A 55,489-nucleotide genomic window follows, 5' to 3' on the forward strand; every position below is an offset into this window, starting at 1 on the left:
ATTCGATATCGCCGGCGCCGTAGACGCGTCCGCTGGTACCGGCCACGCAGACGCCGAACAGTTCACTCGGCACCCTGGCCAGGGCCGGATAAACCTGCGAATTGGTCCCTTCGCTGTTCGACTTGAAGCGCAGATGCGCTTGAGACACGAGCTCCTGCACCATCTCGGGCTTGGGCAAGTGCCCAGTCGAGATGTAGGGCCGCTCCGCTTGTTCCGCGATCGAAGGCGGCCACATTGGCTCTCCTTCCGGATTTCGACCTTATTGCTTCAGGTCTTCTAGTCGGCAACCAGAAGTAGGCGCCCAAAAAACCACGGAGTCAACGATCCGCTCCCACAGCCTTTGCAATGCTTGCGTTGGTCCAGACCACTTTACGACAAATGCGCTCAACGCATTGCATGTCGCGGAATTGCAGCTCCGCTGCGCGATGCGACACTCGATTGATCCATGCGACGTTTCGGCGCGGCTAGGTAAGCAAGATTGTCCAATCGCCCGCGACACAATTGAATCAAAAGAGAAGTCATCAGCAACGAGCGATTTCCATCGTGGGCCCGCGAGAGTACGATCATCGTGTGCGGATGTGAGCCCGCTGTTTGATCCAAGCAACACTGGCCCGCGGCGATGGTTGAATGACCGCATCACTTGCAGAGTGAGGTTGATCATGGTGGCGCGCGCAAGCGACGGACAGCTTCTGCTGGTAAAGAAGCTGGGTGGGCTCATCGCTATCGTTGTTGGCTGCTTGCTGACAGCAGTCGGTGTGACATTCGAATCGACAAGCACAATTGTCGTCGGTGTCCTGTTTCTTGTGCTCGGGGCGGCCCTGCTCACGCTCAAGATCATGAGACGCAACCAAAGCGGTCCGTTTGGATAGCCAAACGGATTCGCACGTTGGACGGCCTTGAACCGGATCGCCGCGCCTCCGCCGGCCGATGCCGCTTGTCCGTTCGAGATCGCACCGGCGGCGACCACAGTTCCGTCCGTGCGTCAACAAGGCCTGTCTAGCAGACCACGCCCTGCCCTAATCCCGGTGGTTGGCGCAGGATCGCGAATAAGCGGCGCGCTCGGCCTGGTTCAGGCCGGCGGCGGCGGCCTCGTCGAGGCACCGGCTGACGCGGTCACCGAACGAGCTGCGCGGCCGCGAACGCAGGCTCGGCTGCGTCGGTGCATCCATCCTCGGGATCGCCGGCACCTCGATCCGCGGCGGCGGCGGAGGCTGGGGCACCGGCGGGTCCCACATCGAGCGGCCTGGCGGAGGGATTTGCGCAACGGCGCTCGCCGCGCCGATGGCCCAGAGCAAGGTGCAGGCAACAATCAAGGATCGCGTCATCAGCCATATCTCGTGACACGCCGGCACAGGTTCAAGTGATTGCGGCGCACGTCAACGCTTCGCTTGATATGCGAGTTCCCCCGCCCTCGTTACGGCTTCTGGTAGATCACGTGACCGGCACGGATGGTGGTGCTCACTTTCGCGAGATTGCCGACGTCGCCGAGCGGATCGCCGTCGAGCACCACGAGATCGGCGTCGAAGCCCTGCTCCACCCGTCCCTTCTTCGCGGCCTTGAAGAACCGCGCCGGATTGGTCGTCAGCGAGGCCAGCACCTGCCGCTCCGACAACACGCGGTGCATCAGCTGAAATTCCTGCGTGGTGTCGTACAGCGTGGTGAAGCCGACATCGGTGCCGAACAGCACCGTGCCGCCATTCTCCGAAAACTGCTTGAGCTGGTTGACGGTCGAAGCCACCAGACGGTTGGTGACGTTCGGATCGAGCACCACCGTGGTGAACAGCGACAGTGTGGGAACGAGCGCAGTCCCCTGCGCCTTGAACCGCGCCAGCTGATCCCCGGTGTAGCTGGGTTCGCCGGGTGTGGTGTGCGCCAGCACGTCGACGCCGGACTCGATCACCGTCTCGACGCCGACCTTGTTCTGCGGGTGTGCGAACACCGGCCTGCCCTGCGTATGCGCGACGTCGACAGCCGCTTTGGCGATTGCAGGGTCCATGTTGACGACGGGCTTGTCGCCCATGAAGGCGCCGGTGAACAGCTTGATGCCGTCCTCACCCATCGCCAGCCAGTCGCGCGCCCATTTTGTGGCCTCCTCGGGCGTTGCGACTTCCGGAAGCTGCACCTCACGCGGGATGTAGACGGGGTGACCGCCCTTCGGGAAGATGTTGCCGGCAAACAGGATGTTGGGGCCGGCGACTTCGCGCGCGACGATGCGCTTGCGCAGCGGCAACGTGTCCCTCGGATCGGAGCCAAGATCCCAGACCGTCGTAAAACCCCAGCGCGTCAGCATCTCCTGCATGTGCTGCGTCAGCGCCGCGGCCGGCGCTGCGCCGGCGTTGCGCCAGACATTCTGCGTGAAATGGACATGACTGTTCCAGAAGCCGGCGACGATGGTCTTGCCGCTGCAATCGATCACGCGGGCATCCGGCGGCGCCTGGATGTCGCCGGACTTGCCGACCGCGCTGATGACGCCGTCGGTCATCACGATCACCGCATCCGGCAGCGCTTCGGCATCGGCCGATGCGTAGAGCGTGCCGCCGCGGAGCACGATGGTCTCGGCCTGTGCCGTCACCGAGGCGACAGCCGAGCCAATCAGAAAAAGCGTGACGCGCAGCCAGGTGCCGATCATGGAGAGTCTCCGTTGCAGGCCGGCAAAGGCCGGCGCGCGAAGATAGCCGCAAAGCGCGGAGCCGTTTGATCGTTCTTGCTGTCCGCGCCGGATAGCGGCGCCCGACCGTCACTCCTCCGGCGCGTTCTCGATCGGGTCGAACCGGTCGGCCTCGAGCCCGAGCAGATTCCAGGATTGCAGCATGTGCGGCGGCAGCGGCGCGGTGGCATCGATCACGCCGCCGCGCGGGTGCGGAATCACGATGCGGCGGGCGAGCAGATGCAGCCGGTTCTGCAGGCCGCCGGGCAGCTGCCAGTTCTCCTTGTTGAAGTATTTCGGGTCACCGACGATCGCGTGATCGATATGCGCCATGTGGGCGCGCAATTGATGGGTGCGACCGGTCACCGGCTTGAGCGACACCCAGGCGAGCTTGGTCGCCGAGGTTTCGACCACGGCATAATAGGTCACCGCATGGCTCGCGCCCTCGTCACCATGCTCGGCGATCCGCATGATGCTGTCTTCCTCGCTCTCCTCCTTGGCGAGGTAGGTCGAGATGCGGCCCTGCTTCGGCTTCGGCACGCCGGCGACCAGCGCCCAGTAGATCTTGCGCGCGGAGCGATGGCGGAATGCGCCGGTGAGATGGGTGGCGGCGAAACGCGTCTTGGCGACCAGAAGGCAGCCCGAGGTCTCGCGGTCGAGCCGATGCACCAGCCGCGGCTTCTGCCCTTTGGCGTCGCGCATCACCTCGAGCATCTGGTCGACATGACGCGTCATGCCGGAGCCGCCCTGCACGGCGAGACCGGCCGGCTTGTTCAGCACCAGCACGTCGTCGTCTTCGTAGAGCGTCATGTCCTTGAGCGCCTGCAGCGTCTTTGCCTCGGCCTCGGAGAGCGCGCCGGCCGTCTTCGGCGTGTCGAGCCGCAGCGGCGGAATCCGTACGCTCTGGCCCTCCTCGAGCCGGTCCTTGGAATCGGCGCGCTTGCCGTTGACCCTGAGCTCGCCCTTCCGGACGATGCGCTGGATATGGGAGAACGAGAGGCCCGGAAACCGCGCTTCGAGGAAACGGTCGACGCGCATGCCGTTCTCGTCGGCGGTGACGACAACGGTCTGAACCTTGGTCGGTAATAGCTGCTCGGCCGCGGCAGTCTTCGGCATGGCGACCTCGGCCCGCTCCTGCCGGTCGCGGCGCGGCTCGGCAAAGCGCTGTGGCTTTCCGGCTGCACGGTGCGCGAACGGACGCTCGCCGGTCTTGCGCTCACCGGATTTGCGCTCACCGGACTTGCGGTCACCGAATTTGCGATCGTCCGGCTTTCGGCTGCGCTGCGCCGATCCGCTCTTGCCACGATCCTTAGCACGATCCTTGCCACGATCGCCGGCGCGGTCCCGGTCGCGGCCCTTGTCGCGCCCTTTGGCGCGGTCGCCCGGCGATGTGGTTCTTTTGATGCGACGGCTCATGGTGATTTTTCGGCTCCAGACCTGCATTGTGCCTAGCGCAAATGCCGCGAATCGTCACGGCGAAATCGGTGTGAATCCGGTGCAGCATCGGCCATGTTCGGCCGCATACGGCAATCGACGGGGGGCCCCTGGAATGAGACTGGCGATATCGGCTTTGGCGGCGGCCCTGATGCTCACGGACCCTGCGCTCGCCCAGCAAAGCCCGATGCCCGAAGCCGCGATGCCGGAAGATCTGGCCTGGAAGCTCCTGGAACTCGGCCGCGTCATCGACCCGCCCAAGACCGCCGCACTCTACGCGCCGCTGCAACAGAAGGAGCCCTATCAGGGCGTCAAGGTCGAGCGCGACCTCAAATACGGCCCCGCCGACCGGCATCTGCTCGACGTGTTCACGCCGGAGACGGCGGCGCCGGCACGGCCGGTGCTGATCTACATCCATGGCGGCGGCCTCGTCACGGGCAACAAGCGCGCGCCCGGCAGCCCGTTCTACGACAACATCATGCTGTGGGCGGTGAAGAACGGCTTCGTCGGCGTCAATGCCACCTATCGCCTGGCGCCGGCCTTTCCGTGGCCGGCAGGCGCGGAGGATATGGGCGCGATCGTGCAGTGGGTTTCGGAAAACATCGCCTCCCGCGGCGGCGAGCCCAGGCGCATCTTCCTGATGGGCCAATCGGCCGGCGCGATCCATGTCGCGAGCTATGTCTCCCATGGCGAATTCCACAAGGTGAAGGGCGGCGGGCTTGCCGGCGCGATCATGGTGTCGGGCATCTATGATTTGACGGCCTCGCCGGCCGGCGACGCCGAGCTCGCCTATTACGGCTCCGACCCCTCGCGCTATGCCGAACGCTCCTCGCTGCAAGGCCTGGTCGCGAGCCCGATCCCGTTCCTGATCACCGCGGCCGAGCTCGATCCGCCGCGCTTCGTCGAGCAGTTCGAGCTCATGAAGCAGGCCAGCTGCAAGCGGCCGAGCGGTTGCGCCCGCAGCTTCATGCTGCCGCAGCACTGCCACATGTCGGAAGTCTATGCGATCAACACGCCGGACACGCGGCTGACCGATGAGATTTTGGAATTTGTGAAGAGCGTCAAGTGACGCGCCAGAGCAATATGAAGTTATGGGCCGTTGCAGCGCGCGCTGCCAAAATATCGAGAACAACCCCATGCAAAGTAGCCGGCGGCGATCAGCGTGGCACCAAGCAACTTGACACGTCGGGCAAATCAGGAATATATTTCTAATATTCCGAAGTTGCGCGAGTATTTCTCGCCCGAAGGTGCTTCATATGGCATTGGCGAGCTTCTGCAACTGACGCTTCCACGCCGCAGACAGGACCGGAACGCGCGTCATTCGCGGCCGCAGCCCGATCTCGTCTTGCTCTAGCTCCCGCCCCGTTCCTTGCGCAGCCGCTGCCAGTAATCCAGCCGCTTGCGGATCTCGCGCTCGAAGCCGCGGTCGGGCGGATCGTAGAAGGTCTGGCGGCCCAGCGCTTCCGGGAAATAGTCCTGGCCGGAGAATGCGTCCGGCATGTCGTGATCATATTGATAGCCGGAGCCGTAGCCCTCCGACTTCATCAGCTTGGTCGGCGAATTCAGAATGTGCTTCGGCGGCAGCAGCGAGCCGCCCTGCTTCGCGGTCTGCATCGCGGCGCCGAACGCGGTATAGACCGCGTTCGATTTCGGCGCGGTGGCGAGATAGACCACGGCCTGCGCGATCGCGAGCTCACCCTCCGGTGAGCCGAGGAAGTCGTAAGCATCCTTGGCGGCGTTACAGACCGCCAGCGCCTGCGGATCGGCAAGGCCGATGTCCTCGACCGCCATGCGCACCACGCGCCGCGCCAGGAACAGCGGATCCTCGCCGGCATCGAACATCCGCGCGAGATAATACAGTGCCGCATCCGGATCGGAGCCGCGCACCGACTTGTGCAGCGCCGAGATCAGATTGTAATGGCCGTCGGCCGACTTGTCGTAGATCGGCGCGCGGCGCTGCAGGATGGCCTGCAACTGCTCGGCGTTGAACACCTCGCCCTTGCGGGCGGCGCGCCAGACCTCTTCGGCTAATGTCAGCGAGGCGCGGCCGTCACCATCGGCCATCCGCACCAGCACGGCGCGGGCTTCCGCATCGAGCGGCAGCTGCTTGCCCTCGATCTTCTCGGCATTGGCGAACAGTCTCTCGATCGCCGCCGTATCGAGCGAGTGAAACACCAGCACGCGGGCGCGCGACAAAAGCGCCGCGTTGAGCTCGAAGGACGGATTCTCCGTGGTGGCGCCGACCAGCACCACCGTGCCGTCCTCCATCACGGGCAGGAAGGAGTCCTGCTGCGCGCGGTTGAAACGATGCACCTCGTCGACGAACAGCAGCGTGCCCTTGCCGGTCTCGCGGCGCGCACGCGCAGCATCGAACGCCTTCTTGAGATCGGCGACGCCGGAGAACACCGCGGAGATTTGCTCGAAATGCAGCTCGGTGGCGTCGGCCAAGAGCCGCGCCACGGTGGTCTTCCCGGTGCCCGGCGGTCCCCAGAACACCAGCGAGCCCAGCGTGCGCGTCTCCAGCATCCGCGTCAGCGCGCCGTCGGGGCCGAGGATGTGATCCTGGCCGACGACATCGGCCAGCGTGCGCGGACGCAGCCGGTCCGGCAGCGGGTGCGGCGCGTCCTGCTCCATCCCCGCCGCAGCGAAGAGATTGCTGGCTTCCTGCGGTCTCTTTGGGCTCATCCGCCGAGCGTCACGTTGATCTGCTGGCCGCCGCGCACCAGCGTGATGCGCCAGACCCGCGACCCCGTCTTCGAGGCCTTCTCGAGGTCGCTGGTCCGCGCGATCTTCTCGTTGTTGACCGCGAGGATGATGTCGCCCTTCTGGAAGCCGACATTGGCGGCGGTGCCGTCATCGGCGAGCTCGGTCACCACGACGCCCTCGGCGCCGGCGTCGAGATGCAACTCATCGGCCAGCGCCGGCGAGATGTTGGCGACCCTGGCGCCCTGGAACGGCGAGCGCGCGGTCAGCACGATCTCGTCGCGATTGGTGTCGGGCGCGGTCTCCAGCGGCACGGTGAGCTTCACCGGCTTGCCGGCGCGCTGCACCTCGATCTCCGCGTTGCCGCCGAGCGGACGGGTCGCGAAACGGTAGTCGAACGCGTTGGGATCGTCGATCGGCGTGCCGTCGATCCCGACGATCAGGTCGGAGAGCTTGAGCCCGGCCTTCGCCGCCGGGCTGTTCGGCGCGACATTGGCGACCAGCGCGCCGGACGGCAGCTTCAGTCCCAGCGTCTCCGCGATCTCCGGCGTGACCGCCTGCAGCCGCGCGCCGAGCCACGGCCGCTTCACCGCCTTGCCGCCGCTCTTGGCGGAGGCCACCACCACCCGCACCATGTTGGCGGGAATCGCAAAGCCGATGCCCTGCGAGCCGCCGGAGCGCGAGAAGATCGCGGTGTTGATGCCGGCGAGTCGGCCGGTCATGTCGACCAGCGCGCCGCCCGAATTGCCGGGATTGATCGCCGCGTCGGTCTGAATGAAGAATTGATAATCCGTGATCCCGACTTGAGTGCGTGCCAGGGCCGAGATGATGCCGTGCGTCACGGTCTGGCCGACGCCGAACGGATTGCCGATCGCCAGCACGACGTCACCGACCTGCAGCTGGTCGGAATTGGCGAAGTCGAGCGTTGCGAATTTTTCCTTGTTGGTGTTCTTCAGCCGCAGCACCGCAAGGTCGGTGCGGCTGTCCTTCAGCACAATCTCCGCCTCGTATTCGCGCTTGTCGGCGAGCGAGACCTTCACCTGGTCGGCGCCCTCGATCACGTGATTGTTTGTGACCACGAGCCCGGAGCCGTCGACCATCACGCCGGAGCCGAGCGAGCGCTGCATCTGCTCGGGCTGCTGTCCCGGCACGCCGAAGAACCGGCGAAAAATCGGATCGTCCAGGAACGGATTGCGGTTCTGCACGGTCTTGGCGGCGTAGACATTGACCACCGCCGGCTGCACCCGCTGCACGATCGGCGCATAGGACAATTGCAGCTCGGCCTGCGAGGACGGCACGCGGCGCTCCTGCGCCGCGGCAGCGGAAAGATTCCCCATGAAGGCCAACGTGCAGAGAGCGGATACGGCAGCAAAACGGACGGGTCGGAGCATTCTCACCTCTCGTGGAAACGCCGGAATATAGGCGTGTTCGCCGGGCAATTGAAGGGCGCCGGGCCGGATAACTGGCCCCCCGCCGGACCGGTGCACAACCCGCGGCCACCGCGTTGAAGCGCGCCGCCAAGCTTCTATGATGGCTGTCATCTCACTGCGCCGCTCCGCTTGTTGCCTGCGGACCACAAGCGGAACTGCGATGCCCGGAAGCAGTGTCGTGCGTCAGTCACGATACGCTCCTAGGACCGTTCAGTGAGTGGGGACTTCAAACACAACAGGGGTGCACAATGGGTGCGACAAAAGTTGGTGCAATCGCCATAGGCCTGGCAGGGGCGCTCGCCGCCTCGCCGGCCTATTCACAATCGGCCGGAGGCGGCAGCGATGCGGAGATCGCGCTGCTGAAGCAGCAGCTGAAGATGCTCGAGCAGAAGCTCGACAGACTGCAGAAGCAGACCAACGCCAATACCGCAACCGCGGCCAGCGCAAACGCCAATGCGAAGGCGGCGGACGCCAAGGCCGCGCGGGTGGCGAGCGCCAACGCCGCGATCCCGGTGAAGGGCCCGGTCGCGCCGTCCGGCGTCGTGGTGACGATGCCGAACAACCGGCCGACGATCTGCACCGCCGACGAACAGAGCTGCGTTGCGATCACGAGCCGCGTGCACTGGGATGTCGGCGGCTACGACTATCGTCCGAACACCGCAGGCACCTCGCCGCAGAAGCTCGACAGCGGCGAGAACGTCCGCCGCGCGCGCATCGGCATCGTCGGCAAATTCTTCGGCGATTGGAATTACTCGCTGATCTACGACTTCGGCGGCTCCTCCGACGGCTTCGGCGGTGCGGCGCCGGGATCGCTGCCCGGCGGCGGCACCTCGGGCATCGAGAATGCGTATCTGAGCTACACCGGATTCAAGCCGTTCGGCGGCAAGATGGCGATCGAAGGCGGCATCATGGACGTGCCGTGGACGCTCGACGAAGCGACCAGCTCCAACGACATCCTGTTCATGGAACGCGCTTCGGTCGGCATCATCGCCCAGAACATCGCCGCCGGTGACTTCCGTTCGGCCGCCGGCACCCGCTGGTGGAACGACCAGTTCTGGATCGGCGGCTATGTCACCGGACCGACGTCGGGCGCCATCCACTCCGCGTCCTCGGCCTCGCCGGCCGGCACGTCCGAGCAGTATGGCGGGGTCATCCGCGTCGCCGGCAATCCGATCAGCGGCAAGAACTATTCGGTGCATATCGGCGCCGATGCGGAATGGCTGGTGCAGCCGCCGCGCAACCAGCTGACGCAGGCGCAGACGCTCACGCTCAGCGACCGGCCCGAGCTGCGCATCGATCCGACGACGCTGATCTCGACCGGTGCGATCGCCAACGTCTCCGGCGCGCAGGTCTACGGCGTCGAGGCGGCGGCGACGTATGGTCCGTTCATCGCACAGGGCGAATATTACTGGTTCAATGTCGATCGCTCCGCGAACACCGGACTGCCGCCGTTCGGCGCGCCCAGCCTGAAATTCGACGGCGGTTACGCGCAGGTCGGTTACGTGCTGACTGGCGAGAACCACGCCTACAATCCGGCGACAGCCTCCTACGGCGGTATCAAGCCGCATGATCCGTTCTCACTCGCCGGCGGCGGCATTGGCGCCTGGGAAATCGCCGGCCGCGTCAGCACGATGGACCTCAACGATCAGATCGCGCAGGCGGTCGGCATCGCGGGCGGACGGCAGACCGTCTACACCGCCGCGTTGAACTGGTACGTCAACAACAACGTCCGCTTCATGCTGAACTACCTGCACGGCGATATCGCCAAGCAGGCCTCGGCGACTTCGACTGCGGACGTCGGCTCGAAGTTCGACGCGGTCGCGCTACGCACGCAGGTTGCGTTCTGAGGCGATCCGAGCTGAGACCAACTGATAGACGGCCGGGGCATCGCTCCGGCCGTTTTTGTTGCTCTGGAATGCGTGAAATGATCGAGCCGTAGCGGCATCGAAACTGCGTTCCCTCTCCCGCTTGCGGGCAGGGCTATCGCATATCGTGGCGGTGCCCTCGTGGCCATCCTTCGAGACGCCCGCCTTCGGCGGGCTCCTCAGGATGAGGTCTTGTTCTGCGGCACAATAGTAGACCCTCATGGTGAGGAGCGCCGCTTGCGGCGCGTCTCGAACCACGAGGCCCAGCACTTGCGCGGTCGCCAAGGGGCATATGCGATAGCCCTGCCCGCAAGCGGGAGAGGGTTAGGGTGGGCGCTCTCTCCGCGAGTCACATTGTGGAAAGAGCCCCCACCCGCATCGCATAAGATGCGATGCGACCTAAGAGCAAGCTCCGCTTGTCTTGACCCCGCAAGCGGGAGAGGTGCAGCGGAGTTTGCCGCACGACCAGTTCAACTGCACCTCAGCCCTAGGCCGCGCGCTTCTTCTTCACGACGACCTCCGGCGCCGGCGCGCAGGACAGCCGCTCCTGATGGCCCTCGCCCCAGGCTTTCAAAATATCGATCACCGGGCGCAGGCTCTCGCCGAGTTCGGAAAGTGTATATTCGACCCGCGGCGGCACCTCGGCATAGACCTTGCGGATCACGAGGCCATCGTCCTCGAGCGCGCGCAGCTGCTTGGTCAACATGCGCTGGGTGATGCCGGGCATCCGCTTCCGCAGCTCGCCGAACCGCTGGGTGCCGGCCTGCAAGTGGTACAGGATCACGCCCTTCCATTTGCCGTCGATCAGGTCCAGCGCCGCCTCGACCGCGCAGCCCGGCCGGCGCGCAAAATTCTGCCGTTTCATCGGATATTTCCTAATAGTATACAAACAGGGACTAGTTCCCTGTTTTTACAGTACTTGCCAAAAGGACGCCAGCGCGACAGGTAAGACGGCAGGCAATCGCCCACCACGGAGACCAGGCATGAAGGCCGTCGGATACCAAAAATCGCTGCCGATCGAGGCGGCGGATTCGCTCGTCGATTTCGAGATCGCCAAGTCCGAGCCGAAGGGGCGCGACGTCCGCGTCGCGGTGAAGGCCATCTCGGCCAATCCGGTCGACTACAAGGTGCGCAAGCGCGCGGCGCCGACCGACGGCGGCTACAAGATCCTCGGCTTCGACGCGGCCGGCGTGGTCGACGCGGTCGGGCCCGACGTCTCGCTCTTCAAGCCCGGCGACGAGGTGTTCTACGCGGGCTCGATCCTGCGCCAGGGCACCAATTCGGAATTTCACCTGGTCGACGAACGCATCGTCGGCAACAAGCCGGCGTCGCTTTCCTTCGCGCAGGCCGCCGCCCTGCCCCTGACCTCGATCACCGCGTGGGAGCTGCTGTTCGACCGGCTCGGCGCGGTGCCGGGCAAGAGCCTCGATCCGCGCACGCTGCTGATCACCGGCGGCGCCGGCGGTGTCGGCTCGATCCTGATCCAGCTTGCGCGCCGCCTCACCGGACTGACCGTGGTTGCGACCGCAACGCGGCCCGAGTCTCAAAAGTGGTGCCGCGATCTCGGCGCCCATGCCGTGATCGATCACTCGCAGCCGATGAAGGAGCAGATCGAGAGCTTGAGGCTGCCGCCGGTCGGCCTCGTCGCCAGCCTCACCTTCACCGACCAGCACTACAAGTCGATCGCCGACTTCATCGCGCCGCAGGGCAAGTTCGGCCTGATCGACGATCCGCCGGAGTTCAACGTCGCCGCGTTCAAGGGCAAGGCGGTTTCGGTGCACTGGGAATCGATGTTCACGCGTTCCTCGTTCCAGACGCCTGACATGATCGCGCAGCATCATCTGCTCAACGATGTCGCCGACCTGATCGACAAGGGCGTGCTGCGCACCACGCTCGACCAGACCTTTGGCACCATCAACGCTGCGAACCTCAAGCGCGCCCACGCTTTGCTGGAAAGCGGCAAGTCGCGCGGCAAGATCGTGCTGGAAGGCTGGTAAGTCTCCTAACGTCTGCTTCCTCATGCCCGGGGCAACATCCCGGGCATGATATCCCCACAGGCCCGCCGCGGCTTTTGCCAAAGCCATGGCATCGCCTGTATGATTTGCGCAACGATCACGCCGTCCTCAATCCAACCGCGCAGGACGTGGCGGGAGCGGTGGTGACGCCCACGGGGATGGGAGGAAACCGATGAATTTGCTCACGGCCGATCCGTCGCGGATCGATCCGGAGTGGATGACGCGGGCGCTGCGCGAAGCCGGTGTGATCGACCAGGTCAGGGTCGTCGATCTCGCGTGCAAGCCGGTCGGCAATGGCCTCGTCGGCGACAGCTATCGATTTCGTCTGACCTATGACGGTGACGAGCCGAACGCTCCCTTGAGCGTCGTCGGCAAATTCCCGGCCGCAGATCCCGACAGCCGCCGCTCCGGTTCCGCGCACACGCTCTACGTCCGCGAGGTCGCGTTCTATCGCGAGCTGGCCGCCACCGTCGCCATTCACACCCCGCGGCCGATTCTCGCCGAAATCGATCCGGCGACCGACGACTTCACGCTGATCCTGGAGGACCTCGCGCCGGCGCGCGCGGGTGATCAGCTCGCCGGATGCGTGATCGCGGACTGCCTGACGGCGATGACCGAGGCCGCCGCGTTGCATGCGCCGCGATGGAACGACCCGAGCCTCGATGCGGTGCAATGCTTCGCGGTGGCCGCAAGCCGGCGCAGAGACCTTCGCGCGGTGCTGCCCGGCATCATCGGTCACTACAAGGAGCGATATCGCGGCGTGATCGAGCCGGAATTCCTTGATCTGATCGACCGGCTTCCGGACGCGCTATTGCGCTACCAGTCCGACCGATCGACGCCGCGAACGCTGCAGCACGCGGATTTCCGGCTCGACAACATGCTGTTCGACGTCCGCGGCAACACCCATCCGATGGCGACGCTGGACTGGCAGACGCTGACAGTGGGCCCGGGAATCGTCGACGTCGCCTATTTCCTCTCGGCCGGTATCGACCCAATCGAACGGCGGCTTCATGAAGCCGACCTTGTGCGGTTCTATCATTCCGAGCTGATCCGGCGCGGCGTGCGGGACTATGACTGGGATCGTTGCTGGCGGGATTACCGGCGCTACACGCTGCACGGCATCATGATGGGCGTGGTCTCCGCCCTCAGCGTGCAGCGCTCCGAGCGCGGCGACGCGCTGTTCCTGAAAATGACCCGCGGCGCCTGCGCGCAAGCGCTGGACCACAACAGTTTTTCATACTGGCAGGACTAAGGCGTTTTCGAGCGAACCGTATAGCGGTTCGCGTGCGGAAAACGCGTCAGGACAGCGAAAGGGATCGGCGTGCTCAACAAACTGGACGACTTCCCCATCCACCAGACGCCGGAGCCGATCGCGGTTCCTTCGACCAGCGACCGCAATGTCTATGACCGGACCTGGTTCAATGGCTATACTGCCGACGGCGCGTATTATTTCGGGATCGGCATTGCGATCTACCCGCACCGCAAGATCCTCGATTGCGCCTTCAGCGTCGTGGAACGCGGCGGACGGCAGCACTGCTTCTACGGTTCGCGGCGCGCGCCGATCGAGCGCACCGAGATGCAGGTCGGTCCGTTCAGGCTCGAAGTGCTCGAGCCGATGCTGCGGACCCGCGTCGTGCTTGACGACAATGCGACGGGCCTCGCCTGCGACCTGACCTTCTCCGCGCGCACCGCCGCGATCCAGGAAGCGCGCCAGACGCTTTGGTCGGGCGGCCGCCGCGCGATGGATTCGACGCGGTTCGACCAGTTCGGCCGCTGGAGCGGCGTCATCAGCCACCCCGATGGCGGGATCAAGGTCGACGATCGCATATGCTACGGCACCAAGGATCGCTCCTGGGGCGTGCGCAATGTCGGCGAGCGCGACGTCGGAGGCGCGCCGATGCCGCCGCCGAGCGTGTTCTTCCTCTGGGCGCCGCTGGTCTGGGACGACCACATCTCGCACGCGATCTTCTTCGACGGGACGCAGGGCGAGGCGCTGGTCCGCGAGGGCATCACCGCGCCGCTCTACCGAAGCGAGGCCGAGATCCCCGGCGTGGTCGACGGCCTCGATCGCCGCATGGCGACCGCGCGGCATCGCGTCAAATACGTGCCGAACACCCGGCTCGCGCAGTCGGCTGAAATCGACCTGGTCGATATCGACGGCCACGCCACGACCATCGCGCTCGACCCGATCCTCAAATTCCAGATGAAGGGCCTCGGCTACGGCCATCCGCAATGGGGCCAGGGCATGTGGAAGGGCGAGCTCGAGATCGGCGGCGAGTCGTTCGATCCAGCCACGCTGGACCCACTGGCCCGCGAGAATGTGCACGTGCAGCAGGTGGTCCGCGCCCGCCAGGGCGGCCACACGGGAATTGGCGTGCTGGAGCAGATTTGCTTCGGCCCCTACCGCCCCGCCGGCTTCAGCGAATTCCTGGACGGCGCGAAGGGATAGCTAGAGCGTTTTCGAGCGAAGTGGATACCGGTTCGCGTGAAGAAAACGCGTCAAAACAAGAATCTAGAGCCCCGTTCCGATTCCATCGGAACGGGAAAAGCTCTAGATCGCCGGCACGCCCTCGACGAACAGCAGGCGTCGCTCCAGCGCGGTTGCGCGAAGCTTCAACGCTTCGGCGTATTCCGGTGACGCATACCATTCGCGCAGACGCGCCATGGTCGGAAATTCGACGATAACGATCGCATGCGGTGGTGGACCGCCCTCCACCAGTTCAGCTGTGCCGCCGCGCACGACGTAGCGCCCGCCATATTGTGCGATGGTGTTCGCCGCAAGCGTGCGATAGGCCTCGAACCCCGCGGCGTCCCGCATCTCGACCTCGGAGATCACATAGGCCGGCATGCGGCCTCACGCGATGGTGTTGACGATGCCGCCCTCGGCGCGCAGCGCGGCGCCGTTGGTCGCGGAGGCCTGCTTGGAGCAGACATAGACCACGAGATTGGCGATCTCCTCGGTGCTGGCGAAGCGCTGCAGCAGCGAGGTCGGCCTGTGCTGCTTGACGAAGTTGGACGCCGCCTCCTCGACCGACTGGCCGTTCTGCTTGGCGAGATCCTTGACGAAGGTCTCGACGCCTTCGGACATCGTCGGTCCGGGCAGCACCGAGTTGACGGTGACGGCGGTGCCCTTGGTCAGCTCGGCGAGCCCGCGCGCGATCGCAAGCTGCGCGGTCTTGGTCATGCCGTAGTGAATCATCTCGGTCGGGATGTTGAGGCCGGATTCCGAGGAGATGAAGACGATGCGACCCCAGTTACGCTTCAGCATGCCCTGCATGTAGCCGCGCGACAACCGGACGCCCGACATCACGTTGACCTCGTAGAAGCGGCTCCAGTCCTCATCCGGGATTTCAAAGAACGGCTTCGGCTCGAAGATGCCGGCATTGTTGACGAGGATGTCGACGTCCGGCAGCGCCGCGAGCAGCGCCTTGCAACCCGCCGCGGTCGAGACGTCGGCCGCAATGCCGCGGACCTTTGCGCCGGGTACGGCCTTCCCGATCGCGGCAACCGCTGCATCGACCTTGGCCTGACCGCGACCATTGACCACGACCTCGGCACCGGTTTCGGCCAGGCCCTTCGCAATGGCGTTGCCGATGCCCGCCGTGGAGCCGGTTACCAGCGCAGTCTTTCCGGAAAGGTCGATCTTCATCTGTCATCTCCATTGATGTCGATGAGATATCGGGCGCGGCACGATGCACCGCAATTGCATCTCACCGATGCGTGAGGAAATAGAACACACCTCGTCGTCCTGGCGAAAGCCAGGACCCATTACCACCGCAAGTGATAATGAGAAGGATTTGAGCCCCAGCGTCGCGCAACAATTTAGATTTGGGGTAATGGGTCCTGGCTTTCGCCAGGACGACGGGGATGGAGCGCGGCCACCAAATAAAAACGGCGCCCGAAGGCGCCGTTCTCAAAATCTGCTCGGTTACCGAGGCTTACGCCGCCTCGGCTTCCTTGTCCTGCGCCGGACCGGAGTCCTGGCCCTTGGCGTCGACGTCGCGGTCGACGAACTCGATCACGGCCATCGCCGCGTTGTCGCCGTAGCGGAAGCCGGCCTTGATGATGCGGGTGTAGCCGCCCTGGCGGTCCTTGTAGCGGGTCGCCAGCGTGTCGAACAGCTTCTTGACCTGGTCGACGTCGCGCAGCTCCGAGATCGCCTGGCGGCGCAGGGCGAGGCCGCCCTTCTTGCCGAGGGTGACGAGCTTCTCGACGATCGGCCGCAGCTCCTTGGCCTTCGGCAGCGTGGTGACGATCTGCTCGTGCTTGATCAGCGCGGCCGCCATGTTGGCGAACATCGCACGCCGGTGCTCGGCGGTGCGGTTGAGCTTCCGATGAACCTTGCCGTGACGCATTGACTTCTTCCTTCTTCAATTCTGCCGCGGTCGTTCAGCGACAAGTTTTGCAGGTGGGCATCCTGCGTTCGCCCGGTCGTCATTCCGGGGCGGCTCGCAGAGCCGAACCCGGAATCTCGAGGTTCCCCGATGCGCAATTGCGCATCTGTGGTTCGATGCTCGCGCATCGCCCCGGAACGACGAATTCTCAGTAGTGATCCTCGAAGCGCTTGGCGAGCTCGTCGATATTCTCCGGCGGCCAGCCCGGCACTTCCATGCCGAGGTGCAGACCCATCTGGGCCAGCACTTCCTTGATCTCGTTCAGCGACTTGCGGCCGAAGTTCGGGGTGCGGAGCATTTCCGCTTCCGACTTCTGCACGAGGTCGCCGATGTAGACGATGTTGTCGTTTTTCAGGCAGTTCGCCGAACGCACCGACAGCTCGAGCTCGTCGACCTTCTTGAGGAACGCCGGGTTGAACGCGAGATCGGGGATGATCTCCTGCGTGACTTCCTTGCGCGGCTCTTCGAAGTTGACGAACACGTTGAGCTGATCCTGCAGGATGCGCGCGGCGTAGGCCACCGCGTCCTCCGGCGTGATCGCGCCGTTGGTCTCGATCGTCATGGTCAGCTTGTCGTAGTCGAGGATCTGGCCCTCACGGGTGTTCTCGACCTTATAGGACACCTTGCGGACCGGCGAGAACAGGCTGTCGACCGGGATCAGGCCGATCGGAGCATCCTCGGGACGGTTGCGCTCGGCGGCGACATAGCCCTTGCCGGTCGTGACCGTGAACTCCATGCGGATCTCGGCGCCGTCGTCCAGCGTGCAGAGCTGCAGGTCGGGGTTGAGCACGGTGACATCGCCGACGGTTTGGATGTCGCCCGCGGTGACGGCGCCCGGGCCCTGCTTCTTCACGACCATGCGCTTCGGGCCTTCGCCCTGCATCTTGATCGAGATGTCCTTGATGTTGAGGACGATGTCGGTGACGTCTTCACGGACACCGGCGATCGAGGAGAACTCGTGCAGCACGCCGTCGATATGCACCGACTGCACCGCCGCGCCCTGCAGCGAGGACAGCAGGATGCGGCGCAGCGCGTTGCCGAGCGTCTGGCCGAAGCCGCGCTCGAGCGGTTCGGCGACCACGGTGGCGAACCGGCTCGCGTCCGAGCCCGGCGTCACCTGCAGCTTGTTCGGTCGAATGAGTTCTTGCCAATTTTTCTGGATCGTCACTGTTTCACCCATTTGCCGGTCACAGGGCCAAATCGAATGGCCGAACCCGGCGTTGGAGATCGCGGATCAGTCCGCGCGGTCAATTCCAAAAACCATCGCAGGGCGGCCAGAGGCCGCCCGCGACTTACAGATCAAACGCGCCGACGCTTGCGCGGACGGCAGCCATTGTGCGGGATGGTGGTCACGTCGCGGATCGAGGTGACGGTGAAGCCCGCAGCCTGCAGCGCGCGGAGCGCCGACTCACGGCCCGAACCCGGACCGGCCACTTCAACCTCCAGCGTGCGCATGCCGTGTTCCTGCGCCTTCTTGGAGACGTCTTCCGCCGCGACCTGCGCGGCATAGGGGGTCGACTTGCGCGAGCCCTTGAAGCCCATGGTGCCGGCCGACGACCAGGCGATGGTGTTGCCCTGCGCGTCGGTGATGGTGATGGTCGTGTTGTTGAACGACGAATTCACGTGCGCGATGCCGGAGGCGATGTTCTTGCGTTCGCGGCGGCGTACGCGGGTGGCTTCCTTGCCCATTTCAAACCTTTCCTGTGATCTCGACGCCGCCGTAGTGCCAGCGGCTACACCTCAAAACGCAAATGGCGAGTAGCGAACTTCCATTCGCTACTCCCCACCCGCAATTCGCAAAACTTACTTCTTCTTGCCGGCGATCGCCTTGGCCGGCCCCTTGCGCGTGCGCGCATTGGTGTGGGTGCGCTGGCCGCGCACCGGCAGACCGCGGCGATGACGCAGGCCGCGATAGCAGCCGAGGTCCATCAGCCGCTTGATGTTGATGCCGACCTCACGACGGAGGTCGCCCTCGACCAGATAGTCGCGGTCGATGACTTCGCGGATCTGCAGGACTTCCTGGTCGGTCAGCTGGTTGACGCGACGGTCCAGCGGGATCTTGACCTTCTCCACGATGTCGGCCGCGTGCTTCTGGCCGATGCCATGGATGTACTGAAGCGCGATCAGGACGCGCTTGTTGGTAGGAATGTTGACGCCGGCAATACGGGCCACGGACTTCTCTCCTGTCGCCGATCCATCACGGATACGGGCTTCTCGAGTTCTTGCTCTCTCGGGCTTGTGTCCACAAACGCGAACACGACGCCCTCCCCTCATGTCCTTCGGGGCCCGGCATCGTCATAAAACTATCCAACTTGGATGCGGGGCTTATTAAAGGATTCATGTCGGTTTCGTCAACCGCTCCTAGCGCTTAGCTCGCTTTTTCGTGAGCTTTTTTGCCGTCTTTTTGGCGGTCTTTGCTCCCTTGCGGGCTTTCGCGGCGCCGGCGGCCTTCTTTACCGCCTGCTTCGCGGCTTTCTTCACGGTTTTCTTGGCCGCTTTGGCCTTGGAGGGCGCCTTGGCAGCCTTCCGGGCCGATTTGGCGGCCTTTTTGGCTGGTTTAGCTGCCTTCCTGGCCGGCTTCTTGCTGGCATTCATGGCCGCCTTGGCGGCCTTTTTAGCCGCCTTCGGGGCGTGATCCTCGTGATCCTTCGGTTCCAGCGCGCCGAGCGCGGTCAGGATCCGGTTGATCTCGCGGGTCACGTGCTCGATGGTCATCATGCCATCGACCGTCAGGAGCTTCCGCCGCTCCGAATAGTAGTGAATCAGTGGCTCCGTTAGGGAACGGTACTGCGCCAGGCGCTTGGTCAGCACTTCCGGCGTGTCGTCGAGGCGGACTTCCTCGCCGCGCGCGCGGGTTTCCTCGGCACGCTTCTCAACGCGGGCGAGCAGCGCGCTCTCGTTGACGCGGAGCTCAACCACCGCATCAAGCTTGAGGTGCTTTTTCCGAAGCAGATCGTCGAGCGCCGCGGCCTGCGGCACGGTGCGCGGGAAGCCGTCGAGAATGAAGCCCTTCTTGGCATCGGGCTCCTCGATTCGGTCGGCGATGATTCCCACCACCACCTCGTCGGGAACCAGGCCGCCATTGGCCATGATCTCCTTGGCCTGCAAGCCGATCGGCGTGCCCGCGGCTACCGCAGCGCGCAGCATCTCACCGGTCGAGAGCTGGACGATGCCGTGCTTGTGCACCAGCCGCTGCGCCTGGGTTCCCTTGCCCGAGCCCGGCGGCCCCAAAAGGATCAATCTCATGTCTGTTTCGCCCCCCGGCTAGGTGGGCGACGTCCGCACACCTGTGTTTTGAATTCGAAGCCGAGCCGCGATCAGCGGCGGCGGCCTCCCCTGAGCTTCGACTTCCTGATCAGCCCTTCATACTGATGAGCGAGCAGATAGCCCTGCACCTGCGACACCGTATCCATCGTCACGCTGACGACGATCAACAGCGAGGTGCCACCAAAGTAGAACGGGACCGATGCGTAGGAAATCAGAATTTCAGGAATCAGGCAGACGATCGCGAGATAGACTGCGCCGAGCACCGTGATGCGCGACAGCACATAGTCGATGTACTCGGCGGTGCGCTCGCCGGGCCGGATGCCGGGGATGAAGCCGCCATGCTTCTTCAGATTGTCCGCGGTCTCGGTCGGGTTGAACACGATCGCGGTGTAGAAGAACGCAAAGAACACGATCAGTGCGAGATACATGAACAGGAACAGCGGCCGGCCGTGGCTGAGCTGGGTCGTGATCCACTGGAACCATTCCGGCCCCTTGCCGGCATTGAAGTTCGCGACCGTGGTCGGCAGCAACAGCAGCGACGAGGCGAAGATCGGCGGAATCACGCCCGAGGTGTTGAGCTTGAGCGGCAGATGCGAGGACTGCCCCTCGAACATCTTGTTGCCGACCTGGCGCTTCGGATACTGGATCAAAAGCCGGCGCTGCGCGCGCTCCATGAACACGATGAAGGCGATCACGGCGACCGCCATCACGATGACGATCAGGATCAGGCCGGTCGACATCGCGCCCTGGCGGCCGAGCTCCAGCATGTTGGCGAGCGCCGACGGCAATTCGGCGACGATGCCGGCCAGGATGATCAGCGAAATACCGTTACCGATGCCGCGCGAGGTGATCTGCTCGCCGAGCCACATCAGGAACATGGTGCCGCCTGTCAGCGTGATCGCGGTCGAGATCCGGAAGAACATGCCGGGGTCGCTGACGACATTGCCGGCGCCTTCGAGGCCGATCGCGATGCCGTAGGACTGGAACAGCGCCAGGATCACCGTCAGATAGCGCGTGTACTGGTTCAGCGTCTTGCGGCCCGCCTCGCCTTCCTTCTTGAGCGCCTCGAGCTGCGGCGACACGGTGGTCAGCAGCTGCACGATGATCGATGCCGAGATGTACGGCATGATGTTGAGCGCGAAGATCGCCATGCGGTGGATGCCGCCGCCGGCGAACATGTTGAACATGCCGAGGATGCCGCCGGACTGGCTGCGGAACACCTGCTCCCAGATGTTGGGATCGATGCCGGGCAGCGGGATGTAGGTGCCGAGCCGATAAACAAGCAGCGCACCCAGGGTGAACCAGATGCGCTTCTTCAGCTCGTCGGCTTTCGCCAGCTGTCCGAAATTGAGGTTGGCGGCAAGTTGTTCGGCTGCTGAGACCATGTTTCGGCTTTCTCCCGGAGCCCCATTCGCCGGCGCCCCCAAGGAGATCAATTCCCTGGGCGCCGGCAGACACCGGACATTATCTGGTGCTCGGCCTCGATAAGTCCATCATTCGATCTGCGGATTGCCCGCGTGTCGCGGGCAATGACGCAGATGTTACGCCGCCTCGCCTTCTTCCTTGGCGGGGGCCAGGATCTTGACCGAGCCGCCGGCCTTCTCGACCGCGGCAATGGCCGACTTGGAAGCGCCGTGCACCTCGATGGTCAGCTTGGTCTTGATCTCACCGCGGCCGAGCAGCCGCAGGCCGTCCTTTGCGCGGCGCAGCACGCCGGCCTTCACCAGCGATTCGACGTTCACCGTCGCGCTCGCATCGACCAGCTTGTTGTCGATCGCTTCCTGCAGACGGTCGAGATTGATCTCGGCGAAGTCGAGCCGGAAGATGTTGTTGAAGCCGCGCTTCGGCAGACGGCGATGCATCGGCATCTGGCCGCCTTCGAAACCCTTGATGCGGACGCCCGAACGCGCGGTCTGGCCCTTGCCGCCGCGGCCCGAGGTCTTGCCCTTGCCGGAACCGATGCCACGGCCGACACGCATGCGCTTCTTGCGCGAGCCGGCGTTGTCGGCGATATCGCTGAGCTTCATCGCCCTTCTCCTTATCTCTGCTTACTCGCCGACGACGCGGACGAGATGCTGAACCTTGCTGATCATGCCGCGAACTTCAGGGGTATCCTGCAGCTCGGCAACCCGGCCGATCTTGTTGAGCTTGAGGCCGATCAGCGTCGAACGCTGCGAGTGATGGCGGCGGATTGCGCTGCCGATCTGCTCGACCTTGATGGTCTTGCTGGCCTTGGCCATGACAGTAACTCCGAATAGCGCTTCGAGAAGCGCGCGTTGTTATTCCGCCACCACTTCGGCGTCGCCGCCGACGCGTCGCGACTGCAGGGTGGAGACCTTGATGTTGCGGCGTGCCGCCACCGAGCGCGGCGAATCCTGATGCTTCAGCGCGTCGAACGTCGCGCGGACCATGTTGTAGGGATTCGACGAGCCGATCGACTTCGCCACCACGTCCTGGATGCCGAGCGTCTCGAACACCGCGCGCATCGGGCCGCCGGCGATGATGCCGGTACCGGCCGGAGCGGCACGCAGGTAGACGCGGCCGGCGCCGTGACGGCCGGCGATGTCGTGATGCAGCGTGCGGCCTTCGCGAAGCGCGACGCGCGTCAGGTTGCGCTTCGCCGATTCGGTCGCCTTGCGGATCGCTTCCGGAACTTCGCGTGCCTTGCCGTGGCCGAACCCGACCCGGCCCTTCTGGTCGCCGATCACGACCAGCGCCGCAAAGCCGAAGCGCTTGCCGCCCTTGACGACCTTCGCCACGCGATTGATGTGGACGAGCTTGTCGACGAACTCGCTGTCGCGCTCCTCGCGCTCCCTGCTCCGTTCGCGTCCGCCGCGTTCGCGTTCACCTGCCATGGTGTTTTCCAATCTCTAGGAGGCCTTGCGCCTCTTTCCTCGTCATCGTTCGTAAAGTTTAGAAGCTCAATCCGCCTTCGCGCGCCGCATCCGCGAGCGCCTTGACGCGCCCGTGATAGATGTAGGCGCCGCGATCGAACACGACTTCCTTGACACCCTTCTGCGCCGCGCGCTCGGCGAGCAGCTTGCCGACCGCCTTCGCCGCATCGATGTCGGCGCCGGTCTTGCCGGCGTCGCGCATGGTCTTCTCCAGCGACGAGGCGGAAGCGAGCGTCTCGCCCTTCTGGTCGTCGATGACCTGGGCGTAGATGTGCTTGGACGAGCGGAACACCGACAGCCGCGGACGGCCGCCTGCCGAGCGGCGAAGCGCAAGGCGCACGCGCTGCTTGCGCCGGGCATTCGTAACCTTGAGTGACATGACCGGCTCCGTTACTTCTTCTTGCCTTCCTTGCGGAAGATGAATTCGTTGGCGTACTTCACGCCCTTGCCCTTGTAGGGCTCCGGCGGACGGTAGGCGCGGATCTCGGCGGCGACCTGGCCGACGCGCTGCGGATCGTTGCCGGTGATCGTGATCTCGGTCGGCTTCGGCACCGCGATGGTGATGCCTTCCGGGATCGCGTACACCACGTCGTGGCTGTAGCCGAGCGCGAGCTGCAGGTTCTTGCCCTGCATCGCGGCGCGGTAGCCGACGCCGGTGATCTCGAGCTTCTTCTCGAAGCCCTTGGTGACGCCCTCGACGAGGTTGGCGACCTGCGCGCGCGCGGTGCCGTACATCGCCTGCGCGCGGTTGGTCTTGATCCGCGGAGCGACCTTGACCTGGCCGTTCTCGAACTTCACCTCGACGTCGTCATGCACGACGAACTGAAGCTGGCCCTTCGGCCCCTTCACCTTCACCGTCTGGCCCTCGACGCTTGCCGTCACACCCGACGGGATCGCCACCGGCCTTTTGCCGATACGTGACATCGTAAAATCCTTCCTCAGAACACCGTGAAGAGAACTTCGCCGCCCACGTTGGCGTCGCGCGCCTGGTGGTCAGCCATGATTCCCTTCGGCGTCGACAACACCGAAATGCCGAGACCGTTGTTCACGCGCGGCAGGTTCTTCACCGAGGCGTAAACGCGGCGGCCCGGCTTCGACACCCGCTCGATCTCGCGGATGACGGGCTCGCCGTCGAAATACTTCAGCTCGATCTCGAGCTCGCTGCGGCCCGAGGCATGCTCGACGCTGGCATAGCCGCGGATGTAACCCTCGGACTTCAGCACCTCGAGCACGTTGGCGCGCATCTTCGAGCCGGGGCTCGAGACCTTGGACTTGGAGCGCATCTGCGCGTTGCGGATGCGGGTGATGAGATCGCTGATCGGATCGTGCGTAGACATTGTTCCGACCCTCCCTTACCAGCTCGACTTCACGAGGCCGGGAACCAGGCCCTTGGAGCCGAGTTCACGCAGCGCGATGCGCGAGAGCTTGTTCTTGCGATAGTTCGAGCGCGGACGCCCGGTCAGCTCGCAACGGTTGCGGATGCGCGTCGGCGACGAGTTGCGCGGCATCTCGGCGAGCTTCAGCGTCGCCGCGAAGCGCTCTTCCATCGGCTTGGTCTTGTCGGCGATGATCGCCTTCAGCTTCTCGCGGCGCGGGCCGGCGTTCTTCGCCATCCGCTTGCGCCGGTTGTTCTTCTCGACTGAACTCTTCTTTGCCATGCTTGGCTCCTGGGTATCCGCGTTTGAGTGCTTTGGCTCAGCTACTCACTGCCGGAACGGGAAATTGAAAGCGGTCAACAAGGCACGCGCCTCGTCGTCGGTCTTGGCGGTGGTACAGACCGTGATGTCCATGCCACGCGCTTCCGAGACCTTGTCGAAGTCGATCTCGGGGAAAATGATGTGCTCCTTGATGCCAAGCGAATAGTTGCCGCGGCCGTCGAAGCTCTTCGGGTTCAGGCCGCGGAAGTCGCGGACGCGGGGCAGCGCCACGTTCACCAGGCGGTCGATGAACTCGTACATATGGGTCTTGCGCAGCGTGACCTTGCAGCCGATCGGCTGGTTCTCACGCAGCTTGAAGGTCGCGATCGCGATCCGCGAATAGGTCACGATCGCCTTCTGGCCGGCGATCTGGGTCAGCTCGGCAGCGGCGGTCTCGGCCTTTTTGCGGTCGTTGACGGAGTCGCCCACGCCCATGTTGAGCACGACCTTGTCGAGGCGCGGCACCTGCATCACGTTGGCATAACCGAACTTCTCGGTCATCATGCCGCGGATCTTCTTGTCATACTCCGCGCGCAGACGCGGCGTGTAAGCTGTATCAGCCATCGATCTCTGCTCCCGAGCTCTTGGCAACACGAACCTTCTTGCCATCGGCCTGAATCTTGAACCCGATGCGGGTCGGCTTTCCGTCCTTGCCGACATACGCAATGTTGGAAAGGTCGATCGGCATCTCCTTGGAGATGATGCCGCCTTCCTGGGTCTGGGTCTGCTTCTGGTGACGCTTCACCATATTGATGCCGCGAACGAGAGCCTTGTTCTCGTCCGGACGCACCTCGAACACCTCGCCGGTGCGACCCTTGTCGCGGCCGGTGAGCACCATCACCTTGTCGCCCTTGCGGATCTTGGCAGCCATCACAGCACCTCCGGCGCGAGCGAAATGATCTTCATGTGGTTCTTGGCGCGCAGCTCGCGCGGCACCGGCCCGAAGATACGGGTGCCGACCGGCTCGGACTGATTGTTGATCAGCACGGCGGCGTTGCGGTCGAAGCGGATGACCGAACCGTCGGCGCGACGGATGTCCTTGCGGACCCGGACCACGACGGCCTTCATCACGTCGCCCTTCTTCACCTTGCCACGCGGAATGGCTTCCTTGATCGACACAACGATAACGTCGCCCACGGTGGCATAGCGGCGCTTGGAACCTCCAAGAACCTTGATGCACATGACACGGCGTGCGCCTGAATTATCGGCCACGTCGAGGTTGGTCTGCATCTGAATCATTGATGCACCTCGTCCTCTTTCTGCGCTTTAGCGCGCTCAAAATTTCCCTGAATTCCCTCGGCCAGGCCGAAGTAATCAGGCCGTTTTCTTGTGTTCGCCCCGGACCACGGTCCAGCGCTTCAGCTTCGAGATCGGCTTCGATTCCTCGATCCAGACCATGTCGCCCGGCTTGAACTGGTTGTTCTCGTCGTGCGCGTGGTAGTTCTTGGAACGGCGGATCGTCTTCTTGTAGATCGGGTGGGTGAAGCGGCGATCGACGCGCACCACGATGGTCTTGGCTTGCTTGTCGCTGACGACCACGCCCTGCAGAGTACGTTTCGGCATAGCTGGCCCCTTACTTCTTCTTCGCGCGCTGCTGGGCAGCGATGGTCTTGATACGAGCGATATCGCGGCGGGCTTCCCGCATCCGCGAGGTGTTCTCCAGCTGCCCGGTGGCGCGCTGGAAACGCAGGTTGAAGCGTTCCTTCTTCAAATTCAGGATCGCGTCTTCCCGCTGGTCGTCGCTCATCGCGCGAATGTCTTCAACTTTCATCTCGGCCATGGCGATTACTCCGCAATGCGCGCAACGAAGCGCGTCTTGATCGGCAGCTTGGCGGCGGCGAGCGACAGCGCTTCCTTCGCGGTCTGCACCGGCACGCCGTCGATCTCGAACATCACGCGGCCCGGCTTGATCCGGACCACCCACAATTCCGGGGCACCCTTGCCGGAGCCCATGCGGACTTCGGCGGGCTTCTTCGACACCGGCACGTCCGGGAACACGCGGATCCAGACGCGGCCGGCGCGCTTCATGTGACGGGTCAGCGCGCGGCGGGCGGCCTCGATCTGGCGGGCGGTGACGCGCTCAGGCTCCATCGCCTTCAGGCCGAACTGGCCGAACGCCAACGTCGCGCCAGAGGTCGCAACGCCGTGGATACGGCCCTTATGCGCCTTCCGGAACTTCGTTTTCTTAGGTTGCATCATGGCTTTAAGCCCTCAAATTCCTGCTTTGCCTCAAGCGGCGTCGCGGCGCGAACGCGGCGTGCTGTCGCCTTCGGCCATCTTCTTGTCCTGGGCCATCGGATCGTGCTCGAGGATCTCGCCCTTGAAGATCCAGACCTTGACGCCGCAGGTGCCGAAGGTCGTGAACGCGGTGGCAACGCCGTAGTCGACGTCGGCGCGCAGCGTGTGCAACGGCACGCGACCCTCGCGGTACCACTCCATGCGCGCGATTTCGGCACCGCCGAGACGGCCCGAGCAGTTGATGCGGATGCCACCGGCACCGAGACGCATCGCCGACTGCACGGCGCGCTTCATGGCGCGGCGGAACGCGACGCGGCGCTCGAGCTGCTGGGCGATCGATTCAGCGACCAAGGTCGCGTCGAGCTCCGGCTTGCGGATTTCGACGATGTTGATCACGACGTCCGACGAGGTGATGTCGGCAACCTTCTTGCGCAGCTTGTCGATGTCGGCGCCCTTCTTGCCGATCACGACGCCCGGACGGGCCGAGTGGATCGTCACGCGGCACTTCTTGTGCGGACGCTCGATCACGATGCGGGCCACGGCCGCCTGCTTGAGCTCCTTGTGCAGGATCTCGCGGATCTTGACGTCCTCGTGCAGCAGCTTGCCGTATTCCTGCTTGCCGGCGAACCAACGGGAGTCCCAGGTCCGGTTGATGCCGAGACGCAGCCCGATTGGATTGATCTTTTGACCCATCGTCTTCTCCTGCGCCCTTCTTAGGCGCTTGCCTCGGCCTCGACCTGACGAACCACGATGGTCAGGTGCGAGAACGGTTTGAACACACGGCCCGAACGGCCACGGCCGCGCGGAGCAAAACGCTTCATCACGATGCCATTGCCGACATGCGCCTCGGCGACGACCAGATCGTCAACCTCGAGGTCATGGTTGTTCTCGGCGTTCGCGATCGCCGATTCCAGGCACTTCTTGACGTCGACCGCGATCCGCTTGCGCGAGAACTGCAGATCGGCGAGCGCAGCGGACGCCTTGCGGCCGCGGATCAGCTGCGCCACCAGGTTGAGCTTCTGCGGGCTGACGCGCAGCATGCGGGCGACGGCCTTGGCCTCATTGTCCGCGAGGCTACGTTCGCGCTTTGGTTTGCTCATCGGTTAATCCTCAAGCCTTCTTGGCTTTCTTGTCGCCCGAATGGCCGTGGAAGGTCCGGGTCGGCGAGAACTCGCCGAACTTGTGACCCACCATTTCCTCGTTGATTGCCACCGGCACGTGCTTGTGGCCGTTATAGACGCCGAACGTCAGGCCGACGAACTGCGGCAGGATGGTCGAGCGGCGGCTCCAGATCTTGATGACGTCGTGACGGCCGGACGAGCGCGCGGCATCTGCCTTCTTGAGCAGAGAACCCTCGACGAACGGGCCTTTCCAGACTGAACGAACCATGTCCGGCGTTCCTTACTTCTTCCGCTTGTGGCGGCTGAGGAGAATGAATTTGTTGGTCGACTTGTTGGTGCGGGTCTTCTTGCCCTTGGTCGGCTTGCCCCACGGAGTAACCGGGTGGCGACCGCCCGAGGTACGACCTTCACCACCGCCGTGCGGGTGATCGATCGGGTTCATGACGACGCCGCGGTTGTGCGGACGCCAGCCGAGCCAGCGGGTACGACCGGCCTTGCCGATCGAGATGTTCATGTGATCCGGGTTCGAGACCGCGCCGATCGTGCCGCGGCAACGGCCGTGCACCAAACGCTGTTCGCCCGAGTTCAGGCGGATGATCACGTAGTCCTGGTCGCGGCCGACGATCTGGGCGTAGGTGCCGGCGGAGCGCGCCAGCTGACCGCCCTTGCCGATCTTCAGCTCGATGTTGTGCACGATCGTGCCGACCGGCATGTTGCCGAGCGGCATGACATTGCCCGGCTTGACGTCGACATAGTTGCCGGCGACGACGGTGTCGCCCGCCGCCAGGCGCTGCGGCGCCAGGATGTAGGCCAGCTCACCGTCCTGATACTTGATCAGCGCGATGAACGCGGTGCGGTTCGGATCGTACTCGAGCCGCTCCACGACCGCCGGCATGTCCACCTTGTCGCGGCGGAAGTCGACGGTGCGGTAGGCCTTCTTGTGGCCGCCGCCGCGGAAACGCACGGTGATGCGACCGGTGTTGTTGCGACCGCCGTTGCCGAGCTTGCCCTCGGTCAGGGTCTTCACCGGCTTGCCCTTGTAGAGCGCCGAACGATCGACCATGACCAGCTGGCGCTGGCCCGGCGTCGTGGGATTGTAGGTTTTCAATGCCATCGTCGTTGCGCCTTATAGTCCGGTAGTCACGTCGATGCGGTGGCCCTCTTCCAGGGTCACGATCGCGCGCTTGGTGTCCGACTGCGAGCCGAGATTGCCGCGGAACACCTTGGTCTTGCCCTTGCGAACGAGAGTGTTGACGCTCTTCACCTTGACGTCGAACAGCTTCTCGACCGCTTCCTTGATCTGCGGCTTGGTCGCCTTGCCGGCGACCTTGAACATCACCTTGTTGTGCTCGGAGGCGAGCGTCGCCTTTTCCGTCACAACAGGGGAGATGATGACGTCGTAGTGGCGCGGATCGATGTTCTTCATTTGAAGCGCGCCTCCAGCGCATCAACCGCAGCCTTGGTCAGCACCAGCTTCTGGCGGCGGAGAATGTCGTAGACGTTGATGCCCTGAATCGGCAGCACGTCGATGTTCGGAATGTTGCGGGCCGCGGTCGCGAAACCGGCGTTCAGCTCTGCGCCGTCGATGATCAGCGCGTTGGTGAGCCCGAGGCCGGAGAAGTGACCGAGCAGCGCCTTGGTCTTGGCGGCCTCGAGCTGCGCATTGTCGATCACGATCAGCCCGCCGTCCTTGGCCTTGGCCGACAGCGCATGCTTCAGCGCGAGCGCGCGCACCTTCTTCGGCAGGTCGGTCGCGTGCGAGCGAACAACCGGACCGAACGCACGGCCACCGCCGCGGAACTGCGGCACGCGGGCCGAGCCGTGACGGGCGCCGCCGGTGCCCTTCTGCTTGTACATCTTCTTGCCGGTGCGCCAGATCTCGGCGCGGCCCTTGGCCTTGTGGGTACCGGCCTGACGCTTGTTCAGCTGCCACTGCACGCAGCGCTGGATGATATCCTTGCGCGGCTCGAGACCGAAGATCTCGTCCGAGAGCTGGACCGAGCCAGCGTCTTTGCCTTCAAGGGTGGTGACTTTCAGTTCCATCTCACACGCCCTCCTTCTCGGCCACAGCTTCGGCAGCGTCGCCGCCGGCAACCTTGAACTTGCCGGGCTTCGGGGCTTCCTTCGGCAGCGGCTTCTTGACCGCGTCGCGCACCGAGATCCAGCCGCCCTTGGAGCCGGGAACGGCGCCTTCGACGAGGATCAGGCCGCGCTCGACGTCGGTCGAAACCACGCGCAGATTGAGCGTGGTGATGCGATCGACGCCCATGTGACCGGGCATCTTCTTGTTCTTGAAGGTCTTGCCGGGATCCTGACGACCACCGGTCGAACCGATCGAACGGTGCGAGACCGACACACCGTGGGTGGCGCGCAGACCGCCGAAATTCCAGCGCTTCATGCCGCCGGCGAAGCCCTTACCGATCGAGGTGCCGGTGACGTCCACAAACTGGCCGACCACGAAATGGTCCGCCTGGATTTCCGCGCCGACCGGGATCAGCGCGTCCTCGGACACGCGGAACTCGGCGACCTTGCGCTTCGGTTCGACCTTGGCGACCGCGAACTGACCGCGTTCGGCCTTGGGCATGTACACGGTCTTGCGGGCGCCCGAGCCGAGCTGAAGAGCGACATAGCCGTTCTTCTCGGTCGTGCGGTGGCCAAGCACCTGGCAGTTGCCCAACTTCAGCACGGTCACAGGGATATGCTCGCCGGTCTCCGTAAAGACCCGCGTCATCCCGACCTTTTGTGCGATCACTCCGGAGCGCATCGGCGTGCTTCCTGTCTTTCTGTCCGCAAGCGGCGGACGTAAAAATCCAAAACCTTAGAGCTTGATCTCGACGTCGACACCGGCGGCCAGGTCGAGCTTCATCAGCGCATCGACGGTCTGCGGGGTCGGGTCGACAATGTCGAGGAGGCGCTTGTGGGTGCGCATCTCGAATTGCTCGCGGCTCTTCTTGTCAACGTGCGGCGAACGGTTGACGGTGAACTTCTCGATGCGGGTCGGCAGCGGAATCGGTCCGCGAACCTGCGCACCGGTGCGCTTCGCCGTGTTCACGATCTCACGGGTCGACGTATCGAGGATTCGATGGTCGAACGCCTTGAGACGGATGCGAATATTTTGGCCGTTCATTGCCGTATTCTTTCTTTAGTGAGTGGCGAGTAGCGAATAGCGAATGGAGTGACCCACTCGCTACTCGCCATTCCCTATTCGCGTAGTTACTCGATGATCGCGGCGACGACGCCGGCGCCGACGGTGCGGCCGCCTTCGCGGATCGCGAAGCGCAGCTTCTCTTCCATCGCGATCGGCACGATCAGGTGCACTTCCATCGCGATGTTGTCGCCCGGCATCACCATCTCGGTGCCTTCCGGCAGGTGCACGACACCGGTCACGTCGGTGGTGCGGAAGTAGAACTGCGGACGGTAGTTGGTGAAGAACGGGGTGTGGCGACCGCCCTCTTCCTTGGTGAGGATGTAAGCCTCAGCCTTGAACTTGGTGTGCGGCTTGACCGAACCGGGCTTGCACAGCACCTGGCCACGCTCGACTTCCTCGCGCTTGGTGCCGCGGAGCAGCGCACCGATGTTGTCGCCGGCCTGGCCCTGATCGAGCAGCTTGCGGAACATTTCGACGCCGGTGACGATGGTCTTCTGGGTGTCGCGGATACCGACGATTTCGATTTCCTCGCCGACCTTGATCACGCCGCGCTCGACACGGCCGGTAACGACGGTGCCGCGGCCCGAGATCGAGAACACGTCTTCAACCGGCATCAGGAACGGCTGGTCGATCGGACGCTCCGGCTGCGGGATGTACTCGTCGACATTGCGCATCAGCTCGAGGATGGCGTCGTGGCCGAGCTTCTTGTCCTTGTCCTCGAGGGCGGCGAGCGCCGAGCCCTTGATGATCGGGATCTTGTCGCCCGGGAATTCGTACTTCGAGAGCAGCTCGCGGACTTCGAGCTCGACGAGCTCGAGCAGCTCCGGATCGTCGACCATGTCGCACTTGTTGAGGAACACGACGAGCGCGGGCACGCCGACCTGGCGGGCGAGCAGGATGTGCTCGCGGGTCTGCGGCATCGGGCCGTCAGCAGCCGACACGACCAGGATCGCGCCGTCCATCTGGGCAGCACCGGTGATCATGTTCTTCACGTAGTCGGCGTGGCCGGGGCAGTCGACGTGAGCATAGTGACGGTTCTGCGTCTCGTACTCGACGTGAGCGGTCGAGATCGTGATGCCGCGCGCCTTCTCTTCCGGCGCCTTGTCGATCTGGTCGTAGGCGGTGAACGTCGCGCCGCCGGTTTCTGCAAGCACCTTGGTGATCGCTGCGGTCAGCGAGGTCTTGCCATGGTCGACGTGACCGATGGTGCCGATGTTGCAGTGGGGCTTGTTACGCTCGAATTTTGCTTTGGCCATTTGACTCTCCGTTCAGTCGTCAGTTGCTAACCAACGACAATCAAGCAAACTTTTTCTGGACTTCAGCCGACACGTTCGCCGGAGCTTCGGCGTAGTGATCGAACTGCATCGTGAAGGTTGCGCGACCCTGGCTCATCGAGCGCAGGTTATTCACGTAACCGAACATGTTCATGAGCGGCACCATCGCGTTGATGACGTTGGCGTTGCCGCGCATGTCTTGGCCCTGGATCTGGCCGCGCCGGGAATTCAGATCGCCGATGACCGAGCCGGTGTAGTCTTCCGGGGTCACCACCTCGACCTTCATGATCGGCTCGAGCAGAACGGACTTGCCCTTCGTCAACGCTTCGCGGAACGCGGCCCGCGATGCGATTTCGAACGCCAGTGCCGACGAGTCGACGTCGTGATACTTGCCGTCGACCAGCTGCACCTTGACGTCCACCACCGGGAAGCCGGCAACGACACCGGAGCCCATCACGCTGTTGAGGCCCTTTTCGACGCCGGGGATGTATTCCTTCGGCACCGCACCGCCGACGATCTTCGATTCGAACTCGTAGCCCTTGCCGGGCTCGTTCGGCTCGACGACGATCGACACTTCGGCGAACTGACCGGTACCGCCGGTCTGCTTCTTGTGCGTGTACTTGACTTCGGCCTTCTTGGTCACGCGCTCGCGGAACGCCACCTGCGGCGCGCCGATGTTGGCGTCGACCTTGTAGGTGCGCTTGAGAATGTCGACCTTGATGTCGAGATGCAGTTCGCCCATGCCCTTGAGAATGGTCTGGCCGGACTCCTGGTCGGTCGACACGCGGAACGACGGATCTTCCGCGGCGAGCTTGGCAAGCGCCACGCCGAGCTTTTCCTGGTCGGCCTTCGACTTCGGCTCGATCGCGATTTCGATCACCGGCTCCGGGAATTCCATCTTCTCAAGGATGACCGGCTTGTCGGGATCGCACAGCGTGTCACCGGTGCGCGCTTCCTTCAGGCCAGCCAGCGCGACGATGTCGCCGGCATAGGCTTCCTTGATGTCCTCGCGGTTGTTCGCATGCATCAGCAGCATGCGGCCGATACGTTCCTTCTTCTCGCGGGTCGAGTTCACCACGCCGGTGCCCGACTGCAGGACGCCGGAATAGATGCGGCAGAAGGTAATGGTGCCGACGAACGGGTCGTCCATGATCTTGAACGCGAGCAGCGCCAGCGGCTCCTTGTCGTCCGCCTTGCGCACGACCTCGTTGCCGTCATCATCGATGCCCTTGATCGCGGGCACGTCGATCGGCGACGGCAGGTAGTCGACGACCGCGTCGAGCAGCGGCTGCACGCCCTTGTTCTTGAACGCGGAGCCACACAGCACCGGATAGAACGCGCCGGTGAGCACAGCCTTGCGGATCAAGCGCTTCAGGGTCGCCTCGTCCGGCTCCTTGCCGTCGAGGAACGCAGCCAAAGCGTCGTCGTCGAGCTCGACGGCGGCTTCCACCATCTTCTCGCGATATTCCTTGGCCTGCTCGATCATGTCTTCCGGGATGTCGACATAGTCGAACTTGGCACCGAGGGATTCATCGTTCCAGACGATGCCCTTCATGACGACCAGGTCGACGAGGCCCTTGAAGTTGTTCTCGGCGCCGATCGGAAGCTGGATCGCGATCGGCTTGGCACCGAGGCGGTCGACGATGTCGGACAGGCACTTGAAAAAATCGGCGCCGGTCTTGTCCATCTTGTTGGCGAAGACGATGCGCGGCACCTTGTACTTGTCACCCTGGCGCCAGACGGTCTCGGTCTGCGGCTCGACGCCCTGGTTGGAATCGAGAACGCAAACGGCGCCGTCGAGCACGCGCAGCGAACGCTCGACTTCAATCGTGAAGTCGACGTGGCCGGGGGTGTCGATGATGTTCAGACGCTTGCCGTTCCAGAACGCGGTGGTCGCAGCCGAGGTGATCGTGATGCCACGCTCCTGCTCCTGCTCCATCCAGTCCATCGTCGCGGCACCCTCGTGCACTTCGCCGATCTTGTGGCTCTTGCCGGTGTAATAGAGGATGCGCTCGGTGGTCGTGGTCTTACCGGCATCGATATGCGCCATGATACCGAAGTTGCGGTAGTTCTCTATGGCATGAACGCGGGGCATAGGCTGTTCCTTAAATTCCGTTGTTCGCCTTACCAGCGATAGTGCGAGAAGGCGCGGTTGGCTTCCGCCATCCGGTGCACGTCTTCACGCTTCTTGACGGCGTTGCCGCGATTGTTCGAGGCATCGAGCAGCTCAGCCGAGAGGCGCTCCGTCATGGTCTTCTCGTTGCGCTCGCGGGCGGCCGAGATCAGCCAGCGGATGCCGAGCGCCTGACGGCGCACCGAACGGACTTCCACCGGGACCTGGTAGGTCGCGCCGCCGACGCGGCGGGAACGAACTTCGATGGTCGGCATCACGTTCTCGAGCGCCTGCTCGAACACGCCGAGCGGGGGCTGCTTGGTCTTGGCCTCGATCATGCCGAGCGCACCGTAGACGATGTTTTCGGCAACCGACTTCTTCCCGGCGTACATCACCGAGTTCATGAATTTCGTAATGATGACGTTCCCGAACTTCGGATCCGGAAGAACTTCACGCTTCTCAGCAGAATGGCGACGCGACATCTGATCGGTTCCCGCTTACTTCGGACGCTTCGCGCCGTACTTCGAACGACGCTGCTTACGGTTCTTGACGCCCTGGGTATCCAGCACGCCGCGGAGGATGTGGTAGCGCACACCGGGCAAGTCCTTGACGCGGCCGCCGCGGATCATGACCACCGAGTGCTCCTGCAGGTTATGGCCCTCACCCGGGATGTAGCCGATCACCTCGAAGCCGTTGGTCAGGCGCACCTTGGCGACCTTACGAAGCGCCGAGTTCGGCTTCTTCGGGGTCGTGGTGTAGACGCGCGTGCACACGCCGCGCTTCTGCGGCGACTGCTGCAGCGCCGGCACCTTCTTACGCGACTTCTGCACTTCACGCGGATTTGCGATCAGCTGGTTGATCGTCGGCATGCAGCCTTCACCCTTTAGTTCGCGCGAAAGCCTTGAATGGCTCCGCAAATTTCTTCTCAGGACTAGCCGTCCCGCACGGCCCGCTCGGCACGGAACAAACAACCGCGCAAAGCGAAATCGCGCCAACCACTCATCGCTGAGCGGAAAGCGCATCGACGCCACAGAGGACCGCGATCCCGAACCGATCAGCGTTCGCTGTTCGGTCCGCCACCGAGGTCATGCATCCGAATTCACTCTCAAGAGGACGTGCTCAAGAGAACTAATATCGTCCTGGCATTGCCTAGCTATCATCGACAGCGTTTGAGCGGCATTCGTCGAGGTTGGTGCCCGTCCGGCTCCTCAAAAAGGGCCATCGGGTGTTCCGTTCCGACGCTGGCGTAGCTCACCGCCTGTCGTTAAGTGGGCGCCTTGTATAATCGAGAGATAGTGAAGTCAAGCAAAACGACAAGCAAAGAAACGCCTCTGGCACTTGCAGATTTCGCATTTCGCCGAGGTTCGGCGCAAGGCGAAATGTGACGGTCGACCGACCTCCCCGCACCTTCATCCGAATCTTCGGGGCGCACGCGGAATCATATTATACCCGGGTAAAATATAGATAGAAACAACTCTCCCCAAGTTGGTCTTGAAGGCAAACTTCGAAACTAAGCCTTTATTTGCCATTCGCAGCGCAAAAATCGGGGTCACGGCCACGGAAACTCTTATGCGGTATACCGACATCGCGATCATCGGCGGCGGTCTTGCGGGCTCGACCGCAGCCGCCATGCTCGGCCGTGCCGGGATACCGACGATCCTGGTCGATCCCCATCAGGTCTATCCGTTCGATTTCCGCGTCGAAAAGATCGGCGGCGACCTCCAGCTCGAGCGATTCGCCAGGACCGGCCTTGCCGAGTCGGTGCTCCGCTCGGCGACGCTGGACGGCGAGAACTGGATCGCGCGATTCGGCCACCTGCTCGACCGGCAGCCGAGCCGGCAATACGGCATCATGTACGACGCGCTGATCGCCGCGATTCGGAACGAAATCGCGGGACCGGCGGAATTCGTCTGCGACAAGGTGGTCAATGTCGCGACCAGCTCCGAGCGGCAGCGGCTCGTGCTTGCCAATGGCGAGGAGATCTCGGCGCGCCTCGTGGTGCTCGCCAACGGCCTGAACGTCGGGCTGCGCCGGATGCTCGGCATCGAGCGGCTGGTCACGAGCTTGTGCCACTCGATCTCGCTCGGCTTCGATTTCGTCCCCGTCGGCCGCCCCGCCTTCCCGTTCGCGGCCATGACCTATTTCTCGGAGCGGCCGAGCGACCGCATCCCCTACATCACGCTGTTTCCGGTCGGAGACCGGATGCGCGCCAACCTCTTCACCTATCGCAAGGCCGACGATCCCTGGCTGCGGGCGATGCGGCGTAATCCGGTCGAGACGCTGAACGCCGCGCTGCCGCGGCTGCGCCGGCTCGCCGGCGAGTTCGACATCGCGGGCGACATCAAGATCAGGCCCGCCGATATCTATGTCAGCACCGGCTATCGGCAGGCCGGCATCGTGCTGGTCGGTGATGCCTTCGCCAGCACCTGCCCCGTCACCGGCACCGGCACCGACAAGGTGTTCACCGACGTCGCCCAGCTCTGCAACGTCCACATCCCGGCTTGGCTGTCGACCGACGGCATGGGTGAGGACAAGATCGCCGCGTTCTACGACGATCCGGTCAAGACCGCCTGCGACGCCTGGTCGAACGCCAAGGCATTCAGCTTCCGCGAGGTGTCGGTCGGCAGCGGGCCCAGCTGGCAGGCCCAGCGCTGGGCACGCTTTTTCGGCTATCTCGGCCGCGGCTGGCTGCGCCGGCTGCACACCCCCGCGGCGGCGGCGTCAACAACGCGGCCGGCCAATCACTTCCGGCAACGTCCGCAAGCCGCGGACCGGGCGTAAAGTAAAATCTAGCGCTCGGCCATCGCCCGCGTCGCGGCGCGGGCCTCACGCCTCCTCATCCTCGTCCTCATCTTCATCATCGTCATCATCCGCGTCGTCGGCGTCCTCGTCGTGATTCAGATGCCCCTGGTCGTCCCACAGCTTGCGATAGACGCCATTGCGGGCCAGCAGTTCCTCGTGTGAGCCGCGTTCGATCGCCCTGCCGCCGGAGATCACGATGATCTCGTCCATCTCGACCACCGAAGTCAGGCGATGCGTCGACCAGATCATGGTGCGGCCCTCGGCGACCTTGAGCAGCGTGCGGTTGATCGCAGCCTCCGTGGTCTGGTCGAGTGCCGAAGTCGCCTCGTCGAGCAGCAGAACGGACGGGTTGCGGATGATCGCGCGCGCGATCGCGATGCGCTGGCGCTGGCCGCCCGACAGGGTATCGCCGCGCTCGCCGACCGGCGTGTCGTAGCGCTGCGGCAGGCTCATGATGTAGCGATGGATCTCGGCCTTCCGGGCGGCGTCCTCGACCTCCGCGTCGGTCGCGCCTTCCTTGCCGAGCCGGATGTTCTCGCGGATCGACATGTTGAACAGCATGTTCTCCTGGAACACGACCGCCATACTCGCCCGCAGCGACTCGCGCGTCACCCGGCGGATATCGACGCCGTCGATGGCGACCCGGCCCTCGTCCGGCACGTAGAGCCGCAGGATCAGGTTGATCAGCGTGCTCTTGCCCGAGCCGCTGGGACCGACGATCGCAATGCTCTTGCCGGCATTGAGCTTGAGGCTGAGATTGTCGAGCACCGGCGTCTGCGCCCCCTCGTACTGGAAGGTGACGCGATCGAAGGAGATGTCGTTGGTGATGCGCGGCAGATCCGGCGCGCCGGGACGGTCGGCGCCGCGGGTCGGCTCGTCGAGCAGTTCCTGGATGTGCCGCACCGCCGCCGCCGACTGGATCGACACCGGGATGAAATGCATCAGATGGGCGATGTTGTACGACACCTCCCAGAACGCACTCTCGAAGGTCACGAAGGTGCCGACGGTGATCTGCCCCTTGGTGGCGAGATAAGCGCCGATCGCCAGCACCACGAGGTGGAGCAGCAGCACCGCGATGGTGACGGTGCGCTCGACCATGGTCGACAGGAACATGGCTGACGCGGCCTTGGCGCGGACATCGCGGTTGCGCATCGTGAACCAGCCGAGCGCCCGGCGCTGCAGATTGAACGCCTTCACCACCGCCTGGGCGGCAACGTTCTCCTGCACCGTTCCGAGCAGCGCGGCTTCGTTCTGCTTCTGCTCGTAATTGGCCTGCACCGCCTTCGGCGTCAGGATGCGCGGCCCGATCAGGGTGATCGGAAACACCAGCAAGGCGACCACGGCAAGCTGCCAGTTCAGGAACAGCATCAGGATGATGCCCGCGACCAGCTCGAGGCCCGGCAGCGCCGCGCTGTTGGCAAAGGTCTTGACCGAACCCTCGAACGCCGACAGATCGATCGAGAAGCGCGACAGGATCTCGCCGCGCTTGGTGCGCGCGAAATAGGCCGACGGCAGGTTCTGGACATGGTCGAACAGCCGCGTCCGCACGTCGGCGATGATGCCGGCGGCAAGCCGCGCATCCCAGCGCTCGTACCAGACGGCGATGATCGAGGTGACGATGCCGGCCACCGCGAGCACGCCGAGGATCTTGTAGAGGGCTCCGAAGTCCTCCTCGCCGAGCGCGTCGTCGATCAGGAATTTCAGGCTGAGCGGCATGATGACGTTGAACAACGTCTCGACCAGCACGCCGAAGGCGACGCAGGCGAACGGCTTCTTGTAGTTCGCCAGGATCGGCCTGACGAAGCCAAAGATCGTGGAGAGCGCGCCGGCGGCTTCCTTGGCGGTGAAGACGACGAGGTCCTCGTCATCATCGTCGTCATCGAGCTCGAACTCGTCGTCCGCGTCCTCATCCTCTTCGTCGTCAGCCGGCGCCGCGGCGGGCTTCGTGGAGGCGGCCGCCACGGGCGGACCGGACGCGGGCTTCTTCTTCAGCTCGGGATCGTCGGCCGCCGCTTTCGTCGGATCGTCTGATGCAGGAGGTCTTGGCGCCATGAAACCAACCGATGCTCCACGGCCGGCATGACCGCAAATCGAAACCGCAGCCGATAACACTGCAACCGTAATCCTATGCGATCACGACGAATTCGGCAAAGCGTTTGGAACGGCCGACGCGTCGCCGCACGCTCGCGCGGATTCGCGGAGCGCAGCATTGCCGCCGTTTGACAGCTGGTTGACACAAGGCCGGTCGCCTGGCGGCAAAGGCTTCCGCTCGGTGCCGCTAGTCGTCGAGGTCGGCTTCGACCTTGTCGAAGAAGGAATAGCGCAGGCTGTCGGAGTCGGCGTACCACTGCCCCGGCCCCTTGTTGGCGGCCAGCGTCAATGTCCACAGCGCATCGGTGCAGTCGCGGCGGTGCATCGACAGGTCGAAGCCGTTGCCGAAGAACAATTCCGACCACTCCCACCAGGTGCCGAGCTTCTTCACCCCGCGCAGCAGGTCGTAGCGGTCGATCACCGCCGACGCCATGTCGGAAGTCACCGACGCGAACACGACGCCGGTCTTGACCACGCGGTTGAGCTCGCGCACCCCGCGCACGACCTGCTTCTCGCCGAGATGGCACAGCGAGGTCTCGAACACGAAGTCGAACTCGTTGGCCTTGAACGGCATGTCGGCGATCGAGCCGAGCTTGTTGTACTTCTTGAGCGCCTTCGGCGTCTTGCCGTGGATGTAGCGGTTGTTCTCGATGCCCCAGGCATCGATGCCCCGTTCGCGCAGCGCGCCGACCAGTTCGCCGCTGGCGGAGCCGGCGATCAGCAGCTTGTAGCCCTTCGCCCTGCCCCACACCGTCCTGATCAGGTCCGTCAGATAGGCCGGGTCGGTGAAGTTGCGCCAGACCTCGCCGTAGGGGCCGACGCCGCGATAATTGTCGAAATAGCTGCGGTCGATCTTGTCGGACAGCGCGCTCTCGTCCTGCGCGCGGGTACGGCGCAGCCGCATCATCTCGGTGAGGATGATGTCGGTCGCGGCATCGGAGGAATCGAGCAGTCCGTTCAGCGTCGAATCGAATAGATAGTCGCCGACCACCACGATGCCGGGGTGCTCCTTCGGCTCGGGCCGGTGGTTGGTCATGACGTCGCGCACCGGCAGGCCGCCCGGCAGCGCGTTGACCGACGACAGCCAGCGATGGATCTTGCCCTCCAGGAAATGCTCGCGCGCATCGCCGAGCGAGGCCGGCAGCGACTTCAACGCCGCATCGATCAGCTCCTGGTCGCTGAGATTGGCGAAGGCAAGCGCATCCGAGCCCGCGATCAGCCAGTTCAGCACGCCGTGCTTACCGACATCGTGGCGCGCGCCCTCGTTGTAGACGCAGCAGCCGCCGAACGCCTCCGACATGAACCAGGCGCCCGGGATCTTCTCGCCCCAGAACGGCTCGTCGAACAGGATCGAGACCCGCAGATAATGCGCGGGCCGGTCGAAATAGGCGACGTGCTTGACCATCGACTTGCGCAGCTGTTCGCCGTCCCAGCGCATGGTCGCGAGCCAGGAGTGCGGCAGGCAGACCAGCACGAGATCGAAGTCGCGCGTCTCCGGCCCCTTGCCGTTCATCATGTTGAGCTGGTAGCGGCCATCAGCGGTCTTGCCGACCTTGAGCACACGATGGTTGAGCTGGATGTCGGCGCTGACTTCCGAGCGCAGGCAATCGATCAGCTGCTCGTTGCCGTTCTGAATCGAATACAGGCCGATATAGCCGTCGACGTCCATCACATAGTTCTTCAGCGCGTTGAGGCCGTTGGTGTTGTGGCTCTCGGTCGCGATGTCGGAACGCGCCATCACCTTGAAGAAGCGCTTGGCGGTCGCGTCCTCGACCTCCTCGTCGAGGACCTGCTCGGCGGTCTTGTAGGCCCACGGGTGCTCGTTGTCGTGGGCGCCGACGCCCTCGTAATATTCGATCGGCGACACCAGGTCGCTGCAGCGCTTGCGGAACGCCTCGATCGCGGCCGCGGTCTTCGCCCCGTATTTGCGGCGCATGCCGGGAACGTCGGCGAGCAGCTCGCCGTCGAGTTGCACCTGCTCGGCATCCATCGGGATCGTCTGCAGGCCGAAATGCTGGATCAGTTCGCGCAGCGGGTCCGGCCCCGTCATCGAGTAATCATAGATCTCGGCGACGCCGGCCTCATACACCGCCGGCGCCGTGTCGAATTTGCGCGTGACGATCTTGCCGCCGAGGCGGTTCGACGCCTCGAAGATGGTAACGCGGCAGAGGTCGCCGAGTTTGCGCTTCAAATACCAGGCGCTCATCAGCCCCCCGGGGCCGCCGCCTACGATAGCCAAGTCGAGCATATGGATTCCGTCGTCTCCGGCGCGAGCCAAACAGCCGGTCTAAGTCACCCTAGCAAAGGCACTTTTTTGCCTGAAGGAAAGATGAACAAACTGCGTCCCTGCACCGCAGCAAGCAAAGAAAGCAGCAAAAAGGCCGGCTAAACGCCGGCCTTCTCGCCATACCCGTAGTCTTGCGGATGCCTATTCCGCGGGCGGCAGCGCCAGCGGCTCCGCTTCCGGAGCCGTCGGCACGATCGCCGCCTGCTGCTTCTCGCGCTCGTCGAGGATCAGCTTGTCGCGCTTGACCGCGACTTCGCGGATCCGCGCCATCGAGGCGCCGGTGCCGGCCGGGATCAGGCGGCCAACAATGACGTTCTCCTTGAGGCCCTCGAGCGGGTCCACCTTGCCGTTGACGGCAGCTTCGGTGAGCACGCGCGTGGTCTCCTGGAACGACGCCGCCGAGAAGAAGGAGCGGGTCTGCAAGCTCGCCTTGGTGATGCCGAGCAGAACCGGCGTACCCGTGGCGGGCTTCTTGCCCTCCTCCTTGGCCTTGGTGTTGAGCGCGTCGAACTCGATCTTGTCGACCTGCTCGCCCGAGATCATGTCGGTGTCGCCCTGATCGGTGACCTCGACCTTCTGCAGCATCTGACGGACAATCACCTCGATGTGCTTGTCGTTGATGAGCACGCCCTGCAACCGGTAGACCTCCTGGATTTCGTTGACCAGATAGGCAGCGAGTTCCTCGATGCCCTTGATCGCCAGGATGTCGTGCGGCGCCGGATTGCCTTCGACGATGAAATCGCCCTTTTCGACGATGTCGCCGTCCTGAAGGTGGATGTGCTTGCCCTTCGGGATCAGGTACTCGCGCGGCTCCTCGGTCTTGTCCATCGGCTCGATCGAGATGCGGCGCTTGTTCTTGTAGTCGCGGCCGAAGCGGATCGTTCCCGCGGTCTCCGCGATGATCGCCGCATCCTTCGGCTTGCGAGCCTCGAACAGTTCCGCCACCCGCGGCAGACCGCCGGTGATGTCACGCGTCTTGGCGCTCTCGGTCGAGATACGCGCCAGGATGTCGCCAGGCATCACCTTTCCGCCGGTGTCGACCGACAGAATGGCATCGACCGACAGCATGTAGCGGGCATCGCCGCCACGCGCGAGCTTCATCACCTTGCCGTCCTTGCCCTTGACCACGATGGCCGGACGCAGGTCCGAACCGCCGCGCGTCGTGCGCCAGTCGATGACCACGCGCTTGGCGATACCGGTCGATTCGTCGAGCGTTTCCGAGATCGACTGGCCTTCGACCAGATCCTCGAAACCGATCGTGCCCTCGACTTCGCTCAGCACCGGGCGGGTGTAGGGATCCCACTCGGCGATGCGCTGGCCGCGCTTGACCATGTCGCCTTCGTCAACGTGCATCTTCGAACCGTACTGGATACGGTGGGTTGCACGCTCGGTGCCGTCGGCATCGACGATCGCAACGACCATGTTGCGCACCATCGCGACCAGGCTGCCTTCGCTGTTGCGGGCGATCGCCTTGTTCCTGATCACGATCTTGCCGTCGAAGTTCGATTCGACGAACGACTGCTCGTTGAGCTGCGCGGCGCCGCCGATGTGGAACGTGCGCATCGTCAGCTGCGTGCCGGGCTCACCGATCGACTGCGCCGCGATGACGCCGACGGCCTCACCGTGGTTGACCGGCGTGCCGCGAGCCAGATCGCGGCCGTAGCACTTGGCGCAGATGCCGTTGATCAGCTCGCAGGTCAGCGCCGAGCGGATCTTCACTTCCTGGATGCCAGCCTGCTGGATCGCGTCGACATGGCTCTCCTCCATCAACGTGTCGCGCTTGATGACGACCTCGTTGGTGGCGGGATCGCGCACGTCATCGCAGGCCACGCGGCCCAGGATGCGCGAGCCGAGCGAGGCGACGACCGTGCCGGCATCGACGATGGCGCGCATCTTGATGCCGAGCGTGGTGCCGCAATCGGTCTGCGTGATGATGCAGTCCTGCGCGACGTCGACCAGACGGCGGGTCAGGTAGCCGGAGTTCGCGGTCTTCAACGCGGTGTCCGCGAGGCCTTTGCGGGCGCCGTGGGTCGAGTTGAAGTACTCGAGCACCGACAGACCTTCCTTGAAGTTGGAAATGATCGGCGTCTCGATGATCTCGCCCGACGGCTTGGCCATCAGGCCGCGCATGCCGGCGAGCTGGCGCATCTGCGCCGGCGAACCACGCGCACCGGAGTGCGCCATCATGTAGATCGAGTTGATGTCGGCATCCGCGCCCGCCGCCGTCTTCTTGGTGGACGAGATCTCCTTCATCATCGCCTTGGCGACTTCTTCACCGGCCTTCGACCAGGCGTCGACGACCTTGTTGTACTTCTCGCCATGGGTGATCAGGCCGTCATTGTACTGCTGCTCGAAATCCTTCGCCAGCGTACGGGTCTGGTCCACGATCTTCCACTTCGACGCCGGCACGACCATGTCGTCCTTGCCGAACGAGATGCCCGCCTTGAAGGCGTTGTAGAAGCCGAGCGCCATGATGCGGTCGCAGAAGATCACGGTCTCCTTCTGACCGCAGTGACGGTAGACCTGGTCGATCACGCCGGAGATCTCGCGCTTGGTCATCAGCTTGTTGATGATGTCGTACGAGATCTTGGTGCTCTTCGGCAGCAGGTTGCCGAGCATGACGCGACCGGCGGTGGTCTCGATCCAGCGCTTGGACTGCTTGCCTTCCTCGTCGAGGCCTTCCCACCGGTACTTGATCTTGGTGTGGAGGTGGATGACCTTCGAATGCAGGGCGTGCTCGAGCTCGGCCATGTCGCCGAAGATCTTGCCCTCGCCGGGCAGGCCTTCGCGCATGATCGAGACGTAGTAGAGGCCGAGCACGATGTCCTGCGACGGCACGATGATCGGCTGGCCGTTCGCCGGATGCAGGATGTTGTTGGTCGACATCATCAGGACGCGCGCTTCCAGCTGCGCTTCGAGCGACAGCGGAACGTGCACGGCCATCTGGTCGCCGTCGAAGTCGGCGTTGAAGGCGGCGCAGACCAGCGGATGCAGCTGGATCGCCTTGCCCTCGATCAGCACCGGCTCGAACGCCTGGATGCCGAGGCGATGCAGCGTCGGCGCGCGGTTGAGCAGCACCGGATGCTCGCGGATCACCTCGTCGAGGATATCCCAGACCTCCGGACGCTCCTTCTCGACCAGCTTCTTGGCCTGCTTCACCGTGGTGGACAGACCCTTGGCGTCGAGCCGCGAGTAGATGAACGGCTTGAACAGCTCGAGCGCCATCTTCTTCGGCAGGCCGCACTGGTGCAGGCGCAGCTCGGGACCGACCACGATCACCGAGCGGCCGGAATAGTCGACGCGCTTGCCGAGCAGGTTCTGGCGGAACCGGCCCTGCTTGCCCTTCAGCATGTCGGCGAGCGACTTCAGCGGACGCTTGTTGGCGCCGGTGATGACGCGGCCGCGGCGGCCGTTGTCGAACAGCGCGTCGACGGCCTCCTGCAGCATGCGCTTTTCGTTGCGGATGATGATGTCCGGCGCACGCAGTTCCATCAGCCGCTTCAAGCGGTTGTTGCGGTTGATGACGCGGCGGTACAGGTCGTTGAGGTCGGAGGTCGCGAACCGGCCGCCGTCGAGCGGCACCAGCGGACGCAGGTCCGGCGGAATCACCGGCACGACCGTCATGATCATCCATTCCGGCTTGTTGCCGGAGACACGGAAGGCCTCGACGATCTTCAGACGCTTGGCGAGCTTCTTGTGCTTGATGTCGGAGTCGGTCTCCGCCATGTCGGCACGCAGCGTCGCCTCGAGCTTTTCGAGCTCGAGCCCCTTGAGCAGCTCGCGGATCGCCTCGGCGCCGATCATGGCGGTGAAGGAATCCTGGCCGTACTCGTCCTGCGCCTTCAGATACTCGTCTTCAGACAGCAGCTGACGGTCCTTCAGCGCAGTGAGACCCGGCTCGAGCACGACGTAGTATTCGAAGTAGAGGATCCGCTCGAGATCCTTCAGCGTCATGTCGAGCAACAGGCCGATGCGCGAGGGCAGCGACTTCAGGAACCAGATGTGGGCGACCGGCGCCGCCAGCTCGATATGGCCCATGCGCTCGCGCCGGACGCGCGACAGCGTCACCTCGACCGAGCACTTCTCGCAGATGATGCCCTTGTACTTCATCCGCTTGTACTTGCCGCACAAGCACTCGTAGTCCTTGATCGGCCCGAAGATGCGCGCGCAGAACAGGCCGTCACGCTCCGGCTTGAAGGTGCGGTAGTTGATGGTCTCCGGCTTCTTGATCTCGCCGTACGACCAGGACAGAATCTTCTCCGGAGACGCGATCGAAATCCGGATCTGGTCGAAGACCTGGGCCGGCGTCGTCGGATTGAAAAGATTCATAATCTCTTGATTCATGGTCTTCTCCTCGCGTGCCGATCGTCACCGGCAGCAAATTCGAAACTTCTATTCAGCGCGCGCCCCGCCCAACGTCCGAGCGGAGTGCGGAGGCCCGGCGCGTTTCGCGCCGGGCATGATCACAGCGTTACTCGGCCGCTTCCGACGTCGACGCCGGTCCCACCTTGGAATTGTGCAGGTCGACGTTGAGGCCGAGCGAGCGCATTTCCTTGACCAGCACGTTGAACGATTCCGGAATACCGGCCTCGAAGGTGTCGTCGCCGCGCACGATCGCCTCGTACACCTTGGTACGGCCGGCGACGTCGTCCGACTTCACGGTCAGCATCTCCTGCAGCGTGTAGGCGGCGCCGTAGGCTTCAAGCGCCCAGACCTCCATTTCGCCGAAGCGCTGGCCGCCGAACTGCGCCTTGCCGCCCAGCGGCTGCTGGGTGACGAGCGAGTACGGACCGATCGAACGCGCGTGGATCTTGTCGTCCACGAGGTGGTGCAGCTTGAGCATGTAGATGTAGCCCATCGTCACCTTACGATCGAACTGATCGCCGGTACGGCCGTCATAAACGGTCGACTGGCCGGAGGCGTCGAAGCCCGCGAGCTTCAGCATCTCCTCGATGTCGGCCTCCTTGGCGCCGTCGAACACCGGCGTTGCGATCGGCACGCCGTGGCTCAGATTGCGGCCGAGCTCGACCAGCTCGTTGTCGTTCAGCGACTTGATGGTTTCATCCTCGCCATAGATCTTCTTCAGGGTCTCGCGCAGCGGCTTGAGATCCTGCTTGTGATAATAGGCGTCGATGGTCTGGCCGATGCGCTTGCCGAGGCCGGCGCAGGCCCAACCGAGATGGGTCTCAAGGATCTGACCGACGTTCATGCGCGAAGGCACGCCGAGCGGATTGAGCACGATGTCGGCGTGCGTTCCGTCCTCGAGGAACGGCATGTCCTCGATCGGCACGATCTTCGACACCACACCCTTGTTGCCGTGACGGCCGGCCATCTTGTCGCCGGGCTGGATCTTGCGCTTCACCGCGACGAAGACCTTGACCATCTTCATCACGCCGGGCGGCAGCTCGTCGCCACGCTGCAGCTTCTCGACCTTGTCGAGGAAGCGCTGCTCGAGGCCCTTCTTCGACTCGTCGTACTGCTTCCGCATGGCCTCGATCTCGGCCATCAGCTTGTCGTTCGGCGAGGCGAACAGCCACCACTGCGACTTCGGATACTCGTCGAGCACCGCGCGGGTGATCTTGGTATCCTTCTTGAAGCCCTTCGGGCCGGCGATGCCCTGGCGGTTCTCCAGAAGCTCGGCGAGGCGGCTGTAGACGTTGCGGTCCAGGATCGCCTGCTCGTCGTCGCGGTCCTTGGCCAGACGCTCGATCTCCTCGCGCTCGATCGCCAGCGCACGCTCGTCCTTGTCGACGCCGTGGCGGTTGAACACGCGGACTTCCACGATCGTGCCCTGCACGCCCGGAGGCACGCGCAGCGAGGTGTCGCGGACGTCGGAGGCCTTCTCGCCGAAGATGGCGCGCAGCAGCTTCTCTTCCGGCGTCATCGGGCTCTCGCCCTTCGGCGTGATCTTGCCGACCAGGATGTCGCCGGCGCGGACTTCCGCACCGATGTAGACGATACCGGCTTCGTCGAGGTTCTTCAGCGCTTCTTCCGAGACGTTCGGAATGTCGCGGGTGATTTCCTCAGGACCGAGTTTGGTGTCGCGGGCCATCACCTCGAACTCCTCGATGTGAATCGAGGTGAAGACGTCGTCCTTCACGATCCGCTCGGAGAGCAGGATCGAGTCTTCGAAGTTGTAGCCGTTCCACGGCATGAACGCGACCAGCACGTTGCGGCCGAGCGCGAGCTCGCCGAGATCGGTCGACGGACCGTCGGCGATGATGTCGCCCTTCTTGACGATGTCGCCGACCTTCACCAGCGGACGCTGGTTGATGCAGGTCGACTGGTTGGAGCGCTGGTACTTCATCAGCCGGTAGATATCGACGCCCGACTTGGTCGGATCGAGATCCTCGGTGGCGCGGATCACAACGCGGGTGGCGTCGATCTGGTCGATCACGCCCGAGCGGCGCGCGGCAATCGCCGCGCCCGAGTCACGGGCGACCACGCCTTCCATGCCGGTGCCGACGAACGGCGCCTCGGCGCGAACCAGCGGCACCGCCTGGCGCTGCATGTTCGAGCCCATCAGCGCGCGGTTGGCGTCGTCGTTCTCGAGGAACGGGATCAGCGCCGCGGCGACCGAAACCAGCTGCTTCGGCGACACGTCCATGTAGTCGACCTTGTCCGGCGTCACCGGCAGCACTTCGCCGGCATGACGGCAGACCACGAGGTCGTCGGTGAAGCGGCCCTTGGCATCGAGCGGCACGTTGGCCTGCGCGACGCGGTAGCGGCCCTCTTCCATCGCCGACAGATAGACCACCTCGTCGGTGACCCGGCCGTCCTTGATCTTGCGATAGGGCGTCTCGACGAAGCCGTACTTGTTGACGCGCGCGAACGTCGCCAGCGAGTTGATCAGGCCGATGTTCGGACCTTCCGGCGTTTCAATCGGGCAGATACGGCCGTAATGCGTCGGATGCACGTCGCGGACTTCGAAGCCGGCACGCTCGCGGGTCAGACCGCCCGGGCCAAGCGCCGACAGGCGCCGCTTGTGGGTGATTTCCGACAGCGGGTTGGTCTGGTCCATGAACTGCGACAGCTGCGAGGAGCCGAAGAACTCGCGCACCGCGGCAGCCGCGGGCTTGGCGTTGATCAGGTCCTGCGGCATCACGGTGTCGATATCGACGCTCGACATGCGCTCCTTGATCGCGCGCTCCATGCGGAGCAGGCCGATCCGGTACTGGTTCTCCATGAGCTCGCCGACCGAGCGCACCCGGCGGTTGCCGAGATGGTCGATGTCGTCGATCTCGCCCTTGCCGTCGCGCAGGTCGACCAGCGTCTTGATGACCGCCAGGATGTCTTCCTTGCGCAGCGTGCGATGGGTATCGGGCGCATCGAGCTCGAGGCGCATGTTCATCTTGACGCGGCCGACCGCAGAGAGGTCGTAGCGCTCGGCGTCGAAGAACAGCGACTGGAACATCGCCTGCGCCGAATCCAGCGTCGGCGGCTCGCCCGGACGCATCACGCGGTAGATGTCGAACAGCGCGTCCTCGCGCGTCATGTTCTTGTCGGCCGACAGCGTGTTGCGGATGTAGGCGCCGACATTGACGTGGTCGATGTCGAGCAGCGGCAGGTCCTTGTAGCCCTGCTCGTTCAGCACCTTGAGCGACTTCTCGGTGATCTCCTCGCCGGCTTCGGCGTAGATCTCACCGGTCTTCGGGTTGACGAGATCCTCGGCGAGATAGTTGCCGACGAGCTCCTCGTCCGACATGCGCAGCGCCTTCAGGCCCTTCTCCTGAAGCTGGCGCGCCTGGCGCACGGTCAGCTTCTTGCCGGCCTCGAGCACCACCTTGCCGGTGTCAGCGTCGATCAGGTCGTTGACGGTCGAATAGCCGCGGAAGCGGTTGGCATCGAACGGCACGCGCCATCCGTCCTTGGTCCGCTTGTAGGTGATCTTCTTGTAGAAGGTCGACAGGATCTGCTCGCCGTCGAGACCGAGCGCGTACATCAGCGAGGTCACGGGCAGCTTGCGGCGGCGGTCAATGCGCGCGAACACGATGTCCTTGGCGTCGAACTCGATGTCGAGCCAGGAACCGCGATACGGGATCACGCGCGCGGCAAACAGCAGCTTGCCGGACGAATGGGTCTTGCCCTTGTCGTGGTCGAAGAACACGCCGGGCGAACGGTGCATCTGCGAGACGATGACGCGCTCGGTGCCGTTGACGACGAAGGTGCCGTTCATCGTCATGAGCGGGATGTCGCCCATGTAGACGTCCTGCTCCTTGATGTCCTTCACCGACTTGGCGCCGGTTTCCTCGTCGATATCGAACACGATGAGGCGCAGCGTCACCTTGAGCGGCGCAGCGAAGGTCATGCCGCGCTGGCGGCACTCGTCGACGTCATATTTCGGCTGCTCGAACTCGTAGCGGACGAATTCGAGCATCGAGGTGCCGGAGAAATCCGAGATCGGAAACACCGAACGGAACACCGCCTGCAGGCCCTCGTCGAGCCGACCGCCGGTCGGCTCGTCGACCATCAGGAACTGGTCATAGGACGCCTTCTGAACCTCGATGAGGTTCGGCATTTCGGCGACTTCCTTGATGTGACCGAAAAACTTGCGTACGCGTTTGCGACCGGTGAATGTCTGCTGCGCCATCGTGGCCTCTCATTTTCGTCGCCTTTATGGGGCGAACCTTCCGGGAGCGACTGCCATCGGCCCCGGGTTGAATTTCGAATCGTCTCGAAGGAACGAAGCGCAAAGTCAGGAATTAAATCCCCGCCCCGGCCCCGACCACCTCCAAAACGCAAAACAACGCGCGGGGCGCATCACTGCACCCGCTCGTCCAAACGCTCCGCTTTACGGACTGAAAAAGCCCGAAATCTGACTGTCTCCCAACGGCTTCCGCCGAGGACCCTGCCGTCCCCGCCGCCTACCGTGTTTTTCCGCTGCCAACCCGATATGGGATGGCAATAAAGGAGATTCGAGGGTTAAGTCCACGGATCCCCACACTTTTTTGTGTCCGGCGCACCACGCGACAACCTGTCGCACGCCGTTTGCATGGCCCGGGAGCGCCCAGAGGCGCTCCCGGATCGCGCATTACTTGAGGTCGACCTTGGCGCCAGCCTTCTCGAGCTGGGCCTTGATCTTGTCGGCTTCTTCCTTGTTCACGCCTTCCTTGACGGGCTTCGGAGCGCCTTCGACGAGGTCCTTGGCTTCCTTCAGGCCCAGGCCAGTGATGGCGCGGACTTCCTTGATGACTTCGATCTTCTTGTCGCCGGCGGCAGCCAGCACGACGGTGAAGTCGGTCTTCTCTTCAGCCGGAGCAGCGGCAGCGCCGCCGGCAGCCGGGCCGGCAACCGCGACGGCGGCAGCGGCGGACACGCCCCACTTTTCTTCGAGGAGCTTGGCCAGTTCGGCCGCTTCGAGCACGGTGAGGCTCGAGAGGTCGTCGACGATTTTCTGCAGATCAGCCATTGTTCAGTTCCTTAAACGTTTGGTTCGAACCAGGTTTGAGATTAGCGAAGGGGTCAGGCCGCTTCGCTCTTTGAGGCATGAGCCTGAATGACGCGCGCGAGCTTGGCCGCGGGCGCATTCGAGAGCTGAGCGAGCTTGGTCGCCGGCGCCACGAGGAGGCCAACGATCTTGCCGCGCAGTTCGTCGAGCGACGGCAGTGAGGCGAGCGCCTTCACGCTGTCGACATTCAGGACGGTTTTACCCATCGAGCCGCCGAGGATGACGAACTTCTCGTTCGCCTTGGCGAATTCGACGGCAACCTTTGGCGCCGCAACCGGATCGTTCGAAGTGGCGATCACGGTCGGCCCCTTCAGCAGGGAGCCGATGGCTACGACGTCAGTGCCTTCAAGAGCAATTTTGGCGAGACGGTTCTTCGAGACCTTCACCGATGCACCCGCCTGCTTCATCTGCATGCGCAGCTTCTGCATCTGGGCCACGGTGAGGCCGGAATAGTGAGCAACGATCGCAACCGACGTGGTCTTGAAGACCTCGTTAAGTTGTTCGACCGACTCTTTTTTTGCCGCTCGTTCCACAGCAAGCTCTTTCCGGTTGGCGGCCTTTCCGCGAAGGCAGGACCGCCGGGTTGCACCCATCGTCCCGCCCTAAACCTGATCCGCAGGGTGCAAGACCCTTCGGACATGCCGGGCAAGACGACATCTAGAAGCCTGCCCTCCCAGAGCCTTGCGGCCATGGGCTGTCGAGGTTCGAACCAAACCAGCCTCTCAAGCCGCGAACGATCCGCGACCTGGAGTGCAAAATCCGGTCTTCACCCGTCTATGCAGGCCATACGATTAAGCCGTTGAAAACACGAAGTTCTCGCGGGCGCCTGCAGTCTTGGACAGGATCGAGGCGCTTCAGCATGCTGAAGGCCTCTGCTCTCATTCCTCTGGAGGCGACGGGTCTCCTTCCTTTCGAGCATCCTTGCGGGCATGCGGAAAGGAATGATCTCCTATCATCTCAGGTTTTCGGAATGCGAGCACGGACATGCCAGCAAGTGCCAGCACGCCCGGAAGGCGCTATGTAGCCGGTCCTGCCCTGCTTGCCAAGAGCAAATTTCAGACCAGTTCGGCGGTCTGGCGGCCCAGCAAAAAATTTCTTCCCGGACGGCGTCACGCCCCAATGCCCTCGCTCGTCTGGGCGCTGGAGGCTCGCATGAAACGATGGATTGCAGGAATTCTCGCCCTATTCAACCTCGCCAATGGGCTGGCGATGCTGTCAGCCGGTCCCCTCTGGTGGTCGCTGGTGCCCGGCGCCGCCGATACCGGTCCGTTCAACCCTCATTTGGTCCAGGACGTCGGCATCGCCTTCATCGCGGCCGGGCTCGGCCTGGCGGCGCGAGCCTTGTGGCCGGCGTGGTGGCCGGCAGCGGTCGCGGGCGCCGCGTTCCTGGCCGGCCACGGCGCGCTGCACCTCGTGATGATCGCCGGCGGCCACGACCGCCATGCCGCATCCGATCTTGTGGCGGTCGTCCTGCCCGCGGCGCTCGCCCTCTATTCCGCCCTGCCAAATCAAGGAGACCGACATGCGTAGCTTCATCGCGCGCCGCATGCTGCGCGCCTATTCCAGGCGCTACGGCTATGACACCACCTATCTCGAGATCATGCTCAAGGAATCGCCCGCCGCGTTCTTCAAATTCGCCGCCGCGATGAAGGCCGCCGCCTACCGCGCGGTCGCGCCGGTCGAGGCCTTTTATGCCGCCAAGCTGACCGGCGCCCTGGCGGAAGATTGCGGTCCCTGTGCGCAACTGGTCGTCGACATGGCGATCGGAGCCGGGATGGCGGAGCAGCAGGTCACCGCCGTGCTCCGGCGTGACGTTGCCGCCATGACCGCGGACACCGCGCTCGGTTTCCGCTTCGCGCAGGCGATCGTGCAGCGCTCGGCCGACGACGGTGCCTGCCGCGACGCGGTTCGCGCGCGCTGGGGCGAAAAAGGCGTGATCGACCTCGCTTTGGCCCTACAAATCGGCCGCATCTTCCCCATGATGAAGCTGGCGCTGGGATATGCCATGGAGTGTCGCCGCGTGACCGTGGCCGGCCATCAGATCGATGTCATCAAGCAGGCGGCCTGAGCGCGACCCGCTGGGTCCGTATCGGACGCGGCTGACCGGGCTCGCCTACCGCATGCTCGGCAGCCGCGGCGATGCCGACGACGTGGTACAGGACGCTTGGCTGCGGTTCGCCGCGGCTGACGACGTTCGCAATCCCGAGGCGTTCCTGGTCACGGTGGTGACCCGGCTCTGTCTCGACCGGCTGAAGAGCGCCCGCGCCCAGCGCGAGGTCTATGTCGGCGCCTGGTTGCCCGAGCCGGTGTTCGACGAGGCGCTGTCGGCCGAGGCGGCAACCGAACTCGCCGACGATCTCTCCTTCGCGCTGATGCTGGCGCTCGACGCCCTGACGCCGCTCGAGCGTGCCGCGTTCCTGCTGCACGACGTGTTCGACCGGCCGTTTGCGGAAGTCGCCCGCACGCTCGAGCGCAGCGAGGCGGCCTGCCGGCAGCTCGCCGCGCGCGCCCGCCGATCGGTCCGCGACAACCGCCCTGTTCCAGCCGAGCCGCCCGAAGGCCACGCACGGCTGCTGACCGCATTCTGCAAGGCCGCGGCCAGCGGCGACGTCTCCGCCCTCGCCAACCTGCTGCGCGAGGATGCCATTGCGATCACCGACGGCGGCGGCCGCAAGCTGGCGGCGCTGAAGCCGATCAAGGGGGCAGAGAAGATCGTCCGCTTCATCATCGGCATCGCCGGCAAGAACGCCGGCAGCGAGGTTCGCGTCGAACCGATGATGGTCAATGGCAGCGCGGGCGCGCTGATCTTCCTCGATGGCGAAGTCGACCACACGCTGAGCATGGCGATCGACGGCGAGACGGGCCGGATCGCGGCGATCTACATCGTCCGCAACCCGGACAAGCTGCGCCACGCGCCGCGCCGGAACTGAAGCTCCGATCAGGACGCCGTCGCCACCGGATAGGCGAGCGGCTTGCCGGCAAAGAACGCGTCGAGATTGGCGAGCACGCAATCCTGCATCGCGACGTGCGATTCCAGCGTGTGGCCGCCGAGATGCGGCGACAGCACCACATTCGGTATTGCGGTCAGCGCATCGGGCGCATGTGGCTCCCTCGCGAACACGTCGAGGCCGGCACCGGCAATCACGCCGTCGGTCAACGCTGCGACCAGCGCCGTCTCGTCGATGACCGAGCCGCGCGCGATGTTGACGACGAACCCGTCGCCGCCGAGCCGGCGCAGGATGTCGGCATTGACCGCATGCTCGGTCTCGGCGCCGGCGCGCACGGCGATCATCAGCACGCTGCACCAATCGGCGAGCGCCTCCAGCGTCGGAAGGTATTGATAGGGCACGTCGTGCTTCGAGCGGCTGAAATAGCCGACCTCGGTCTCGAAGGCCGCGACGCGGGCGGCGATCTTGCGGCCGATCTCGCCCATGCCGTAGACGCCGACCTTGCGGCCGCGCATGCCGGCCTGCGGCCGCATCATCGGCGACGGCTTTGCACCGGCCCAGTCCCCGCTCCGCACGTAATTGTCGGCCACCAGCAGCCGCCGCACCGACGCCAGCATCAAGGTCACCGCCGTGTCGGCGACGGAGGCCGCATTGGCCCCCGGGCTGTGGCCGACCACGATGCCGCGCCTGGCGGCGGCGGCGAGATCGACGCCGTCATAGCCGGTGCCGTAGCAGACGATCGCGCCGAGCTTCGGCAGCATGTCCATGGCCTCGGCGCCGAGCGCGGTGCCGCCCGCGGTGATCATGGCGCGGATCTCGGCGAGCTCGGCCGCCGGGAACGCCTCGTCCAATCGCTTGCCTGCCGCGTTCAGCAGCTCATAGCACTCGCCGAAGCGGATCAGCTGAGCCTTGGGAAAGCGTGAATAGACCAGGACCTTATCGGGCATTGTTCTTCTTTCCTGCGAGAGGCTTCAGCTGGTTGTTCTGACGCGTCTTCTTCACGCGAACCGGTACCCACTTCGCTGGAAAACGCTCCTGCAAAACAAAGGGCGGAACCGGTTGCCCGGTCCCGCCCCTTTTATCTCGTCACGGCCAAGGATCTCAGCCGAGGATCGTGCCCGGCTCGACCTTCACGCCCGGGCCCATGGTGGAGGAAACCGCCACGCGCTGGATGTAGGTGCCCTTGGAGCCTGCCGGCTTCGCCTTGGAGACCGCATCCGCGAGCGCCTTGACGTTCTCGACCAGCTTGTCCTCGGAGAACGAGGCCTTGCCGATGCCGGCCTGCACGATGCCGGCCTTCTCGACGCGGAACTCGACCGAGCCGCCCTTGGCGCCCTTCACGGCGTTGGTGACGTCCATGGTCACGGTGCCGATCTTCGGGTTCGGCATCATGCCGCGCGGACCGAGCACCTTACCGAGGCGGCCGACCAGGGGCATCATGTCGGGCGTGGCGATACAACGATCGAAATCGATCGCACCGCCCTGCACCTTCTCGACCAGGTCCTCGGCACCGACGACGTCGGCACCGGCGGCCTTGGCTTCCTCAGCCTTGGCGCCGCGCGCGAACACGCCGACGCGCAGCGTACGGCCGGTACCGTTCGGCAGGTTGACGACGCCGCGGACCATCTGGTCGGCGTGGCGCGGGTCGACGCCGAGATTGATCGCGATCTCGA

Annotated in this window: 58 protein-coding genes (2 of these 58 only partly in view); 10 read left to right on the forward strand and 48 right to left on the reverse strand. The window is 64.2% G+C overall.

Annotated elements, in window-relative coordinates; translation table 11 throughout:
• On the reverse strand, positions 1-235 hold the beginning of the coding sequence (gene glsA, locus IF803_RS15410) for a glutaminase A (RefSeq protein WP_461192682.1). It extends 764 nt beyond the left edge of the window; 235 of the gene's 999 nt are visible here — the first part of the coding sequence; the start codon lies at positions 233-235; the stop codon falls past the left edge of the window.
• Positions 236-659: 424 nt separating this feature from the next.
• Between glsA and IF803_RS15415 the strand changes: the two genes are divergently transcribed.
• Positions 660-869: a hypothetical protein gene (locus tag IF803_RS15415; protein WP_028339289.1), complete on the forward strand. Its 210-nt coding sequence runs from the start codon at positions 660-662 to the stop codon at positions 867-869.
• Positions 870-1,016: 147 nt separating this feature from the next.
• Here the strand turns inward: IF803_RS15415 and IF803_RS15420 are convergent, their stop codons facing one another.
• The 3 genes from IF803_RS15420 to IF803_RS15430 all read right to left on the reverse strand — a co-directional run bounded on the left by IF803_RS15420 (position 1,017) and on the right by IF803_RS15430 (position 4,063).
• Entirely contained in the window at positions 1,017-1,325 is a 309-nt protein-coding gene (locus IF803_RS15420) for a hypothetical protein (protein WP_028339290.1), read from the reverse strand.
• Positions 1,326-1,414: 89 nt separating this feature from the next.
• Positions 1,415-2,629, reverse strand: a complete 1,215-nt coding sequence (locus IF803_RS15425) for an amidohydrolase family protein (RefSeq protein ID WP_461192683.1) — start codon at positions 2,627-2,629, stop codon at positions 1,415-1,417.
• A gap of 108 nt (positions 2,630-2,737) precedes the next feature.
• Positions 2,738-4,063 carry an RluA family pseudouridine synthase gene (locus tag IF803_RS15430; RefSeq protein WP_461192684.1) on the reverse strand — a complete coding sequence of 442 codons (1,326 nt, stop codon included), beginning with the start codon at positions 4,061-4,063 and terminating at the stop codon, positions 2,738-2,740.
• A 169-nt stretch (positions 4,064-4,232) separates the two neighbouring features.
• On the opposite strand from IF803_RS15430, the gene IF803_RS15435 reads away from it, so the two are divergent.
• On the forward strand, positions 4,233-5,150 hold the full coding sequence (locus IF803_RS15435; protein WP_461192685.1) for an alpha/beta hydrolase: 918 nt from the start codon (positions 4,233-4,235) through the stop codon (positions 5,148-5,150).
• Between the two features lie 281 nt (positions 5,151-5,431).
• Here the strand turns inward: IF803_RS15435 and IF803_RS15440 are convergent, their stop codons facing one another.
• Together IF803_RS15440 and IF803_RS15445 are read right to left on the reverse strand one after the other, a co-directional pair.
• Complete coding sequence (locus IF803_RS15440; protein WP_461192686.1) at positions 5,432-6,766, reverse strand: replication-associated recombination protein A; 1,335 nt, start codon at positions 6,764-6,766, stop codon at positions 5,432-5,434.
• Positions 6,763-8,121 carry a DegQ family serine endoprotease gene (locus IF803_RS15445; RefSeq protein ID WP_155258366.1) on the reverse strand — a complete coding sequence of 453 codons (1,359 nt, stop codon included), beginning with the start codon at positions 8,119-8,121 and terminating at the stop codon, positions 6,763-6,765. The genes IF803_RS15440 and IF803_RS15445 overlap by 4 nt, the downstream gene beginning before the upstream one ends.
• A 341-nt stretch (positions 8,122-8,462) precedes the next feature.
• On the opposite strand from IF803_RS15445, the gene IF803_RS15450 reads away from it, so the two are divergent.
• Positions 8,463-10,061, forward strand: coding sequence for an OprO/OprP family phosphate-selective porin (locus IF803_RS15450; RefSeq protein WP_461192687.1), 1,599 nt, complete (start codon positions 8,463-8,465; stop codon positions 10,059-10,061).
• Positions 10,062-10,566: 505 nt separating this feature from the next.
• Here IF803_RS15450 and IF803_RS15455 read toward each other — a convergent pair.
• Positions 10,567-10,944 carry a winged helix-turn-helix transcriptional regulator gene (locus tag IF803_RS15455; RefSeq protein WP_028335471.1) on the reverse strand — a complete coding sequence of 126 codons (378 nt, stop codon included), beginning with the start codon at positions 10,942-10,944 and terminating at the stop codon, positions 10,567-10,569.
• Between the two features lie 118 nt (positions 10,945-11,062).
• Here IF803_RS15455 and IF803_RS15460 point away from each other — a divergent pair, with 118 nt between their 5' ends.
• The 3 genes from IF803_RS15460 (at position 11,063) to IF803_RS15470 (ending at position 14,543) form a co-directional block, all read left to right on the forward strand.
• Positions 11,063-12,076 carry a zinc-binding alcohol dehydrogenase family protein gene (locus IF803_RS15460; RefSeq protein ID WP_461192688.1) on the forward strand — a complete coding sequence of 338 codons (1,014 nt, stop codon included), beginning with the start codon at positions 11,063-11,065 and terminating at the stop codon, positions 12,074-12,076.
• Positions 12,077-12,266: 190 nt separating this feature from the next.
• Positions 12,267-13,346 (forward strand): phosphotransferase, encoded by a 1,080-nt coding sequence (locus IF803_RS15465; RefSeq protein WP_461192689.1) that lies wholly within the window; start codon positions 12,267-12,269, stop codon positions 13,344-13,346.
• Between the two features lie 69 nt (positions 13,347-13,415).
• Positions 13,416-14,543, forward strand: a complete 1,128-nt coding sequence (locus IF803_RS15470) for a hypothetical protein (protein ID WP_461192690.1) — start codon at positions 13,416-13,418, stop codon at positions 14,541-14,543.
• Between the two features lie 102 nt (positions 14,544-14,645).
• Here IF803_RS15470 and IF803_RS15475 read toward each other — a convergent pair whose 3' ends face one another.
• The 33 genes from IF803_RS15475 to rpsL form a co-directional block, all read right to left on the reverse strand.
• Entirely contained in the window at positions 14,646-14,942 is a 297-nt protein-coding gene (locus IF803_RS15475; RefSeq protein ID WP_461192691.1) for a DUF1330 domain-containing protein, read from the reverse strand.
• 6 nt (positions 14,943-14,948) lie between these two features.
• Positions 14,949-15,743 carry an SDR family NAD(P)-dependent oxidoreductase gene (locus IF803_RS15480; RefSeq protein ID WP_461192692.1) on the reverse strand — a complete coding sequence of 265 codons (795 nt, stop codon included), beginning with the start codon at positions 15,741-15,743 and terminating at the stop codon, positions 14,949-14,951.
• Positions 15,744-16,032: 289 nt separating this feature from the next.
• Positions 16,033-16,449, reverse strand: a complete 417-nt coding sequence (rplQ, locus tag IF803_RS15485) for a 50S ribosomal protein L17 (RefSeq protein ID WP_016843769.1) — start codon at positions 16,447-16,449, stop codon at positions 16,033-16,035.
• A gap of 187 nt (positions 16,450-16,636) precedes the next feature.
• Positions 16,637-17,668: a DNA-directed RNA polymerase subunit alpha gene (locus tag IF803_RS15490; protein WP_035631062.1), complete on the reverse strand. Its 1,032-nt coding sequence runs from the start codon at positions 17,666-17,668 to the stop codon at positions 16,637-16,639.
• Between the two features lie 119 nt (positions 17,669-17,787).
• Positions 17,788-18,177, reverse strand: a complete 390-nt coding sequence (rpsK, locus tag IF803_RS15495; RefSeq protein WP_006021048.1) for a 30S ribosomal protein S11 — start codon at positions 18,175-18,177, stop codon at positions 17,788-17,790.
• Between the two features lie 114 nt (positions 18,178-18,291).
• Positions 18,292-18,660, reverse strand: a complete 369-nt coding sequence (rpsM, locus tag IF803_RS15500; RefSeq protein ID WP_028339308.1) for a 30S ribosomal protein S13 — start codon at positions 18,658-18,660, stop codon at positions 18,292-18,294.
• A 189-nt stretch (positions 18,661-18,849) separates the two neighbouring features.
• Complete coding sequence (locus IF803_RS15505; RefSeq protein WP_461192693.1) at positions 18,850-19,734, reverse strand: adenylate kinase; 885 nt, start codon at positions 19,732-19,734, stop codon at positions 18,850-18,852.
• Positions 19,735-19,805: 71 nt separating this feature from the next.
• Positions 19,806-21,140, reverse strand: coding sequence for a preprotein translocase subunit SecY (secY, locus tag IF803_RS15510; RefSeq protein WP_016843764.1), 1,335 nt, complete (start codon positions 21,138-21,140; stop codon positions 19,806-19,808).
• 156 nt (positions 21,141-21,296) lie between these two features.
• Positions 21,297-21,782 (reverse strand): 50S ribosomal protein L15, encoded by a 486-nt coding sequence (rplO, locus tag IF803_RS15515; RefSeq protein ID WP_028339310.1) that lies wholly within the window; start codon positions 21,780-21,782, stop codon positions 21,297-21,299.
• 21 nt (positions 21,783-21,803) lie between these two features.
• On the reverse strand, positions 21,804-21,995 hold the full coding sequence (rpmD, locus tag IF803_RS15520) for a 50S ribosomal protein L30 (protein ID WP_028335461.1): 192 nt from the start codon (positions 21,993-21,995) through the stop codon (positions 21,804-21,806).
• Between the two features lie 39 nt (positions 21,996-22,034).
• Positions 22,035-22,610: a 30S ribosomal protein S5 gene (gene rpsE / locus IF803_RS15525; protein ID WP_016843761.1), complete on the reverse strand. Its 576-nt coding sequence runs from the start codon at positions 22,608-22,610 to the stop codon at positions 22,035-22,037.
• 58 nt (positions 22,611-22,668) lie between these two features.
• Complete coding sequence (rplR, locus tag IF803_RS15530; RefSeq protein WP_016843760.1) at positions 22,669-23,028, reverse strand: 50S ribosomal protein L18; 360 nt, start codon at positions 23,026-23,028, stop codon at positions 22,669-22,671.
• An 11-nt stretch (positions 23,029-23,039) separates the two neighbouring features.
• Positions 23,040-23,573, reverse strand: a complete 534-nt coding sequence (gene rplF / locus IF803_RS15535) for a 50S ribosomal protein L6 (RefSeq protein WP_461192694.1) — start codon at positions 23,571-23,573, stop codon at positions 23,040-23,042.
• 14 nt (positions 23,574-23,587) lie between these two features.
• Positions 23,588-23,986: a 30S ribosomal protein S8 gene (gene rpsH, locus IF803_RS15540; RefSeq protein WP_018272133.1), complete on the reverse strand. Its 399-nt coding sequence runs from the start codon at positions 23,984-23,986 to the stop codon at positions 23,588-23,590.
• 15 nt (positions 23,987-24,001) lie between these two features.
• The gene (gene rpsN, locus IF803_RS15545; RefSeq protein WP_016843757.1) at positions 24,002-24,307 is read right to left on the reverse strand and encodes a 30S ribosomal protein S14; all 306 of its coding nucleotides are present in this window, start codon (positions 24,305-24,307) and stop codon (positions 24,002-24,004) included.
• A 45-nt stretch (positions 24,308-24,352) separates the two neighbouring features.
• A complete protein-coding gene (gene rplE, locus IF803_RS15550; RefSeq protein WP_016843756.1) occupies positions 24,353-24,910 on the reverse strand; it encodes a 50S ribosomal protein L5 in 558 nt (185 codons plus the stop codon).
• Positions 24,903-25,217: a 50S ribosomal protein L24 gene (gene rplX / locus IF803_RS15555; protein WP_016843755.1), complete on the reverse strand. Its 315-nt coding sequence runs from the start codon at positions 25,215-25,217 to the stop codon at positions 24,903-24,905. The genes rplE and rplX overlap by 8 nt, the downstream gene beginning before the upstream one ends.
• The gene (gene rplN, locus IF803_RS15560) at positions 25,217-25,585 is read right to left on the reverse strand and encodes a 50S ribosomal protein L14 (protein ID WP_011473865.1); all 369 of its coding nucleotides are present in this window, start codon (positions 25,583-25,585) and stop codon (positions 25,217-25,219) included. Before rplN ends, rplX begins: the two co-directional genes overlap by 1 nt.
• Before the next feature lie 75 nt (positions 25,586-25,660).
• Positions 25,661-25,909, reverse strand: a complete 249-nt coding sequence (rpsQ, locus tag IF803_RS15565) for a 30S ribosomal protein S17 (protein ID WP_016843754.1) — start codon at positions 25,907-25,909, stop codon at positions 25,661-25,663.
• Positions 25,910-25,919: 10 nt separating this feature from the next.
• Positions 25,920-26,126, reverse strand: coding sequence for a 50S ribosomal protein L29 (rpmC, locus tag IF803_RS15570; RefSeq protein ID WP_016843753.1), 207 nt, complete (start codon positions 26,124-26,126; stop codon positions 25,920-25,922).
• Between the two features lie 5 nt (positions 26,127-26,131).
• Entirely contained in the window at positions 26,132-26,545 is a 414-nt protein-coding gene (gene rplP, locus IF803_RS15575; RefSeq protein ID WP_016843752.1) for a 50S ribosomal protein L16, read from the reverse strand.
• A 30-nt stretch (positions 26,546-26,575) separates the two neighbouring features.
• Positions 26,576-27,277, reverse strand: a complete 702-nt coding sequence (gene rpsC / locus IF803_RS15580; protein WP_016843751.1) for a 30S ribosomal protein S3 — start codon at positions 27,275-27,277, stop codon at positions 26,576-26,578.
• 20 nt (positions 27,278-27,297) lie between these two features.
• Positions 27,298-27,684, reverse strand: a complete 387-nt coding sequence (gene rplV / locus IF803_RS15585; protein ID WP_016843750.1) for a 50S ribosomal protein L22 — start codon at positions 27,682-27,684, stop codon at positions 27,298-27,300.
• Between the two features lie 10 nt (positions 27,685-27,694).
• Positions 27,695-27,973, reverse strand: coding sequence for a 30S ribosomal protein S19 (gene rpsS, locus IF803_RS15590; protein WP_028335459.1), 279 nt, complete (start codon positions 27,971-27,973; stop codon positions 27,695-27,697).
• Positions 27,974-27,985: 12 nt separating this feature from the next.
• Positions 27,986-28,819, reverse strand: a complete 834-nt coding sequence (gene rplB, locus IF803_RS15595) for a 50S ribosomal protein L2 (protein WP_209911443.1) — start codon at positions 28,817-28,819, stop codon at positions 27,986-27,988.
• 12 nt (positions 28,820-28,831) lie between these two features.
• Positions 28,832-29,131, reverse strand: a complete 300-nt coding sequence (locus IF803_RS15600) for a 50S ribosomal protein L23 (protein WP_028339313.1) — start codon at positions 29,129-29,131, stop codon at positions 28,832-28,834.
• The gene (gene rplD / locus IF803_RS15605) at positions 29,128-29,748 is read right to left on the reverse strand and encodes a 50S ribosomal protein L4 (protein ID WP_028339314.1); all 621 of its coding nucleotides are present in this window, start codon (positions 29,746-29,748) and stop codon (positions 29,128-29,130) included. Before rplD ends, IF803_RS15600 begins: the two co-directional genes overlap by 4 nt.
• 1 nt (position 29,749) lies before the next feature.
• A complete protein-coding gene (gene rplC, locus IF803_RS15610; protein WP_028339315.1) occupies positions 29,750-30,469 on the reverse strand; it encodes a 50S ribosomal protein L3 in 720 nt (239 codons plus the stop codon).
• Positions 30,470-30,523: 54 nt separating this feature from the next.
• The gene (gene rpsJ / locus IF803_RS15615; RefSeq protein WP_002712302.1) at positions 30,524-30,832 is read right to left on the reverse strand and encodes a 30S ribosomal protein S10; all 309 of its coding nucleotides are present in this window, start codon (positions 30,830-30,832) and stop codon (positions 30,524-30,526) included.
• An 86-nt stretch (positions 30,833-30,918) separates the two neighbouring features.
• Positions 30,919-32,109, reverse strand: a complete 1,191-nt coding sequence (gene tuf, locus IF803_RS15620; protein ID WP_028339316.1) for an elongation factor Tu — start codon at positions 32,107-32,109, stop codon at positions 30,919-30,921.
• 40 nt (positions 32,110-32,149) lie between these two features.
• Entirely contained in the window at positions 32,150-34,222 is a 2,073-nt protein-coding gene (gene fusA / locus IF803_RS15625; RefSeq protein WP_028339317.1) for an elongation factor G, read from the reverse strand.
• 29 nt (positions 34,223-34,251) lie between these two features.
• Positions 34,252-34,722, reverse strand: coding sequence for a 30S ribosomal protein S7 (gene rpsG, locus IF803_RS15630; protein ID WP_050402248.1), 471 nt, complete (start codon positions 34,720-34,722; stop codon positions 34,252-34,254).
• A 15-nt stretch (positions 34,723-34,737) separates the two neighbouring features.
• On the reverse strand, positions 34,738-35,109 hold the full coding sequence (gene rpsL / locus IF803_RS15635; RefSeq protein ID WP_006611834.1) for a 30S ribosomal protein S12: 372 nt from the start codon (positions 35,107-35,109) through the stop codon (positions 34,738-34,740).
• A 700-nt stretch (positions 35,110-35,809) separates the two neighbouring features.
• Between rpsL and IF803_RS15640 the strand changes: the two genes are divergently transcribed.
• On the forward strand, positions 35,810-37,021 hold the full coding sequence (locus IF803_RS15640; RefSeq protein ID WP_461192695.1) for an FAD-dependent oxidoreductase: 1,212 nt from the start codon (positions 35,810-35,812) through the stop codon (positions 37,019-37,021).
• A gap of 45 nt (positions 37,022-37,066) precedes the next feature.
• Here the strand turns inward: IF803_RS15640 and IF803_RS15645 are convergent, their stop codons facing one another.
• The 6 genes from IF803_RS15645 to rplJ form a co-directional block, all read right to left on the reverse strand.
• Complete coding sequence (locus tag IF803_RS15645; protein WP_461192696.1) at positions 37,067-39,094, reverse strand: ABC transporter ATP-binding protein; 2,028 nt, start codon at positions 39,092-39,094, stop codon at positions 37,067-37,069.
• 226 nt (positions 39,095-39,320) lie between these two features.
• A complete protein-coding gene (locus tag IF803_RS15650; RefSeq protein ID WP_461192697.1) occupies positions 39,321-41,381 on the reverse strand; it encodes an FAD-dependent oxidoreductase in 2,061 nt (686 codons plus the stop codon).
• Between the two features lie 180 nt (positions 41,382-41,561).
• Entirely contained in the window at positions 41,562-45,764 is a 4,203-nt protein-coding gene (rpoC, locus tag IF803_RS15655; protein WP_028339320.1) for a DNA-directed RNA polymerase subunit beta', read from the reverse strand.
• Between the two features lie 127 nt (positions 45,765-45,891).
• Positions 45,892-50,010 carry a DNA-directed RNA polymerase subunit beta gene (rpoB, locus tag IF803_RS15660; RefSeq protein WP_028339321.1) on the reverse strand — a complete coding sequence of 1,373 codons (4,119 nt, stop codon included), beginning with the start codon at positions 50,008-50,010 and terminating at the stop codon, positions 45,892-45,894.
• Between the two features lie 441 nt (positions 50,011-50,451).
• Positions 50,452-50,829: a 50S ribosomal protein L7/L12 gene (rplL, locus tag IF803_RS15665; protein WP_028339322.1), complete on the reverse strand. Its 378-nt coding sequence runs from the start codon at positions 50,827-50,829 to the stop codon at positions 50,452-50,454.
• 53 nt (positions 50,830-50,882) lie between these two features.
• A complete protein-coding gene (gene rplJ, locus IF803_RS15670) occupies positions 50,883-51,401 on the reverse strand; it encodes a 50S ribosomal protein L10 (RefSeq protein WP_028339323.1) in 519 nt (172 codons plus the stop codon).
• A gap of 619 nt (positions 51,402-52,020) precedes the next feature.
• Here rplJ and IF803_RS15675 point away from each other — a divergent pair.
• The 3 genes from IF803_RS15675 to sigJ are packed head-to-tail and all read left to right on the forward strand — an operon-like array spanning position 52,021 to position 53,798.
• The gene (locus IF803_RS15675; RefSeq protein ID WP_461192698.1) at positions 52,021-52,398 is read left to right on the forward strand and encodes a hypothetical protein; all 378 of its coding nucleotides are present in this window, start codon (positions 52,021-52,023) and stop codon (positions 52,396-52,398) included.
• A 16-nt stretch (positions 52,399-52,414) separates the two neighbouring features.
• The gene (locus tag IF803_RS15680) at positions 52,415-52,936 is read left to right on the forward strand and encodes a hypothetical protein (RefSeq protein ID WP_304495811.1); all 522 of its coding nucleotides are present in this window, start codon (positions 52,415-52,417) and stop codon (positions 52,934-52,936) included.
• Complete coding sequence (gene sigJ, locus IF803_RS15685; RefSeq protein ID WP_461192699.1) at positions 52,914-53,798, forward strand: RNA polymerase sigma factor SigJ; 885 nt, start codon at positions 52,914-52,916, stop codon at positions 53,796-53,798. Before IF803_RS15680 ends, sigJ begins: the two co-directional genes overlap by 23 nt.
• Before the next feature lie 8 nt (positions 53,799-53,806).
• Here the strand turns inward: sigJ and IF803_RS15690 are convergent, their stop codons facing one another.
• Together IF803_RS15690 and rplA are read right to left on the reverse strand one after the other, a co-directional pair.
• Complete coding sequence (locus tag IF803_RS15690) at positions 53,807-54,763, reverse strand: 2-hydroxyacid dehydrogenase (protein ID WP_461192700.1); 957 nt, start codon at positions 54,761-54,763, stop codon at positions 53,807-53,809.
• A 154-nt stretch (positions 54,764-54,917) separates the two neighbouring features.
• Positions 54,918-55,489: the 3' portion of a 50S ribosomal protein L1 gene (gene rplA, locus IF803_RS15695; protein ID WP_018272150.1), read on the reverse strand. Its footprint extends 121 nt past the window's final position; the window shows 572 of its 693 coding nt (coding positions 122-693); the start codon falls outside the window, past its right edge; the stop codon is at positions 54,918-54,920.

It is taken from the genome of Bradyrhizobium sp. UFLA06-06 (assembly GCF_054820065.1).

Excerpts from the sequence above, each read along its gene's own strand:
- IF803_RS15415 (WP_028339289.1), top strand. The coding sequence starts at position 660 with ATGGTGGCGCGCGCAAGCGACGGACAGCTTCTGCTGGTAAAGAAGCTG.
- IF803_RS15420 (WP_028339290.1), bottom strand. The coding sequence starts at position 1,325 with ATGACGCGATCCTTGATTGTTGCCTGCACCTTGCTCTGGGCCATCGGC.
- IF803_RS15425 (WP_461192683.1), bottom strand. The coding sequence starts at position 2,629 with ATGATCGGCACCTGGCTGCGCGTCACGCTTTTTCTGATTGGCTCGGCT.
- IF803_RS15430 (WP_461192684.1), bottom strand. The coding sequence starts at position 4,063 with ATGAGCCGTCGCATCAAAAGAACCACATCGCCGGGCGACCGCGCCAAA.
- IF803_RS15435 (WP_461192685.1), top strand. The coding sequence starts at position 4,233 with ATGCTCACGGACCCTGCGCTCGCCCAGCAAAGCCCGATGCCCGAAGCC.
- IF803_RS15440 (WP_461192686.1), bottom strand. The coding sequence starts at position 6,766 with ATGAGCCCAAAGAGACCGCAGGAAGCCAGCAATCTCTTCGCTGCGGCG.
- IF803_RS15445 (WP_155258366.1), bottom strand. The coding sequence starts at position 8,121 with ATGGGGAATCTTTCCGCTGCCGCGGCGCAGGAGCGCCGCGTGCCGTCC.
- IF803_RS15450 (WP_461192687.1), top strand. The coding sequence starts at position 8,463 with ATGGGTGCGACAAAAGTTGGTGCAATCGCCATAGGCCTGGCAGGGGCG.
- IF803_RS15455 (WP_028335471.1), bottom strand. The coding sequence starts at position 10,944 with ATGAAACGGCAGAATTTTGCGCGCCGGCCGGGCTGCGCGGTCGAGGCG.
- IF803_RS15460 (WP_461192688.1), top strand. The coding sequence starts at position 11,063 with ATGAAGGCCGTCGGATACCAAAAATCGCTGCCGATCGAGGCGGCGGAT.
- IF803_RS15465 (WP_461192689.1), top strand. The coding sequence starts at position 12,267 with ATGAATTTGCTCACGGCCGATCCGTCGCGGATCGATCCGGAGTGGATG.
- IF803_RS15475 (WP_461192691.1), bottom strand. The coding sequence starts at position 14,942 with ATGCCGGCCTATGTGATCTCCGAGGTCGAGATGCGGGACGCCGCGGGG.
- IF803_RS15480 (WP_461192692.1), bottom strand. The coding sequence starts at position 15,743 with ATGAAGATCGACCTTTCCGGAAAGACTGCGCTGGTAACCGGCTCCACG.
- rplQ (WP_016843769.1), bottom strand. The coding sequence starts at position 16,449 with ATGCGTCACGGCAAGGTTCATCGGAAGCTCAACCGCACCGCCGAGCAC.
- IF803_RS15490 (WP_035631062.1), bottom strand. The coding sequence starts at position 17,668 with ATGGGTGAAACAGTGACGATCCAGAAAAATTGGCAAGAACTCATTCGA.
- rpsK (WP_006021048.1), bottom strand. The coding sequence starts at position 18,177 with ATGGGCAAGGAAGCCACCCGCGTACGCCGCCGCGAACGCAAGAACATC.
- IF803_RS15505 (WP_461192693.1), bottom strand. The coding sequence starts at position 19,734 with ATGAGATTGATCCTTTTGGGGCCGCCGGGCTCGGGCAAGGGAACCCAG.
- secY (WP_016843764.1), bottom strand. The coding sequence starts at position 21,140 with ATGGTCTCAGCAGCCGAACAACTTGCCGCCAACCTCAATTTCGGACAG.
- rplO (WP_028339310.1), bottom strand. The coding sequence starts at position 21,782 with ATGAAGCTCAGCGATATCGCCGACAACGCCGGCTCGCGCAAGAAGCGC.
- rpmD (WP_028335461.1), bottom strand. The coding sequence starts at position 21,995 with ATGGCCAAGGCCAGCAAGACCATCAAGGTCGAGCAGATCGGCAGCGCA.
- rpsE (WP_016843761.1), bottom strand. The coding sequence starts at position 22,610 with ATGGCAGGTGAACGCGAACGCGGCGGACGCGAACGGAGCAGGGAGCGC.
- rplR (WP_016843760.1), bottom strand. The coding sequence starts at position 23,028 with ATGTCACTCAAGGTTACGAATGCCCGGCGCAAGCAGCGCGTGCGCCTT.
- rplF (WP_461192694.1), bottom strand. The coding sequence starts at position 23,573 with ATGTCACGTATCGGCAAAAGGCCGGTGGCGATCCCGTCGGGTGTGACG.
- rpsH (WP_018272133.1), bottom strand. The coding sequence starts at position 23,986 with ATGTCTACGCACGATCCGATCAGCGATCTCATCACCCGCATCCGCAAC.
- rpsN (WP_016843757.1), bottom strand. The coding sequence starts at position 24,307 with ATGGCAAAGAAGAGTTCAGTCGAGAAGAACAACCGGCGCAAGCGGATG.
- rplE (WP_016843756.1), bottom strand. The coding sequence starts at position 24,910 with ATGGCTGATACAGCTTACACGCCGCGTCTGCGCGCGGAGTATGACAAG.
- rplX (WP_016843755.1), bottom strand. The coding sequence starts at position 25,217 with ATGGCTGCCAAGATCCGCAAGGGCGACAAGGTGATGGTGCTCACCGGC.
- rplN (WP_011473865.1), bottom strand. The coding sequence starts at position 25,585 with ATGATTCAGATGCAGACCAACCTCGACGTGGCCGATAATTCAGGCGCA.
- rpsQ (WP_016843754.1), bottom strand. The coding sequence starts at position 25,909 with ATGCCGAAACGTACTCTGCAGGGCGTGGTCGTCAGCGACAAGCAAGCC.
- rpmC (WP_016843753.1), bottom strand. The coding sequence starts at position 26,126 with ATGGCCGAGATGAAAGTTGAAGACATTCGCGCGATGAGCGACGACCAG.
- rplP (WP_016843752.1), bottom strand. The coding sequence starts at position 26,545 with ATGATGCAACCTAAGAAAACGAAGTTCCGGAAGGCGCATAAGGGCCGT.
- rpsC (WP_016843751.1), bottom strand. The coding sequence starts at position 27,277 with ATGGGTCAAAAGATCAATCCAATCGGGCTGCGTCTCGGCATCAACCGG.
- rplV (WP_016843750.1), bottom strand. The coding sequence starts at position 27,684 with ATGAGCAAACCAAAGCGCGAACGTAGCCTCGCGGACAATGAGGCCAAG.
- rpsS (WP_028335459.1), bottom strand. The coding sequence starts at position 27,973 with ATGGTTCGTTCAGTCTGGAAAGGCCCGTTCGTCGAGGGTTCTCTGCTC.
- rplB (WP_209911443.1), bottom strand. The coding sequence starts at position 28,819 with ATGGCATTGAAAACCTACAATCCCACGACGCCGGGCCAGCGCCAGCTG.
- IF803_RS15600 (WP_028339313.1), bottom strand. The coding sequence starts at position 29,131 with ATGAAGAACATCGATCCGCGCCACTACGACGTCATCATCTCCCCTGTT.
- rplD (WP_028339314.1), bottom strand. The coding sequence starts at position 29,748 with ATGGAACTGAAAGTCACCACCCTTGAAGGCAAAGACGCTGGCTCGGTC.
- rplC (WP_028339315.1), bottom strand. The coding sequence starts at position 30,469 with ATGCGCTCCGGAGTGATCGCACAAAAGGTCGGGATGACGCGGGTCTTT.
- rpsJ (WP_002712302.1), bottom strand. The coding sequence starts at position 30,832 with ATGAACGGCCAAAATATTCGCATCCGTCTCAAGGCGTTCGACCATCGA.
- tuf (WP_028339316.1), bottom strand. The coding sequence starts at position 32,109 with ATGGCCAAAGCAAAATTCGAGCGTAACAAGCCCCACTGCAACATCGGC.
- fusA (WP_028339317.1), bottom strand. The coding sequence starts at position 34,222 with ATGCCCCGCGTTCATGCCATAGAGAACTACCGCAACTTCGGTATCATG.
- rpsG (WP_050402248.1), bottom strand. The coding sequence starts at position 34,722 with ATGTCGCGTCGCCATTCTGCTGAGAAGCGTGAAGTTCTTCCGGATCCG.
- rpsL (WP_006611834.1), bottom strand. The coding sequence starts at position 35,109 with ATGCCGACGATCAACCAGCTGATCGCAAATCCGCGTGAAGTGCAGAAG.
- IF803_RS15640 (WP_461192695.1), top strand. The coding sequence starts at position 35,810 with ATGCGGTATACCGACATCGCGATCATCGGCGGCGGTCTTGCGGGCTCG.
- IF803_RS15645 (WP_461192696.1), bottom strand. The coding sequence starts at position 39,094 with ATGGCGCCAAGACCTCCTGCATCAGACGATCCGACGAAAGCGGCGGCC.
- IF803_RS15650 (WP_461192697.1), bottom strand. The coding sequence starts at position 41,381 with ATGCTCGACTTGGCTATCGTAGGCGGCGGCCCCGGGGGGCTGATGAGC.
- rpoC (WP_028339320.1), bottom strand. The coding sequence starts at position 45,764 with ATGAATCAAGAGATTATGAATCTTTTCAATCCGACGACGCCGGCCCAG.
- rpoB (WP_028339321.1), bottom strand. The coding sequence starts at position 50,010 with ATGGCGCAGCAGACATTCACCGGTCGCAAACGCGTACGCAAGTTTTTC.
- rplL (WP_028339322.1), bottom strand. The coding sequence starts at position 50,829 with ATGGCTGATCTGCAGAAAATCGTCGACGACCTCTCGAGCCTCACCGTG.
- IF803_RS15675 (WP_461192698.1), top strand. The coding sequence starts at position 52,021 with ATGAAACGATGGATTGCAGGAATTCTCGCCCTATTCAACCTCGCCAAT.
- IF803_RS15680 (WP_304495811.1), top strand. The coding sequence starts at position 52,415 with ATGCTGCGCGCCTATTCCAGGCGCTACGGCTATGACACCACCTATCTC.
- sigJ (WP_461192699.1), top strand. The coding sequence starts at position 52,914 with ATGTCATCAAGCAGGCGGCCTGAGCGCGACCCGCTGGGTCCGTATCGG.
- IF803_RS15690 (WP_461192700.1), bottom strand. The coding sequence starts at position 54,763 with ATGCCCGATAAGGTCCTGGTCTATTCACGCTTTCCCAAGGCTCAGCTG.